52 protein-coding genes (1 of these 52 running past the window's edge) are annotated in these 57,671 nt (G+C 57.7%); 37 read left to right on the forward strand and 15 right to left on the reverse strand.

The window, feature by feature from the left end; all coding sequences use genetic code 11:
- Window positions 1–365: 365 nt before the first annotated feature.
- On the reverse strand, window positions 366–1,316 hold the full coding sequence (locus UB23_RS20910) for a choline sulfate utilization transcriptional regulator (RefSeq protein ID WP_045061215.1): 951 nt from the start codon (window positions 1,314–1,316) through the stop codon (window positions 366–368).
- A 114-nt stretch (window positions 1,317–1,430) separates the two neighbouring features.
- On the opposite strand from UB23_RS20910, the gene betC reads away from it, so the two are divergent.
- From betC to UB23_RS20925, 3 genes are all read left to right on the forward strand, one after another.
- Window positions 1,431–2,945, forward strand: coding sequence for a choline-sulfatase (gene betC / locus UB23_RS20915; RefSeq protein WP_045061216.1), 1,515 nt, complete (start codon window positions 1,431–1,433; stop codon window positions 2,943–2,945).
- A gap of 16 nt (window positions 2,946–2,961) precedes the next feature.
- Window positions 2,962–3,882: a choline ABC transporter substrate-binding protein gene (choX, locus tag UB23_RS20920; protein ID WP_045061217.1), complete on the forward strand. Its 921-nt coding sequence runs from the start codon at window positions 2,962–2,964 to the stop codon at window positions 3,880–3,882.
- Between the two features lie 204 nt (window positions 3,883–4,086).
- Window positions 4,087–5,655, forward strand: coding sequence for a SulP family inorganic anion transporter (locus tag UB23_RS20925; RefSeq protein ID WP_045061218.1), 1,569 nt, complete (start codon window positions 4,087–4,089; stop codon window positions 5,653–5,655).
- Between the two features lie 22 nt (window positions 5,656–5,677).
- Here the strand turns inward: UB23_RS20925 and aroE are convergent, their stop codons facing one another.
- Window positions 5,678–6,499 (reverse strand): shikimate dehydrogenase, encoded by an 822-nt coding sequence (gene aroE / locus UB23_RS20930; RefSeq protein WP_045061219.1) that lies wholly within the window; start codon window positions 6,497–6,499, stop codon window positions 5,678–5,680.
- 13 nt (window positions 6,500–6,512) lie between these two features.
- Window positions 6,513–7,427, reverse strand: coding sequence for an oxygen-dependent coproporphyrinogen oxidase (gene hemF / locus UB23_RS20935; RefSeq protein ID WP_045061220.1), 915 nt, complete (start codon window positions 7,425–7,427; stop codon window positions 6,513–6,515).
- Window positions 7,428–7,585: 158 nt separating this feature from the next.
- Here hemF and UB23_RS20940 point away from each other — a divergent pair, with 158 nt between their 5' ends.
- Window positions 7,586–8,563 carry an NADPH:quinone reductase gene (locus UB23_RS20940; protein ID WP_045061221.1) on the forward strand — a complete coding sequence of 326 codons (978 nt, stop codon included), beginning with the start codon at window positions 7,586–7,588 and terminating at the stop codon, window positions 8,561–8,563.
- Window positions 8,564–8,611: 48 nt separating this feature from the next.
- Here UB23_RS20940 and UB23_RS20945 read toward each other — a convergent pair whose 3' ends face one another.
- From UB23_RS20945 to UB23_RS20955, 3 genes are all read right to left on the reverse strand, one after another.
- Window positions 8,612–9,169 (reverse strand): L-threonylcarbamoyladenylate synthase, encoded by a 558-nt coding sequence (locus UB23_RS20945; RefSeq protein WP_045061222.1) that lies wholly within the window; start codon window positions 9,167–9,169, stop codon window positions 8,612–8,614.
- 54 nt (window positions 9,170–9,223) lie between these two features.
- Entirely contained in the window at window positions 9,224–10,324 is a 1,101-nt protein-coding gene (gene dprA / locus UB23_RS20950; protein WP_045061223.1) for a DNA-processing protein DprA, read from the reverse strand.
- 80 nt (window positions 10,325–10,404) lie between these two features.
- Window positions 10,405–11,430: a LysM peptidoglycan-binding domain-containing protein gene (locus UB23_RS20955; protein ID WP_045061224.1), complete on the reverse strand. Its 1,026-nt coding sequence runs from the start codon at window positions 11,428–11,430 to the stop codon at window positions 10,405–10,407.
- A 169-nt stretch (window positions 11,431–11,599) separates the two neighbouring features.
- On the opposite strand from UB23_RS20955, the gene def reads away from it, so the two are divergent.
- The 5 genes from def to UB23_RS20980 all read left to right on the forward strand — a co-directional run bounded on the left by def (window position 11,600) and on the right by UB23_RS20980 (window position 16,232).
- Complete coding sequence (gene def / locus UB23_RS20960) at window positions 11,600–12,106, forward strand: peptide deformylase (RefSeq protein WP_017341723.1); 507 nt, start codon at window positions 11,600–11,602, stop codon at window positions 12,104–12,106.
- A gap of 58 nt (window positions 12,107–12,164) precedes the next feature.
- Window positions 12,165–13,124 (forward strand): methionyl-tRNA formyltransferase, encoded by a 960-nt coding sequence (gene fmt, locus UB23_RS20965; protein WP_045061225.1) that lies wholly within the window; start codon window positions 12,165–12,167, stop codon window positions 13,122–13,124.
- Complete coding sequence (rsmB, locus tag UB23_RS20970; protein ID WP_045061226.1) at window positions 13,121–14,431, forward strand: 16S rRNA (cytosine(967)-C(5))-methyltransferase RsmB; 1,311 nt, start codon at window positions 13,121–13,123, stop codon at window positions 14,429–14,431. The genes fmt and rsmB overlap by 4 nt, the downstream gene beginning before the upstream one ends.
- 23 nt (window positions 14,432–14,454) lie before the next feature.
- A complete protein-coding gene (trkA, locus tag UB23_RS20975; RefSeq protein WP_045061227.1) occupies window positions 14,455–15,828 on the forward strand; it encodes a Trk system potassium transporter TrkA in 1,374 nt (457 codons plus the stop codon).
- Between the two features lie 92 nt (window positions 15,829–15,920).
- A complete protein-coding gene (locus UB23_RS20980) occupies window positions 15,921–16,232 on the forward strand; it encodes a tetratricopeptide repeat protein (RefSeq protein ID WP_045061228.1) in 312 nt (103 codons plus the stop codon).
- Between the two features lie 82 nt (window positions 16,233–16,314).
- Here UB23_RS20980 and UB23_RS20985 read toward each other — a convergent pair whose 3' ends face one another.
- A complete protein-coding gene (locus UB23_RS20985; protein ID WP_045061229.1) occupies window positions 16,315–17,202 on the reverse strand; it encodes a lysophospholipid acyltransferase in 888 nt (295 codons plus the stop codon).
- A gap of 40 nt (window positions 17,203–17,242) precedes the next feature.
- Window positions 17,243–17,800: a DNA-3-methyladenine glycosylase I gene (gene tag / locus UB23_RS20990; RefSeq protein ID WP_045061230.1), complete on the reverse strand. Its 558-nt coding sequence runs from the start codon at window positions 17,798–17,800 to the stop codon at window positions 17,243–17,245.
- 81 nt (window positions 17,801–17,881) lie between these two features.
- Here tag and glyQ point away from each other — a divergent pair, with 81 nt between their 5' ends.
- The 4 genes from glyQ to UB23_RS21010 all read left to right on the forward strand — a co-directional run bounded on the left by glyQ (window position 17,882) and on the right by UB23_RS21010 (window position 22,292).
- A complete protein-coding gene (gene glyQ, locus UB23_RS20995; protein ID WP_045061254.1) occupies window positions 17,882–18,835 on the forward strand; it encodes a glycine--tRNA ligase subunit alpha in 954 nt (317 codons plus the stop codon).
- Window positions 18,832–20,886 (forward strand): glycine--tRNA ligase subunit beta, encoded by a 2,055-nt coding sequence (gene glyS, locus UB23_RS21000; RefSeq protein ID WP_045061231.1) that lies wholly within the window; start codon window positions 18,832–18,834, stop codon window positions 20,884–20,886. Before glyQ ends, glyS begins: the two co-directional genes overlap by 4 nt.
- A 4-nt stretch (window positions 20,887–20,890) precedes the next feature.
- Window positions 20,891–21,430 carry a D-glycero-beta-D-manno-heptose 1,7-bisphosphate 7-phosphatase gene (gmhB, locus tag UB23_RS21005; protein ID WP_177328582.1) on the forward strand — a complete coding sequence of 180 codons (540 nt, stop codon included), beginning with the start codon at window positions 20,891–20,893 and terminating at the stop codon, window positions 21,428–21,430.
- Window positions 21,431–21,512: 82 nt separating this feature from the next.
- Window positions 21,513–22,292, forward strand: a complete 780-nt coding sequence (locus tag UB23_RS21010; protein WP_045061233.1) for a lysophospholipid acyltransferase family protein — start codon at window positions 21,513–21,515, stop codon at window positions 22,290–22,292.
- 253 nt (window positions 22,293–22,545) lie between these two features.
- Here UB23_RS21010 and gyrB read toward each other — a convergent pair whose 3' ends face one another.
- From gyrB to dnaA, 4 genes are read right to left on the reverse strand one after another with little or no spacing between them, the layout of a single operon-like run.
- Window positions 22,546–24,963, reverse strand: coding sequence for a DNA topoisomerase (ATP-hydrolyzing) subunit B (gene gyrB, locus UB23_RS21015; protein WP_045061234.1), 2,418 nt, complete (start codon window positions 24,961–24,963; stop codon window positions 22,546–22,548).
- A 5-nt stretch (window positions 24,964–24,968) separates the two neighbouring features.
- On the reverse strand, window positions 24,969–26,072 hold the full coding sequence (gene recF / locus UB23_RS21020; RefSeq protein WP_045061235.1) for a DNA replication/repair protein RecF: 1,104 nt from the start codon (window positions 26,070–26,072) through the stop codon (window positions 24,969–24,971).
- Between the two features lie 20 nt (window positions 26,073–26,092).
- On the reverse strand, window positions 26,093–27,196 hold the full coding sequence (gene dnaN, locus UB23_RS21025; protein ID WP_007948106.1) for a DNA polymerase III subunit beta: 1,104 nt from the start codon (window positions 27,194–27,196) through the stop codon (window positions 26,093–26,095).
- Between the two features lie 38 nt (window positions 27,197–27,234).
- Window positions 27,235–28,758: a chromosomal replication initiator protein DnaA gene (dnaA, locus tag UB23_RS21030; RefSeq protein WP_045061236.1), complete on the reverse strand. Its 1,524-nt coding sequence runs from the start codon at window positions 28,756–28,758 to the stop codon at window positions 27,235–27,237.
- Window positions 28,759–29,323: 565 nt separating this feature from the next.
- Between dnaA and rpmH the strand changes: the two genes are divergently transcribed.
- From rpmH to mnmE, 5 genes are all read left to right on the forward strand, one after another.
- Complete coding sequence (gene rpmH, locus UB23_RS28790) at window positions 29,324–29,458, forward strand: 50S ribosomal protein L34 (RefSeq protein ID WP_003213577.1); 135 nt, start codon at window positions 29,324–29,326, stop codon at window positions 29,456–29,458.
- A gap of 16 nt (window positions 29,459–29,474) precedes the next feature.
- Window positions 29,475–29,876, forward strand: coding sequence for a ribonuclease P protein component (gene rnpA, locus UB23_RS21035; RefSeq protein WP_045061255.1), 402 nt, complete (start codon window positions 29,475–29,477; stop codon window positions 29,874–29,876).
- Window positions 29,869–30,114 (forward strand): membrane protein insertion efficiency factor YidD, encoded by a 246-nt coding sequence (yidD, locus tag UB23_RS28795; protein WP_052966011.1) that lies wholly within the window; start codon window positions 29,869–29,871, stop codon window positions 30,112–30,114. The genes rnpA and yidD overlap by 8 nt, the downstream gene beginning before the upstream one ends.
- Window positions 30,115–30,116: 2 nt before the next feature.
- Window positions 30,117–31,802 (forward strand): membrane protein insertase YidC, encoded by a 1,686-nt coding sequence (gene yidC / locus UB23_RS21040; protein ID WP_045061237.1) that lies wholly within the window; start codon window positions 30,117–30,119, stop codon window positions 31,800–31,802.
- 79 nt (window positions 31,803–31,881) lie between these two features.
- Window positions 31,882–33,252, forward strand: a complete 1,371-nt coding sequence (mnmE, locus tag UB23_RS21045; protein WP_045061238.1) for a tRNA uridine-5-carboxymethylaminomethyl(34) synthesis GTPase MnmE — start codon at window positions 31,882–31,884, stop codon at window positions 33,250–33,252.
- Between the two features lie 48 nt (window positions 33,253–33,300).
- Here the strand turns inward: mnmE and UB23_RS21050 are convergent, their stop codons facing one another.
- The 3 genes from UB23_RS21050 to UB23_RS21060 form a co-directional block, all read right to left on the reverse strand.
- The gene (locus UB23_RS21050; RefSeq protein WP_045061239.1) at window positions 33,301–35,733 is read right to left on the reverse strand and encodes a TonB-dependent siderophore receptor; all 2,433 of its coding nucleotides are present in this window, start codon (window positions 35,731–35,733) and stop codon (window positions 33,301–33,303) included.
- A 109-nt stretch (window positions 35,734–35,842) separates the two neighbouring features.
- Window positions 35,843–36,790, reverse strand: coding sequence for a FecR domain-containing protein (locus UB23_RS21055; RefSeq protein WP_045061240.1), 948 nt, complete (start codon window positions 36,788–36,790; stop codon window positions 35,843–35,845).
- Window positions 36,790–37,296 (reverse strand): sigma-70 family RNA polymerase sigma factor, encoded by a 507-nt coding sequence (locus tag UB23_RS21060; protein ID WP_045061256.1) that lies wholly within the window; start codon window positions 37,294–37,296, stop codon window positions 36,790–36,792. Before UB23_RS21060 ends, UB23_RS21055 begins: the two co-directional genes overlap by 1 nt.
- A gap of 593 nt (window positions 37,297–37,889) precedes the next feature.
- Between UB23_RS21060 and mnmG the strand changes: the two genes are divergently transcribed.
- From mnmG to UB23_RS21155, 19 genes are all read left to right on the forward strand, one after another.
- Window positions 37,890–39,788 carry a tRNA uridine-5-carboxymethylaminomethyl(34) synthesis enzyme MnmG gene (mnmG, locus tag UB23_RS21065; RefSeq protein WP_045061241.1) on the forward strand — a complete coding sequence of 633 codons (1,899 nt, stop codon included), beginning with the start codon at window positions 37,890–37,892 and terminating at the stop codon, window positions 39,786–39,788.
- Complete coding sequence (gene rsmG, locus UB23_RS21070; RefSeq protein ID WP_045061242.1) at window positions 39,785–40,429, forward strand: 16S rRNA (guanine(527)-N(7))-methyltransferase RsmG; 645 nt, start codon at window positions 39,785–39,787, stop codon at window positions 40,427–40,429. The genes mnmG and rsmG overlap by 4 nt, the downstream gene beginning before the upstream one ends.
- 18 nt (window positions 40,430–40,447) lie before the next feature.
- Complete coding sequence (locus UB23_RS21075; protein WP_007934331.1) at window positions 40,448–41,245, forward strand: ParA family protein; 798 nt, start codon at window positions 40,448–40,450, stop codon at window positions 41,243–41,245.
- Between the two features lie 9 nt (window positions 41,246–41,254).
- Window positions 41,255–42,127, forward strand: a complete 873-nt coding sequence (locus UB23_RS21080; protein ID WP_045061243.1) for a ParB/RepB/Spo0J family partition protein — start codon at window positions 41,255–41,257, stop codon at window positions 42,125–42,127.
- Window positions 42,128–42,275: 148 nt separating this feature from the next.
- Window positions 42,276–42,683 carry a F0F1 ATP synthase subunit I gene (locus UB23_RS21085; RefSeq protein ID WP_010465473.1) on the forward strand — a complete coding sequence of 136 codons (408 nt, stop codon included), beginning with the start codon at window positions 42,276–42,278 and terminating at the stop codon, window positions 42,681–42,683.
- 16 nt (window positions 42,684–42,699) lie between these two features.
- Window positions 42,700–43,569, forward strand: a complete 870-nt coding sequence (gene atpB / locus UB23_RS21090; protein ID WP_045061244.1) for a F0F1 ATP synthase subunit A — start codon at window positions 42,700–42,702, stop codon at window positions 43,567–43,569.
- A gap of 133 nt (window positions 43,570–43,702) precedes the next feature.
- Window positions 43,703–43,960 (forward strand): F0F1 ATP synthase subunit C, encoded by a 258-nt coding sequence (gene atpE / locus UB23_RS21095; RefSeq protein ID WP_002555987.1) that lies wholly within the window; start codon window positions 43,703–43,705, stop codon window positions 43,958–43,960.
- Between the two features lie 54 nt (window positions 43,961–44,014).
- On the forward strand, window positions 44,015–44,485 hold the full coding sequence (locus tag UB23_RS21100) for a F0F1 ATP synthase subunit B (protein WP_008027535.1): 471 nt from the start codon (window positions 44,015–44,017) through the stop codon (window positions 44,483–44,485).
- Window positions 44,486–44,497: 12 nt separating this feature from the next.
- Entirely contained in the window at window positions 44,498–45,034 is a 537-nt protein-coding gene (locus tag UB23_RS21105; RefSeq protein ID WP_008027533.1) for a F0F1 ATP synthase subunit delta, read from the forward strand.
- 21 nt (window positions 45,035–45,055) lie between these two features.
- On the forward strand, window positions 45,056–46,600 hold the full coding sequence (gene atpA, locus UB23_RS21110; protein WP_028620322.1) for a F0F1 ATP synthase subunit alpha: 1,545 nt from the start codon (window positions 45,056–45,058) through the stop codon (window positions 46,598–46,600).
- A gap of 50 nt (window positions 46,601–46,650) precedes the next feature.
- A complete protein-coding gene (gene atpG, locus UB23_RS21115; RefSeq protein WP_045061245.1) occupies window positions 46,651–47,511 on the forward strand; it encodes a F0F1 ATP synthase subunit gamma in 861 nt (286 codons plus the stop codon).
- 27 nt (window positions 47,512–47,538) lie between these two features.
- A complete protein-coding gene (atpD, locus tag UB23_RS21120; RefSeq protein WP_045061246.1) occupies window positions 47,539–48,918 on the forward strand; it encodes a F0F1 ATP synthase subunit beta in 1,380 nt (459 codons plus the stop codon).
- Between the two features lie 45 nt (window positions 48,919–48,963).
- Complete coding sequence (locus tag UB23_RS21125; protein WP_007969909.1) at window positions 48,964–49,389, forward strand: F0F1 ATP synthase subunit epsilon; 426 nt, start codon at window positions 48,964–48,966, stop codon at window positions 49,387–49,389.
- Window positions 49,390–49,506: 117 nt separating this feature from the next.
- Complete coding sequence (glmU, locus tag UB23_RS21130) at window positions 49,507–50,874, forward strand: bifunctional UDP-N-acetylglucosamine diphosphorylase/glucosamine-1-phosphate N-acetyltransferase GlmU (protein WP_045061247.1); 1,368 nt, start codon at window positions 49,507–49,509, stop codon at window positions 50,872–50,874.
- A gap of 194 nt (window positions 50,875–51,068) precedes the next feature.
- Window positions 51,069–51,845: a DeoR/GlpR family DNA-binding transcription regulator gene (locus UB23_RS21135; RefSeq protein ID WP_045061248.1), complete on the forward strand. Its 777-nt coding sequence runs from the start codon at window positions 51,069–51,071 to the stop codon at window positions 51,843–51,845.
- A gap of 1 nt (window position 51,846) precedes the next feature.
- Window positions 51,847–53,679: a glutamine--fructose-6-phosphate transaminase (isomerizing) gene (gene glmS / locus UB23_RS21140; protein WP_045061249.1), complete on the forward strand. Its 1,833-nt coding sequence runs from the start codon at window positions 51,847–51,849 to the stop codon at window positions 53,677–53,679.
- 282 nt (window positions 53,680–53,961) lie between these two features.
- Window positions 53,962–54,816, forward strand: coding sequence for a TnsA endonuclease N-terminal domain-containing protein (locus tag UB23_RS21145; protein WP_045061250.1), 855 nt, complete (start codon window positions 53,962–53,964; stop codon window positions 54,814–54,816).
- On the forward strand, window positions 54,813–56,981 hold the full coding sequence (locus tag UB23_RS21150; RefSeq protein ID WP_045061251.1) for a Mu transposase C-terminal domain-containing protein: 2,169 nt from the start codon (window positions 54,813–54,815) through the stop codon (window positions 56,979–56,981). The genes UB23_RS21145 and UB23_RS21150 overlap by 4 nt, the downstream gene beginning before the upstream one ends.
- Window positions 56,978–57,671 carry the start of an ATP-binding protein gene (locus UB23_RS21155; protein WP_019816907.1) on the forward strand. 767 nt of this gene lie beyond the right edge of the window, so only the first 694 of its 1,461 coding nucleotides appear in the window; its start codon is at window positions 56,978–56,980; its stop codon lies beyond the right edge, outside the window. The genes UB23_RS21150 and UB23_RS21155 overlap by 4 nt, the downstream gene beginning before the upstream one ends.

The raw sequence follows: 57,671 nt of genomic DNA on the forward strand, positions 1-57,671 counted from the left end.
GATTTATAGCGTTTAGCATGCAAGAACTCTCAGCATATTCAATATAGATATAGGATTTCTCCTAAACAGCCACATAAGCCAATACATGTCTGGCTTATTTTAAGAGCCTGCAATATTAAGCATTTACAACCCAATAAATCATTTGAATTTTACGGGCATCGTGTGACAAAATCTTACTAAGCGCCTGAAGAAACATACAGTATGATTTAAATACTCGACTTATCAGATCGGAACTTTCGTACGGCATAACTCTGGAGAAGTCCACTCCCTGAAATCGCCCGAAGCTTTTCGTTCAGGCACTTACAGCACAACAAGTAAGTGACCTAGTCCCCTATACCGCAACGTGAGCTTTATCACGCCTGACGTCAGTTCGCGATGGACGGCAACGGCAGGCCATTAAGCGACTGCGCACTGCGGGTCTGCTCCTGCATCAACCAGTCAACGAATCGCTGAATCAATTCGCCGCGGCGCTTTCGCTGAGGCAGGACCACGTAGTAGCCAAGCCGTGAAATGACCGTGGCGGCGATTGGACTACACAACAAGCCCTCCGCCAGCAAGTTATCCACAAGATGTCGCCAACCGATGGCGACGCCCTGACCACCAATCGCGGCCTGGATCAACAAGGTGTAGTTATCAAAACGCAGCTGACCCGGTGCGGGCGCCGAAGTGATCCCCAGCTCACGAAACACGCCGCTCCAATCAAACCAGTTGCTGCTGTTTTCGCCACGCAGGTGCAGCAGGGGCAGTTCCAGCAGCGAAGGGACCGGCAACGGCAGCGCACGGTCTTTGAGCAGCAGCGGGCTGCACACCGGAAATACTTCTTCGCTGAACAGCCAGTGACTCTCACCTTGCTTGAAGCGCCCGTCGCCAAACAGCACGGCAACATCGATATCGCTGCGCAGCATGTTGTGGCTGCGCTCACTGGTAACGAGACTGACATCCACATTGGGGTTGGCGGCATGGAAGCGGTGCAGGCGCGGCATCAACCAATAGGCGGCGAACGCGAAATCCGTGGCGACCTGCAGCACCTCGTGCTGATCTTGCGCACTGATCGCCGCCAGTCCTGCATCGATATTCTGCAAACCGAGCTGCACCTGTTCGAAGAGGACAATGCCCGCCTCTGTCAGCTCAATGCCACGATAAATCCGATCGAACAGGCGGGTGGCAAGTTGCTCTTCCAGCCGTTTGATTTGCTGACTGATGGCGGGTTGGGTCGTCCCCAGCTCCACGGCGGCGGCGGTGAAACTTCGCTGGCGTGCCGCTGCTTCAAAAGCTCGCAACAGGTCCAGGGACAGACTCCCGAGGGCTTCATACATAAGCTGTGCTTATCCTAGTCATTGCCGGGTGTGGGCTTTACCGCAAAAGGCATGGCACCCATGCTCGGTCGCAGCACTCTCGCATAAATATTCACTATGGAATGCCGCGATCACATGAAGCGCAAGAATATTCTCTTCATCATGGCCGATCAGATGGCCGCGCCAATGTTGCCGTTCTACGGCCCCTCGCCAATCAAATTACCCAATCTCAGCCGACTTGCTGCCGAAGGCGTAGTGTTCGACTCCGCTTATTGCAACAGCCCACTGTGCGCACCGTCGCGTTTTACCCTGGTCAGCGGCCAGCTGCCGAGCAAGATCGGCGCCTATGACAATGCGGCTGACTTTCCCGCCGACGTACCCACCTATGCCCATTACCTGCGCCGCCTGGGCTACCGCACAGCCTTGTCCGGAAAGATGCACTTCTGTGGTCCGGATCAACTGCACGGCTATGAAGAACGCCTGACCAGTGACATTTATCCGGCCGACTACGGCTGGTCGGTGAACTGGGACGAACCCGATGTACGTCCCACCTGGTTCCACAATATGTCATCGGTGCTGCAGGCTGGCCCCTGCGTGCGCACCAACCAGCTGGATTTTGACGAAGAAGTGGTCTTCAAGGCGCAGCAGTACCTGTTTGACCACATCCGCGAGGACGGCGACCAGCCGTTCTGCCTGACCGTGTCCATGACCCATCCTCACGACCCGTACACCATCCCGAAGAAATACTGGGATATGTACCAGGACAGCGATATTCCGCTGCCGCAGACGCCAGCGCAGTCCGAGCTGGACCCGCACTCCCAGCGACTGCTCAAGGTGTACGACTTGTGGGACAAGCCGCTGCCTGTGGATAAGATCCGTGACGCGCGACGCGCCTATTTCGGAGCCTGCAGCTATATTGACGACAACGTCGGCAAACTCCTGCAAACACTCGAAGATACCGGGCTGATCGACGATACCATTATTGTCTTCTCCGGGGATCATGGCGACATGCTCGGCGAGCGCGGCCTCTGGTACAAAATGCACTGGTTCGAGATGGCCGCCCGGGTCCCCTTGTTGATCAGCGCGCCGGGGCAATTTGGTGCCGGTCGCGTCAGCGCTGCCGTCTCGACTGCCGACCTCCTGCCGACCTTTGTCGAATTGGCCGGCGGCTCGCTGGCGCCAGGCTTGTCGCTCGATGGCCGCTCGCTGGTGTCGCACCTGAAGGGGCAGGGCGGTCACGACGAAGTGTTTGGCGAGTACATGGCCGAAGGCACCATCAGCCCGCTGATGATGATTCGCCGCGGTGCCTACAAATTCATCTACAGCGAAGACGACCCTTGCCTACTCTTCGATGTGCACAATGACCCGCCTGAACAGGAAGAGCTCAGCCAGTCGCCGCAACACAGCGCACTGTTTGCCGAGTTCCTTGCCGAAGCACGGGCCAAGTGGGACATACCTGCGATTCACCAACAGGTGCTCGCCAGTCAGCGCCGCCGGCGATTCGTGGCCGAGGCCCTGAGCATCGGCAAGCTGAAGAGCTGGGATCACCAGCCACTGGTAGACGCCAGTCAGCAGTACATGCGCAACCACATCGACCTGGATGATCTGGAGCGCAAAGCACGTTATCCACAACCCTGCCAAAACCAATAATGTTAAGGGGAAGTCCATGCAAAGGTTATCCACAGTTCTGACGGTCGGGCTTCTGGCTCTGGGCAGCGCATCGGCGTATGCCGATCAGAGCTGCGACACGGTGAAAATGGCCGATCCGGGCTGGAGCGACATTGCGGCGACCAACGCCATTACCGGGTTCTTGCTGGACGGCATGGGCTACAAGGCCAAGGTTGACACCCTGGCGGTGCCTATCACCTTCGGTGGTTTGAAGGACGGTCAGGTCGACGTGTTCCTGGGTAACTGGATGCCGGCGCAGCAAGGTTTCTACGACAAGTTCGTGGCCACCGGGGATGTAACCCAACTGGCGAAAAACCTCGATGGCACCGAGTTCACCCTGGCTGTTCCGGATTATGTGTGGGACGCAGGTGTGCATAACTTCGCCGACCTGAACAAGTTTGCCGACAAGTTCGAGAAAAAAATCTACGGCATTGGCTCCGGGGCTCCGGCGAACATCTCGCTGCAGGACATCATCAAGAAAAACGACTTCGACTTGGGTCAATGGAAGCTGGTGGAATCCAGCGAGCAGGCCATGCTGGCGGAAGTGTCCCGCGCAGTTAAGAAACAGAAGTTCGTGACCTTCCTCGGCTGGACGCCCCACCCGATGAACGTGCAGCTGAAGATGCACTACCTCAAGGGTGGCGAGAAGTACTTCGGTGATACCGGTGCGGTTTATACATTGACTCGCAAGGGTTATGCACAGGCCTGCCCAAACGTCGGCAAGTTGCTCACCAACCTGAGCTTTACCCAGGAAATGGAGAACAGCATCATGGCCGAGGTCGTGAACAAGAAGATCAGCAATGCCGAGGCTGCCAAGGCGTGGATCAAGGCTAATCCTGCGGTTCTGGATAAATGGCTGGATGGTGTGAAAACCGCCGATGGCAAGGAGGCGTTGCCTGCGGTGAAAGCCAAGCTCTGATTCATAGGGGGGAGCCTGTCATTCATGCAGGAGCGAGCCTGCTCGTGTTGGGCGTACACGATTACGCCGGGCGTCGGATGCCCCAAGGTGCCGGTACGTTTTTCGCGAGCGAGCTCGCTCCTGCAGGTAGGGGCTGGCACGCTCGCGCCGCCATCACTGGTTCACCCTGTTACCCTTTGCGCATTCCCCCACCTGAGAGGACCCATGGCCTTTCCCAGCCGCCATTCGCTCTTCCCCTTCCTGAGCTGGTTGCCTCGGCAAACCCGTGCCACTGTCGGGCGCGACCTTATCGTCGGCCTGAGCGGTGCGATTCTCGCGCTGCCACAGTCGATTGCCTACGCCCTGATTGCCGGGCTCCCACCTGAATACGGGTTGTACGCGGCTATCATTCCTGTTCTGATCGCCTGCCTGTGGGGATCATCCTGGCACCTCATCTGTGGTCCTACAGCGGCAATTTCCATTGTCTTGTATGCCAGCGTCAGCCCCTTGGCGGTACCCGCCTCGCAGGACTACGTGGCACTTATTCTGTTGCTGACGCTGCTGGCCGGGATCTTCCAGTGGCTGCTGGGCTTGTTGCGATTCGGCGCGCTGGTGAATTTTGTCTCCCATTCGGTGGTATTGGGGTTCACCCTCGGTGCGGCGGTGGGGATTGCCGTCGGCCAGCTGCCCAACTTGCTGGGGCTGGACCTGCCCAGCCAGGCCACGGCACTCGACAGCTTCATGTCGGTGTTTCAACACCTGCATCAGGTGGACAAGCCATCGCTCATTCTCGGGCTGGCGACAGTGGCATTGGGAGCTACCCTGAAATGGCTGCTGCCACGCTGGCCGACGCTGTTGATCACGCTGGTAATGGCAGGGCTGCTGGTGTGGCTCTGGCCCGGGATGTTCGGCCACGTCAGCCTGGTCAGCGCCTTTGTCGGTCGACTGCCACCTTTGAGCGCCGTGCCGCTGGACCTGGACTTGATCCTGCGCTTGTTACCCAGCGCGGTCGCGGTGGGCATGTTGGGGCTGGTGACCAGCCTGTCGATTGCTCGCTCCCTGTCGGCACGCTCACAGCAGTTGCTCGACGCCAATCAGGAAGTGCGCGCCCAGGGCTTATCCAACATGGTTGGGGCATTTTTTTCCGGGTCGTTGTCCGCTGGCTCCTTCACCCGTTCGGGCTTGAGTTACGAGGCAGGGGCCTGCTCCCCGCTGGCCGGGGTGTTCTCGGCGCTGTGGGTCGCGCTGTTTGCAGTGTTTGGCGCGGCATTGATCGCCCACATCCCGATTCCTGCGATGGCTGGCAGTATTTTGCTGATCGCCTGGGGCCTGGTGGATCATCGCGGCATTCGCGCATTGCTGAGGGTCAGTCGCGCCGAGTTCCTGGTCATGGCGCTGACCTGTGTCGCCACGCTGCTGCTGGAATTGCAGACCGCGATCTACGCCGGGGTACTGGCTTCGCTGTTCTTCTACCTCAAGCGCACCTCGCAACCGCGTGTGCAGCATTGGCGCGACGGCGATGAGGATGTGTTGCGGGTTGGCGGCTCGATCTTTTTCGGCGCCAGCCATTACCTCCAGGTACGCCTGCAACGCATGCACGCTGCCCGGGTAGTGATTGAGGCACAGCAGATCAATTTCATCGATTACTCAGGGGTGGAGATGCTGCATCAGGAGGCGCGGCGCCTGCTCAAGCAGAATCGCAGCCTGACCCTGCGGCAAGCGCGGCCGCAGGTGGTGGAGGAGCTGAGAAAGCTGGAAGGCGCGGAGAAATGCCCGATCCGGTTTGAAGACTGAATCGTGTTTCACTCCAACAGTTTTACTCTGCGAGTTGTCGGCGCAGTTCGGCCAGCACCGGCGCCGTGTCCGGTCGAACACCCCGCCACAGGAAGAACGCTTCCGCCGCCTGTTCGGCGAGCATCCCCAATCCATCCATTGCCACAGCTGCGCCGTGCTCGCTGGCCCAGCGGCAGAATGATGTCGGTTCCTTGCCGTACATCATGTCGTAGCAAACCGTCTTGCCCGGCTCGATCAGACTGCTGGCAATCGGTGGGACTTCACCGGACAGGCTCGCAGAGGTGGCGTTGATGATCAGGTCCACGGATTCCTCCAGCCAGTCAAAGCCACTGGCAGAGACCGGGCCCAGATCATCGAACAACTCGGCCAGCAATTCCGCTTTTTCCACCGTGCGGTTGGCGATGATCACTGACGCCGGCTGCTCGGCCAGCAACGGCTCCAGCGCACCCCGCACCGCACCACCGGCGCCCAGTAGCAATATGCGCTTCCCCTTGAGACTGAAAGCGGCATTAACCGTCAGGTCCCGCACCAGCCCGGCGCCGTCGGTGTTATCACCCAGCAACGAGCCGTCAGCCAGTTTGCTCAAGGTATTCACCGCGCCAGCCCGCTGGGCGCGCTCGGTCAGGCTGTCGGCCAGGTGATAGGCCTCTTCCTTGAAAGGCACCGTGACGTTGGCTCCGCGCCCCTCCAGGAAAAACGCCCGGGCGAAGTGGGAAAAATCATCGAGCGGTGCCAGGGAAGTGCTGTAGTCCAGTTGCTGACCCGTCTGCTCGGCAAACAGTCGATGGATAAGTGGCGACTTGCTGTGGCCAATCGGGTTGCCGAATACGACGTAACGATCCATCAGTTTTCCTCGTTCAGGCCTTGGCCAACCAATCGCGGTCTTGCAGGAAATATTCGGTCAGCCGCGCTTCTTCGCTGCCCGGCTCGGCCTTCCAGTCGTAACTCCAACGCACTTGCGGCGGCAGCGACATGAGAATCGATTCCGTACGTCCGCCCGACTGCAGGCCGAACAGCGTGCCACGGTCGTAGACCAGGTTGAATTCGACATAGCGGCCGCGACGGAACTCCTGGAATTCGCGTTGCCTGGCAGTGAATGCATCGTTCTTGCGGCGCTGGACGATCGGCAGGTAGGCCTCGATGAACGCGTCGCCGATGGCCCGCATGAAAGCAAAGCTGGTGTCGAAATCCCATTCATTGAGGTCATCGAAGAACAGGCCGCCAATGCCACGCGGCTCGTGGCGATGCTTGATATGAAAGTAGCTGTCGCACCATGCCTTGTAGCGCGAATAGACGTCGGGACCAAACGGCGCGCATGCCTGCTCGGCAACCCGATGCCAATGCACACAATCTTCTTCATTGCCGTAGTAGGGCGTCAGGTCGAAACCGCCGCCAAACCACCAGACGGGTTCTTCGCCTTCTTTCTCCGCGATGAAGAACCGCACATTGGCGTGCGAAGTGGGCACCATGGGGTTGTGCGGGTGAATGACCAGGGACACCCCGAGCGCTTCAAAGCCGCGTCCGGCAAGCTCCGGTCGATGGGCACTGGCCGAGGGAGGGAGACCGCTGCCAAACACGTGGGAAAAGTTGACGCCGCCTTTCTCGATGACAGCACCGTTCTCGATCACGCGAGTGCGACCGCCCCCACCCGCGGGTCTGGTCCAGGCATCCTCGACGAAGCGCGTACCGCCGTCTTCGGCTTCAAGGGCAGCGCAAATGCGGTCTTGCAGGTCGAGCAGATAGGCTTTTACGGCCTCGGTACGGGTCGTCATGGCATCACCTTGAATCGGGACAAACGGCGCGGCGCATCAACGGCCGGCGGCAAATTGCTGCACAGGATAACACCGCACCCTGTTGCACCACAGTTGACGAAGATCATGCTTAGGAGTCCGATAGGGGGCTTACCCAAACGATCACCAGGAGAGTTCTGATGGCAAAGCGTATCCAGTTCAGTGCCCATGGCGGCCCCGAAGTGCTCGAGTATGTCGACTACCAACCTGCCGAGCCTGGCCCGCAGCAGGTACGCGTGAGCAATAAGGCCATCGGCCTGAACTTCATCGACACCTATTACCGCAGCGGACTGTATGCGCCACCGGCCTTGCCATCGGGCCTGGGTTCAGAGGGCGCCGGCGTGGTCGAAGCGGTGGGCAGCGCAGTCACTCGATTCAAAGTGGGTGATCGGGTGGCCTACGGCAGCGGCCCATTGGGCGCCTACAGCGACACTCACGTGCTGCCCGAAGCCAACCTGGTGCAGCTGCCGGATGCGATCAGCTTCGAGCAGGCGGCCGGCGTGATGCTCAAGGGCCTGACCGTGCAGTACCTGCTGCGCCAGACCTATGAACTCAAAGGCGGCGAAACCATCCTGTTTCATGCGGCTGCGGGTGGGGTAGGTTCGCTGGCGTGCCAATGGGCCAAGGCCCTGGGTGTGAAGTTGATCGGCACTGTCAGCTCTGCAGAGAAAGCCGCATTGGCCACAGCCAACGGAGCCTGGGCGACGATCGACTACAGCCATGAAAACGTGGCGCAGCGTGTCCTGGAATTGACCGACGGCAAGAAAGTGCCTGTGGTTTACGACGGTGTCGGCAAGGACACCTGGCTGACATCCCTCGACAGCGCTGCGCCACGCGGCCTGGTGGTGAGCTTCGGCAATGCGTCGGGCGCGGTGGACGGGGTGAACCTGGGGATTCTATCGGCGAAGGGTTCGCTGTATGTGACCCGGCCAACACTTGCGACCTACGCCAACAACGCCGAAAACCTGCAGCGCATGGCGGATGAGTTGTTCGAGATGATCAGCAGCGGGAAGTTGAACGTGGATATCAGCCAGCAATATCCGCTGGCCGAAGCGGCAAAGGCTCAGACCGAGCTGTCGGCACGGCGTACTACCGGCTCGACTATTTTGTTGCCTTGAGGACGCCATCGCGGGCAAGCCTTGCCCGCGATGAACGATGACTCGGTCTCAATCCGGGCGAATGACCTGCCCCGTCGCCAGGTCCCGAATCACACTCGGATTCCTGCGCCCACCCAAATTACCGCCCAGGATGTAATCCACCTGCCCACGGAAATACTGCTCCACGCGAATCCGTGTGCGCGCTGCCGGCCGACCTTGCGGGTTGGCCGAAGTGGAGACCAACGGCCCTACCAGTGAACACAAGTCCCGTACCTGAGGATGATCGCTGACGCGCAACGCCACGGTCTCATGCTTGCCAGTAATCCACAGTGGCAACTGATTCTGGTGCGGCACCAGCCAGGTGTTGGGTCCCGGCCAGGTGCTGGCCATGCGGTCCATCCACAACTCGGGAAAATCCTCGAACAGGAAGTCGAACTGGTGAATATTGTCGGCGACCAGAATCAGGCCCTTCTCCATGGACCGTCCCTTGATCATCAGCAAACGTTCCACTGCGCTCTGATCCCAGGGGTCGCAACCCAGACCCCAGACCGCTTCGGTTGGATAGGCAATCACCGCGCCTGAGCGAACGGCTTGCGCGGCTTGTTGCACACGCCAACTGTTGACCATGAAAAACTCTCCGGAATAAGGCTCTGCGCAGTTTACCGATCTTCCTCATAAAACCTAGCTCACCCGCGCAAACCAGCGACCGCTTTCACACACCGCCCGACCGTCCATTTCCAGTTCGGTCAGCGCGGCCAGCACCTTGGGCAATGCCCAGCCGCTGCTGATGGCCAACGATTCACTGGTATGCGGCGCCGCGTGAAGCAACGCGAGCAGGGGGTGGGTCACCGCCGGCACAGTTGGGGAAAATGACACCTGTTGCCAACCGCGCAAGGCTTCAAGAATGTGCTCGATGGTTTCCACCAGCATGGCACCATCGCGAATCAGCTGATGACAGCCCTTGGCGCCGGGATGATGAATCGATCCCGGAATCGCATAAACCTCACGCCCTTGCTCCGCCGCCAGCCTGGCGGTAATCAACGAACCACTGGCGACGCTCGCCTCGACCACCAGTACGCCGAGGGACAAACCACTGATAATTCTGTTGCGCCGCGGGAAGTTGCTGGCGGTGGGGGCCGCGTCCAGCGGAAACTCCGAAACCACTGCGCTGCCAGAGGCAATCATGGCGTCTGCCAGCCTGCGATTGCGCTGTGGATAAAACTTTTCAAGTCCCGTGCCAAGTACCCCGACCGTTCGCCCGCCCACGTCCAGAGCCGCCTGGTGCGCTGCGGCGTCGATGCCAAGGGCCAGACCACTGGTAATCACAAAACCGGCACCGGCCAGGCTGCGGGAGAACGCTGCGGCCGTGTCCATCCCCGGACGAGATGCCCGACGACTGCCGACCATCGCCAACTGTGGTTTGTCCAGGATGCCGGGATCGCCCGCGACAAATAACAAGGGCGGCGGGTCGCTGATTTCCGCCAGCAGCGCCGGGTAGTCAGGTTGGTCCCACATCAGTAAATGCTGGCCCGGACGCTCCAGCCAGGCCAATGCGTGGTGGGCGCCATCGCGCACATCGGGATCGCGACGCCTCTCGGCGCAAGCGAATGGAAGGCCCAGAGACTTCCAGGCGTTGGCCGGCGCGCTCAGCGCTTTTGAGGCCGAGCCGAAGGCATCCAGTAGCTTTTTAAACCGCGCCGGCCCCAGTTCGGGTAAGCGATGCAGACGCAGACGCGCCTCCAATTCGGCAGGCGAAACAGCTGCAGCAGCAGAGAATGTCATGGATCATCCTTGATCGTTATGAGGCCCGTTCAAACGGGCATAAGCTGTGGATAAGTCTGTTGGTAACTTGTGAAGCAGGCTTACGGATTTCGTACTTTGTCCATCACCGCTAAAGACCGCGAAGCATTGAGGACCAGGCCGTAACTGAGTTTGTCGTAGGTGCGGAAAACCATTAGCAACCCGGCGCGCTCATCGGGAATCTTCAACGGCTGACCGGTGATGCGGTCCCGCACGGTTTCACCGGTTTTCATCACCACCAGCACATTGCCTTCGGCCAATCCGTCGCGCTGCCCCTTGTTCAACGTGACGACATCCATCGCACCGATCTGGGTCACCCCACGCGGCACATCAATGATCAAACCCTTGATGTCGGTCTTTGGCGCACTGGGCATGAAAGTGGAATTGATCGAACGCTCCTCGCCACTGAACAGCCGATCCCCCAGGCGCACCTCCTGGGTAGTGCGCTGCAGCGCCAGGGTGGCGACATCGCCCTCGGCGGCCACGATCTCGCCGCCGCCGATATCGTCCGCGTTGATCCCGAGGAACTCCTTGCTCTCGGGGTCGGTGTAAACCTTGCCCTGGCGGAAGATTCCGTACACTGGCTGGTTCGGATCAAATTGCCCGCGGGCGAAGATGCGGTCTCCGGTGCCGCTGAGTACGCGCTCGGCATCGCCGGCAACGATATAGGGCGCCTTGTCGAAGTCCTCGACCTTGTCGACGATACGGTTGCTCAACAGGAAGCTGTTAATCGATTGCAGCGGAATGCTCGGAATGGCATCCGCCACCGGTGAACTGCGAATGCGCGGCGACAACTTGATAGTGCCCCTGGAAGCCCCGCGATTGAGGGTCAGGCGCGGCTGGCCGTTGATGTAGACCAGCGTCAGCGAGTCGCCCGGATAGATGAGATTGGGGTTTTCGATCTGGGGATTGGCTTGCCATAACTCCGGCCACTTCCATGGCTCGCGCAAGAATTTTCCAGAGATGTCCCAGAGTGTGTCGCCGGTAACCACCGTGTATTGCTGTGGAAAACCTTCCCTGAGTTGCACTTGCCCATGCGCTAAACCGGCTGAAGCCAGAAGCAGCAGGGCGAGTAGTGATTTCCTCATGCGGTGAATCCCTTTATTATGTGCGTTCGCGTGAAACGCCAGAGCCCTCGTGGCTCGCTCCCGCCTCTTTGCAGAGAAAAGGGAGCTACGCTTCACAACGGTAGCCTGCATCTTCGGACCCGCCAGGCCATCGACCCGACTTTACCTCACACGTGCAGCAAATAAGCTTATGGCCATTTTAGACATCCTCGAATTTCCCGACTCGCGCCTGCGCACTATCGCCAAACCTGTGGCTGTAGTGGACGACGAAGTGCGTCAGTTGGTCGACGACATGTTTGAAACAATGTATGAAGCGCCAGGCATCGGCCTCGCCGCGACCCAGGTCAACGTGCACAAACGTATCGTCGTGATGGACCTCTCCGAAGACCGCAGCGAGCCGCGGGTTTTCATCAACCCCGAGTTCGAATCACTGACCGACGAGATGGAACAATATCAGGAAGGGTGCCTCTCGGTGCCGGGCTTCTACGAAAATGTCGATCGCCCGCAAAAGGTCAAGGTCAAGGCCCTGGACCGCGACGGCCAGCCTTACGAACTGATCGCCGAAGGCCTGCTCGCCGTGTGCATCCAGCACGAATGCGACCACCTCAACGGCAAATTGTTCGTCGACTACCTGTCCAACCTGAAACGCGACCGAATCAAGAAGAAACTGGAAAAGCTCCATCGCCAGAACGCTTGATGCCCTCCTTTCAAAGGCTTGCTGCGGCAAGCCTTTTTCTTTTTCAGAGATCGCTCCCATGACTGAGCCACTGCGCATCGTCTTTGCCGGCACCCCGGAATTCGCCGCCGAACACCTCAAGGCGCTGCTCGCCAGCCCTTACGAGATTGTCGCGGTCTACACCCAGCCGGACCGCCCGGCGGGCCGTGGGCAAAAGCTGATGCCAAGCCCGGTCAAGCAGCTCGCTCTGGAAAATCATATTCCGGTGCTGCAGCCGCCGACCCTGCGCAATGAAGACGCCCAAGCCGAATTGGCCGCACTGAACCCGGACCTGCTGGTGGTGGTCGCCTACGGCCTGATCCTGCCGCAAGTGGTGCTGGATATTCCACGCCTGGGCTGCATCAACAGTCATGCCTCTTTGCTCCCGCGCTGGCGCGGAGCGGCGCCAATCCAGCGTGCCGTCGAAGCCGGTGACAGCGAAAGTGGCGTCACCGTGATGCGCATGGAGCTGGGCCTCGATACCGGGCCGATGCTGCTTAAGGTCACCACGCCGATCACTGGTGAAGACACCGGTGGCAGTCTCCATGACCGGCTGGCTGAAATGGGTCCGCCGGCAGTGGTGCAGGCTATCGCCGGGCTGGCTGCCGGAACGCTGGAAGGCGAGGTGCAGGACGACAGCCTCGCCACCTACGCACATAAGTTGAACAAGGACGAAGCGCGCATCGACTGGAGTCGCCCGGCGCTCGAGCTGGAACGTCTGGTGCGCGCCTTCAACCCCTGGCCAATCACCCACAGCTCTCTCAATGGCGAAGCGCTGAAAGTCCTGGCCGCGAACCTCGCTGAAGGGCAGGGTGCCCCGGGTGAAATCCTTGGCGCCAGCAAGGATGGACTGGTCGTGGCTTGCGGCGAGCAGGCGCTGTGCCTGACGCGCCTGCAATTACCCGGCGGCAAGGCGCTGAACTTCAGCGACCTGTTCAACAGCCGTCGCGAGAAATTCGCCCTCGGCACCGTCCTCGGCCAAGCGGTGGAGGCGCAATGAACCCGCGTCTCGCCGCCGCCAAGGCGCTCGCCGCTGTGCTTAACGGCAAAGCCTCGCTCAACAGTTCACTGCCCACGCAAATGGACAAGGTTGAAGACCGCGATCGCGGCTTCACCCAGGATCTGGCGTTCGGTACTGCGCGCTGGCAGCCACGCCTGTCGGCGCTCGCGGCAAAGCTGCTGCAAAAACCCTTCAAGGCGGCAGACGCCGATGTCGAGGCGCTGTTGCTGGTTGGCCTGTACCAACTGCTCTACACCCGGGTTCCCGCCCACGCCGCCATTAGTGAAACCGTCGGTTGCGCCGACAAGCTGAAAAAACCATGGGCCAAGGCGCTGCTCAACGCCGTGCTGCGCCGTGCCCAGCGTGAAAGTGAAACGCTGCTGGCCGAGCTGGAACATGATCCGGTGGTGCGCACCGCCCATCCACGCTGGCTGCAAAAATCGCTCAAGGCATTCTGGCCCGAGCAATGGGAAGCCATTTGTGCAGCGAATAACGCGCATCCACCGATGATTCTGCGGGTCAATCGCCGTCATCACAGCCGCGACGCCTACCTCGGACTGTTGAGTGAAGCGGGCATCGCCGCCAGCCCATGCGTCTACAGCCAGGATGGCATCATCCTCGACACGGCTGCCGATGTGCGCAGCCTGCCTGGGTTCGCCGAAGGCTGGATCAGCGTGCAGGACGAGGCGGCGCAACTGGCCGCCGATCTGCTGGACCTGGCACCGGGCCAACGGGTACTGGACGCATGCTGCGCGCCGGGCGGCAAGACCTGCCATATCCTCGAAGCCGAGCCCGAGCTGGCGGGCGTCGTCGCCGTCGACCTGGAGGCCAAGCGCCTGGTGCGTGTGCGGGAAAACCTCGCCCGCCTGGGCCTGAGCGCCGAGCTGATTGCTGCCGATGGCCGCGATACCGCCACCTGGTGGGACGGCAAACCCTTCCAGCGCATCCTGCTCGACGCCCCATGCTCGGCGACCGGCGTCATCCGGCGTCATCCGGACATCAAGCTGACTCGCCAACCCGACGACATCGCCGCACTGGCGGTTCTTCAGGGCGAGTTGCTGGACGCCATGTGGATAACCCTGGAAGTCGGCGGCATCCTCCTTTACGCCACCTGCTCCACATTGCCGACCGAGAACACTGAAGTCATTGAAGCCTTCCTCGCCCGCACCCCGGGCGCCCGCGAGCTCGATCTCGCGACGACCGCTGGCATCAAGCAGCCCCACGGCCGTCAGTTGCTCGCCCAGCAAGGCGGACATGACGGTTTCTACTACGCCAAGCTGATCAAGATCGCCGCCGCGCGCGGTTAACCGGACTTCAAGGGAGTGACTGGATGAAAATCATCATCCTCGGCGCAGGGCAGGTAGGTGGTTCGCTGGCCGAGCACCTGGCCAGCGAAGCCAATGACATCACTGTGGTCGACACCGACAGCGAACGCCTGCGTGACCTCGGCGACCGCCTGGACATCCGCACCGTGCAAGGCCGCGGCTCATTGCCCACGGTGCTGCGTCAAGCGGGCGCGGACGACGCCGACATGCTGGTGGCGGTGACCAACAGCGACGAAACCAACATGGTCGCGTGCCAGGTGGCCCACACCCTGTTCCACACCCCGACCAAGATCGCCCGGGTACGTGAAGCGGCATACCTCACCCGCTCCGAATTGTTTGACAATGAAGCGATCCCGGTCGACGTGCTGATCAGCCCGGAACAGGTGGTAACCAACTACATCAAGCGCCTGATTCAACACCCGGGCGCGCTACAGGTCATCGACTTCGCCGAAGGCAAAGCGCAATTGGTGGCGGTGAAGGCCTATTACGGCGGGCCGCTAGTGGGCCAGCAACTTCGCCAGTTGCGCGAACATATGCCAAATGTCGAAACCCGCGTCGCGGCGATTTTCCGCCGGGACCGCCCGATCCTGCCCCAGGGCGACACCGTGATCGAAGCCGACGACGAAGTGTTTTTCATCGCCGCCAAAGCGAATATTCGCGCGGTGATGAGCGAAATGCGCCGCCTGGACGAAACCTACAAACGCATTGTGATTGCCGGGGGCGGGCAGATCGGCGAACGCCTGGCCGAGGCGATCGAAAGCCGCTACCAGGTCAAGATCATCGAGATGAACCCGATACGCTGCCGGCATCTGTCAGATACCCTGGACAGTACCGTGGTGTTGCAGGGCAGCGCTTCGGACCGTGATCTGCTGCTGGAAGAAAACATCGCCGACGCCGACCTGTTCCTGGCCCTGACCAACGACGATGAAGCCAACATCATGTCTTCGCTGCTGGCTAAACGCCTGGGCGCGAAGAAGGTGATGACGATCATCAACAACCCGGCCTATGTCGATTTGATTCAGGGCGGCGACATCGATATCGCCATCAGTCCGCAGCTCGCAACCATCGGCACCTTGCTCGCCCACGTGCGCCGCGGCGACATCGTCAGCGTGCACTCATTGCGCCGGGGTGCGGCCGAAGCGATCGAAGCGATTGCCCACGGCGATGAGAAATCAAGCAAGGTGATCGGCAAGGCCATCGAGAACATTGGCCTGCCACCGGGCACGACCATTGGTGCGATCATCCGCGATGAAGAAGTGATCATTGCCCATGACGACACAGTGATCGAGGCGGGGGACCATGTGATCCTGTTCCTTGTGGATAAAAAGCATATCCGGGATGTGGAGAAGCTGTTCCATGTGGGGTTGAGCTTCTTCTAAGCCAGTTTTGTGGTGAGTTCATTGGCCTCATCGCGGGCAAGCCTTGCTCCCACAGGCAATCTCATGATCACAAATCAATCAGAGGGTAATCCATGCTCGAATCCCTGGAAAAAATGCTCGCCAAGGGTGTGGATAACGCATTGCTGCGCTTCGGCCTGGGTAAGGGTTACCTGGATCTTGGGGATAACGCCAAGGCGGCCGAGCATTTCCAGCGCTGTGTAGCGTTCGATCCGAAGTATTCGGCGGCCTGGAAGCTATTGGGCAAGGCGTATCTGGCGCAGGCTGACTTCGCAGCCGCCCGCCAGGCCTGGGACATGGGCCTGGAGGCTGCCCGGGCCCATGGCGACAAGCAGGCGGAAAAAGAAATGACCGTATTCCTGAAGAAACTAGACCGCCACCCGTAGGAGCTGGCGCAGCCTGCGATCTTTTGACCTTTTCAAATCAAAAAATCGCAGGCTGCGCCAACTTCTACGTGGGTATCCACCCTCAGTACCAGCGCTCTTCGCCCGGTGGACGCTTCTTGAAGCGTTTCATGCTCCACATGTACTGGCTTGGATACGCACCGACATAACGCTCCACCACCTTGCTCATCGCCGCGCAGGACGTCTCGGTGTCGGTGCTGTACATCGCATCAGGCGCTGCTTCGAGTATCACTTTGTAACCCGAACCGTCCGGCAGCCGCAGTGCATGCAGAAAGACGCCGACGGCTTTGCCGCCGGCCAGCATGTTTGGCACAAACTTGCTGGTCAGGGCCTGGGTGGCGAAAAACGGCACGAAAATCCCGGCAGACTCTGCCGGCTCAGGGTCCGCAGGAATACCCACTGCGCCACCTTTGCGCACCTCCTTGATCACGCTGAGAATGCCTTCCTTGGTGGAAGCCGCGACCCGGTTGCCCAGTTGTACTCGCTGTTTGCGCAGTAAATCATCCACCGCCTTCAACTTCGGTGGTCGGTAGAAAATGATCGGCTTGCACTGGCTGCAATAGAAATGGTTCAGCACTTCCCAGTTGCCCAAGTGACTGGTAATGCCCACAACGCCTTTGCCCGAAGCCAGGGCGTCCTTCAGCACGTCCAGACCTTCGACTTCACGCACCAGGTCGATCGAACGCTGCGCCGGCCAGATCCACGCGCAGGCACTCTCGGTCAGCGATTTGCCGATGTCCCGCAGGCTGCGACCCACCAGCTGTTCACGCTCGGCCGGGTCCATCTCGGGGAAACACTTGGCCAGGTTGATCCGCACCACATCGCGCGAGCGGTTGGGGGTTTTCCACATCACCCAGCCGATGGCCGAGCCGACAGCCTGCACGGCGCGCCACGGAAGCAGGGCAAACAACCGCAGAGCGCCTACCAGCAAGGCGCCTTTAAACTTATCCACAGGTCACTCCTGATCTTGTGCTGTGTGCGAGGCGGCCATTCTAACCGCCGTTCGCCAAGGTCGCGTAACGATCGCAATCGCGGGTGTGGTCCATGACCATGCCCGATGCCTGCATCAGCGCGTAACAGATGGTGGGCCCGACAAAGGTGAACCCGGCTTTTTTCAGGCCCTTGCTCATTTCTACCGCCACGGGCGTCACGGCTGGCACTTCGCTGCGGTCCTTGAAATGATTGATCACCGGCGTTCCGCCGACAAACGACCAGAGGAACGCAACCGGGTCCTCCAGCGCCAGCCAGGCCTGGGCATTACGCCGGGCCGCGTTGAGTTTCAGTCGATTGCGGATAATGCCGGGATCGAGCATCAATTCATCGATTTCCGCATCGCTCATTTGCGCCACACGCTGCACATCGAAGCCAAAGAGCACTTCGCGATAACGCTCGCGTTTGCGCAACACGGTGATCCAGGAAAGACCGGCCTGGAACCCTTCGAGCAAAAGCAACTCGAACAGTCCCTGCGCATCGCGAAGCGGCGCGCCCCACTCCTGATCGTGATAAGCCATGTACAGCGGATCTTCGGAACACCAAAAGCAGCGTGGCATAAGGCTCCAGGGGGCGTGCGCAGGACCGAATCGGGTATACTCCCGCTCTTTAAATCGCAGCCCAAGAAACAGGTGAATTTCGTGAGCCAGCCTACGCCAGCCGTGCGTACCTTCCAAGACTTGATCCTCGCCCTCCAGCAATACTGGGCCGAGCAAGGTTGTGTGGTACTTCAGCCCTACGATATGGAAGTAGGCGCCGGCACTTTCCACACTGCCACATTCCTGCGCGCCATTGGCCCGGAAACCTGGAACGCCGCTTATGTGCAGCCCAGTCGTCGCCCGACTGACGGCCGCTACGGCAAAACCCCGAACCGCCTGCAGCACTACTACCAGTTCCAGGTAGTGCTGAAGCCGAACCCGGACAACTTCCAGGAACTGTACCTGGGCTCCCTCAAGCACGTTGGCCTGGACCCACTGGTCCATGACATTCGCTTCGTCGAAGACAACTGGGAGTCGCCAACGCTGGGAGCCTGGGGCCTGGGCTGGGAAGTGTGGCTCAACGGCATGGAAGTGACGCAGTTCACTTACTTCCAGCAGGCGGGCGGCATCGAGTGCTACCCGGTGACCGGCGAGATCACTTACGGTCTCGAGCGCCTGGCCATGTACCTGCAAGGTGTGGACTCGGTCTACGACCTGGTCTGGGCAGACGGCCCGATGGGCAAAGTCACCTACGGCGACGTGTTCCACCAGAACGAAGTCGAGCAGTCGACGTACAACTTCGAACACGCCAACGTCGAGAAGCTGTTCGAGCTGTTCGACTTCTACGAAAGCGAAGCCAAGCGCCTGATCGAACTCGACCAGCCGTTGCCGTTGCCTAGCTACGAAATGGTGTTGAAGGCGTCCCACACTTTCAACCTGCTGGATGCGCGCCGGGCAATCTCCGTGACTGCGCGTCAGCAATACATTCTGCGTGTACGCACCCTGGCGCGTTCCGTTGCGCAAGCCTACCTGCTGGCTCGCGCCAAGCTGGGCTTCCCGATGGCGACCCCGGATTTGCGTGACGAAGTACTGGCCAAGCTGGAGGCTGCACAATGAGTGCTCTGGATTTCCTGGTTGAACTGGGCACCGAAGAACTGCCACCCAAAGCGCTGAACGCTTTGGCGGATGCCTTTCTTGCCGGTATCGACAAGGGCCTGCAAGCTGCCGGCCTGAATTACGAGACCAAAACTGTCTACGCCGCGCCCCGTCGCCTGGCGGTACTGATCACTGCGCTGGCTACCCAGCAGCCTGATCGCAGCATCAACCTCGATGGCCCGCCACGCCAGGCTGCTTTCGATGCCGAAGGTAACCCGACTCAGGCAGCCCTGGGCTTCGCCAAGAAGTGCGGCGTCGATCTGAGCGAAATCGATCAAAGCGGCCCGAAACTGCGCTACAGCCAGAGCATCGCCGGCAAACCGACCGCGAGCCTGCTACCGACCATCGTCGAAGACTCGCTGAACGACCTGCCGATTCCCAAGCGCATGCGCTGGGGCGCTCGCAAGGAAGAATTCGTGCGTCCGACCCAGTGGCTGGTAATGCTGCTCGGTGACCAGGTCATCGACTGCACCATCCTCGCCCAGAAGTCCGGCCGCGATTCCCGGGGTCACCGCTTCCATCACCCGCAAAGCGTGCGCATCACCTCGCCAGCCAATTACCTGGCCGACCTGCGTGCAGCCTACGTGCTGGCCGATGCCCATGAGCGTCGCGCCCTGATCAGCAAGCGCACCGAAGAACTGGCGACCCTGCAGGAAGGTACGGCGATCGTGCCGCCAGCCCTGCTCGACGAAGTGACCGCGCTGGTTGAATGGCCGGTGCCGCTGGTGTGCTCGTTCGAGGAACGCTTCCTCGAAGTGCCACAGGAAGCCCTGATCACCACCATGCAGGACAACCAGAAGTACTTCTGCCTGCTGGATGCCGACGGCAAGTTGCTGCCCCGTTTCATTACCGTGGCCAACATCGAGAGCAAAGACCCGCAGCAGATCATCGCCGGTAACGAGAAAGTAGTTCGTCCACGCCTGACCGACGCCGAGTTCTTCTTCAAGCAGGACAAGAAGCAGAAACTCGAAGACTTCAACCTGCGCCTGCAGAACGTGGTATTCCAGGAGAAGCTGGGCAGCGTCTACGACAAGGCCGAGCGCGTTTCCAAACTGGCTGCGTTCATCGCTCAACGCATCGGCGGCAACGCTGCATGGGCGGCCCGCGCAGGCCTGCTGTCCAAGTGCGACCTGTCGACCGAAATGGTCGGTGAGTTCCCGGAGATGCAAGGTGTGGCCGGGTACTACTACGCCCTCAACGACGGCGAGCCGGAAGAAGTTGCCCTGGCGCTGAACGAGCAGTACATGCCGCGCGGTGCCGGCGCCGAACTGCCGACCACGATGACCGGTGCGGCCGTAGCCATCGCCGACAAGCTCGACACCCTGGTCGGCATCTTCGGGATCGGCATGCTGCCAACCGGCAGCAAAGACCCCTATGCCCTGCGTCGCGCAGCACTGGGTGTGTTGCGCATCCTGATCGACAAGAAGCTCGACCTCGACCTGAATGACGCCGTGGCCTTCGCCGTGAATGCATTTGGCACCAAGGTCAAGGTTGCCGGCCTGAATGACTCGGTGCTGGAATTCATCTTCGACCGTCTGCGTGCCCGTTACGAAGACGAAGGCGTGGATGTCGCGACCTACCTGTCGGTGCGCGCCCTGAAACCAGGTTCTGCACTGGACTTCGATCAGCGCGTGCAAGCCGTCCAGGCGTTCCGCCAGTTGCCGGAAGCTGCCGCACTGGCAGCGGTGAACAAGCGCGTGTCGAACCTGCTGAGCAAGGTCGAAGGCTCGATCCCGACCGTCGTCGAAGCCAAGTACTTTGATAATGCCAACGAATTCTCCCTGTATTCGGCGATCCAGCAGGCGGATCAGGCTGTCCAGCCGATGGCGGCCGCGCGTCAGTACAGTGAGTCCCTGGCTCGCCTGGCCGCCTTGCGCGAGCCGGTGGATGCATTCTTCGAAGCCGTAATGGTCAACGCCGATGACGCCAATGTGCGCGCCAACCGTTATGCGTTGCTGGCCCGTCTGCGTGGATTGTTCCTCGGCGTTGCCGATATTTCGTTGCTGGGCTGAGGGACTGCTGTTGAAACTGCTGATTCTTGATCGGGACGGGGTGATCAACCATGACTCCGACGCTTACATCAAGTCGGTGGAGGAGTGGATTCCACTCCCCGGTTCGATCGAGGCCATTGCGCAGTTGAGCAAGGCCGGCTGGACGGTAGCAGTCGCCACCAACCAGTCGGGCATTGCTCGCGGCTATTACGACATCGCCACCCTGGACGCCATGCACGAGCGCTTGCGCTCGCTGGTGGCGCTGCAGGGCGGTGAAGTCGGGCTGATCGTCTATTGTCCGCACGGGCCGGACGACGGTTGCGACTGCCGCAAGCCAAAACCCGGGATGTTGCAAAGCATCGCCGCTCATTACAACGTGTCGCTGACAAATCTATGGTTCGTCGGCGATAGTCTTGGTGACCTGGAAGCCGCCAAAGCCGTCGATTCTCAGCCCGTTTTGGTAAAGACCGGGAAGGGCGAAAAAACGCTGGGCAAGACTCTGCCGGTGGGCACCTTGATTTTTGACGATCTGGCGGCGATTGCCGCAGAACTTATCCACAACTAGAGCGTTTTCGATATTCCTGAACCAGGATTGATCGGGAGTGCGCTTTGTATAGACGGGCACAGCCCGCACGGTAAACGTCGCCATGTCGATACTGCAGGCCATCAGAACCTTTCTTTTTTATCTGTTGCTGGGCACCAGCTCTCTGCTCTGGTGCAGCCTGAGCTTTTTTATCGCGCCTTTTCTGCCGTTCAAGGCGCGCTATCGTTTCATCAACGTGTACTGGTGCCGCTGCGCGCTGTGGCTGAGTAAAGTGTTCCTGGGCATCAGTTATGAAGTCAAAGGCGCGCAGAACGTACCTGACCAGCCTTGCGTGATTCAGTCGAACCACCAGAGCACCTGGGAAACATTTTTTCTCTCGGCGTATTTCGAACCCTTGAGCCAGGTGCTCAAACGCTCGCTGCTGTTTGTGCCGTTTTTCGGCTGGGCGATGGCCATGCTGCGGCCTATTGCGATCGATCGTGACAACCCGAAAGCCGCCCTCAAGCATGTGGCCAAGAAAGGCCATGAATTGCTCAAGGACGGCGTGTGGGTGCTGATTTTCCCTGAAGGCACTCGTGTGCCCTACGGCACCATCGGCAAGTTTTCCCGAGGTGGCACCGCATTGGCTGTAAATGCTGCGCTGCCGGTACTGCCTATTGCGCACAATGCCGGTAGATTCTGGCCGAAATCCGGCTGGGCCAAGAAGCAGGGCGTCATCACTGTGATCATCGGCGAGCCGATGTATGCAGCAGGAACCGGGCCTCGGGCCATTGCTGAATTGAACGACCGGGTACAGGCCTGGAACGAGCAGATGCAGCGGGAAATGGGTTCGTTGCCACCCGCACCCCAGGCACCGGCGGCAAGCGATCAACTGGTTGTCTGAGATTCTGTGGATAAGCTGTGTACCGTTTCCCGGAAAACGTCCCGAATACGATCATAACTTACTGATTTATATGTATATTTCTTAACGGCTAAATATTCGTAAAAACGTGCATAAGTTTTTTTTGGATGTAAAAAAACCGGCTGATATAGCCGGTTTTTTTATGAGCGGAATTCGTCGCTTCAGAGCCCCTTGCGAAACAAAAAGGCCAACGCTTGCGTTGGCCTTTTTGTTTGGCTGGGTTACCTACACTGGATCAGAAGTCCAGATTCGAAACCGCCAAGGCGTTGCTCTCGATGAAGTCACGGCGAGGCTCGACCGCATCACCCATCAGGGTGTTGAAGATCTGGTCCGCGCCAATGGCGTCTTCGATGGTCACCTTCAGCATACGGCGCTGCGCAGGGTCCATGGTGGTCTCCCACAGCTGATCCGGGTTCATCTCGCCCAGACCTTTGTATCGCTGAATGGTGTGCCGCTTGGTGCTTTCGGCCATCAACCATTCAAGCGCTTCCTTGAACTCGGTGACGGCCTTCTTGCGTTCGCCACGCTGGATATACGCGCCTTCGTCCAGCAGGGTGCTCAACTGGGCGCCCAGCGAGACAACGGTCTTGTAATCGTTGCTGCCGAAGAAGTCGCGGTTGAACGTCACGTAGTTCGACAAGCCGTGGGAGATCAGCTCGACCTCAGGCAGCCAAACGTTACGTTCACGGTCTTCACGCAGGCTAGCCTTATAGACCAGACCCGACTTCTCAACGGTACGTAGGCGAACTTCGAACTTGGCCAACCACTCCTGCATGGCTGCATGATCGGACAGTTGCTCCATGCTGACTGCAGGCAGGTAGATGAAGTGCTCGGTCAGCTCCTGAGGGTACAGGCGCGACAGACGCTTGAGGGTCTTCATCACCAGGCGGAAATCATTCACCAGGCGCTCAAGGGCTTCACCAGAGATACCCGGTGCCTCTTCATTCAAGTGCAGGCTGGCATCTTCCAGGGCCGATTGCGTCATGTATTCTTCCATGGCGTCATCGTCTTTGATGTACTGCTCTTGCTTGCCTTTCTTGACCTTGTACAGAGGCGGCTGGGCGATGTAGATGTAGCCACGCTCGATCAGCTCGGGCAACTGACGGAAGAAGAAGGTCAGCAGCAGGGTACGGATGTGCGAACCGTCGACGTCAGCATCGGTCATGATGATGATGTTGTGATAACGCAGTTTCTCAATGTTGTACTCGTCACGACCGATGCCGCAGCCGAGCGCCGTGATCAAGGTGCCTACTTCCTGCGAAGAGATCATCTTGTCGAAGCGGGCTTTCTCAACGTTGAGAATCTTGCCCTTCAACGGCAGGATGGCCTGGGTACGACGATTACGTCCCTGCTTGGCGGAGCCGCCAGCAGAGTCACCTTCCACGAGATACAGTTCGGAGAGGGCAGGGTCTTTTTCCTGGCAGTCAGCCAGTTTGCCGGGCAGGCCGGCGATATCCAGCGCGCCCTTGCGACGGGTCATCTCACGGGCTTTACGTGCTGCTTCACGGGCACGAGCGGCGTCGATCATCTTGCCGACGACCAGCTTGGCTTCGTTCGGGTTTTCCAGCAGGAAGTCGGAGAAGTACTTGCCCATTTCCTGTTCGACAGCGGTCTTCACTTCGGAAGAAACCAGCTTGTCCTTGGTCTGGGAGCTGAACTTCGGATCCGGGACTTTCACCGAAATGATCGCGGTCAGGCCTTCGCGCGCATCGTCACCTGTAGTGGCAACTTTGTGCTTCTTCGCCAAGCCCTCGGCTTCGATGTAAGTGTTCAGGTTACGCGTCAACGCCGAACGGAAACCCACCAGGTGAGTACCGCCGTCGCGCTGCGGAATGTTGTTGGTGAAGCACAACAGGTTCTCGTTGAAGCTGTCATTCCACTGCAAGGCGATTTCTACGCCAATGCCATCTTCACGCTGGATGTTGAAGTGGAACACCTGGTTGACCGGAGTCTTGTTGGTGTTCAGGTATTCAACGAACGCGCGCAGGCCGCCTTCATATTTGAACAGCTCTTCCTTGCCGCTACGCTCATCCTTGAGGACGATGCCAACACCGGAGTTCAGGAACGACAGTTCACGAATCCGCTTGGCCAGGATATCCCAGCTGAAGTGGATATTCTTGAAGGTCAGGTCGGAAGGCTTGAAGTGGATCTGGGTGCCAGTAGTTTCACTCTCGCCGACGATTTTCATCGGCTCTTTCGGAACGCCATGGATATAGGTCTGTTCCCAGATCTTGCCACTGCGTCGTACTGTGAGGATAAGCTCTTCGGACAGGGCGTTCACAACCGATACACCGACACCGTGCAGACCGCCGGATACCTTGTAGGAGTTATCGTCGAACTTACCGCCGGCGTGCAGCACGGTCATGATGACCTCGGCTGCAGAAACGCCTTCTTCCTTGTGCACGTCAACCGGGATGCCACGGCCGTTATCGCGAACGGTGATGGATTCATCCGGGTGGATAATAATGCTGATGTCGTCGCAGTGGCCGGCGAGAGCTTCGTCGATCGAGTTATCGACCACCTCGAACACCATGTGGTGCAGACCGCTGCCATCGTCGGTGTCACCAATGTACATACCGGGACGTTTGCGTACGGCATCCAGGCCTTTCAGCACTTTAATGCTCGTTGAGTCGTACGTATTTTCTTCGCTCAATGCCTTCACTCCCGATGGTCGTGGGTCTGGGTGATACGGCCCTGTTCCACGTGGAACAAAGCGACTGGCGTTTCCGTCTGCCAGCCTTCCCTCAATAATTCATGATCTACACAGGTGATAAATACCTGGCAGCGTAAGTCTTCCAACAAGCGGCAAAGCGCGCGGCGGTGATGCTCATCCAATTCGGACGGCAGGTCATCCACCAGATAAATACACTGGCCGCGACGGGCTTGGCTGACCAAGTGCCCCTGGGCAATGCGTAATGCACAAACCACCAGCTTCTGCTGACCGCGGGACAAGATGTCCGCAGCGTTATGTGCGCCCAATCTGAGACGCAAATCAGCGCGTTGTGGTCCGGCCTGGGTATGGCCCATTTGCTGATCCCGTTGCACGGAACCGGCGAGCACTGCACTCAGTTCGCGGTCTTTGTCCCAGCCTCTGTAATAGCTGAGCGTCAAACCTTCAAGCTCAACCAACTCGCTCAGGGTTTGTTCAAAGACTGGTTTCAAGGCTTTGATATAGGCGCGACGGTATTCATCGATTTCCGCGCTGGCCTGGCACAGTTCCCTGTCCCAAACCGCTTGCGAAACGGCGTCAAGTGTACCATGCCGAAGCCAAGAGTTTCTCTGGCGCAGGGCCTTCTGCAACCGTTGCCAGGTGGACATGAATCGTGGTTCCACGTGGAACACACCCCAGTCGAGAAACTGCCGACGAATTTTCGGCGCGCCTTCGAGCAGCCGGAAGCTATCTGGGTTGATTAGCTGCAAAGGCAGGATCTCGGCCAGCTGGGCTGCGCTACGAGCGTTTTGCCCATCTATGCGGATCTGGAACTCACCCTGGCGGTCGCGCGAGACCCCCAGGGCGCTATGGCCGCCGTCGGCTAGCTCGACTTGACCGAACACGGTGCACGCCAGCTGCTCGTACTGAATAACGGGGAGCAGCCGGGTGCTGCGAAACGAACGGGCCAGGCCCAGCAGATGGATCGCTTCCAATACGCTGGTCTTACCGCTGCCGTTGGCGCCGTAAAGAATATTGATTCGAGGGGAGGGGGAGAGGGTCACCGGGTGCAGATTGCGCACCGCGGTGACCGAGACGCGACTTAATGACATCTAGCTTCTGCTGAGCATGATTACAGACGCATCGGCATGACAACGTAGGCCGAGTCGTCGTTGTCGGACTCCTGCACCAGCGCGCTGCTGTTGGAGTCGGACAGAATGAGGCGAACCTGCTCAGTGGTCATCACGCCCAGCACGTCGAGCAAATAGCTGACGTTGAAGCCGATTTCCAGGGAGCCGCCGTTGTACTCAACGCCCACTTCTTCCTCTGCCTCTTCCTGCTCAGGGTTGTTGGCCTGGATCTTCAGCTGACCATTGGCCAGTTGCAGGCGGATGCCACGATACTTTTCGTTGGACAGAATCGCGGTGCGGCTGAAGGCTTCACGCAGTGCCTGACGATCGCCGAGAACCAGCTTGTCACCACCTTTAGGCAGGACACGCTCGTAGTCGGGGAATTTGCCGTCTACCAGTTTGGAGGTGAAGGTGAACTCACCTGTGGTAGCACGAATATGGTGCTGGCCCAACACGATGCTGACGATGCCATCCGGCTCGGTGAGCAGACGCGCCAGTTCAAGGATGCCCTTGCGTGGCACGATCACCTGGTGACGATCCGGTTGACCGATATCCGCCTGCATTGAGCACATCGCCAGGCGGTGGCCGTCGGTGGCCACGGCGCGGATGATTCCGGCCGACACTTCCAGAAGCATGCCATTGAGGTAATAGCGCACATCTTGCTGGGCCATGGCGAAGCTGGTGCGCTCGATCAGACGACGCAACTTGCTTTGCTCCAGGCTGCACGTCAGCGAACCTGGTCCTTCCTCAACAGTCGGGAAATCATTGGCTGGCAGCGTCGAGAGGGTAAAGCGGCTACGACCGGCTTTCACCACGAGCTTTTGCTCGTCAACCTTGATATCAATCAGCGCGTCATTCGGCAGGCTCTTGCAGATGTCCATCAACTTGCGCGCAGGCACAGTGATGGAACCCGGGTCTGCCGGCTCTTCGAGCTGTACACGACCGACCAGCTCGACTTCCAGGTCGGTACCGGTCAGCGACAGTTGCTGGCCTTCGACAACCAGCAGCACGTTGGAAAGCACCGGCAAGGTCTGTCGGCGTTCGACGACGCCTGCGACCAGTTGCAGGGGTTTCAACAGGGCTTCGCGTTGAATGGTGAAATGCATGGTCTAGTCCCTTGCCTTAATAAGCTGCGCTGGTGTCATCAAGTGGTCAGTGTACGCAGCAGGTTCTTGTAGTCCTCGCGGATGTCCGCGTCGGATTCCTTAAGTTCGTTGATCTTGCGGCAGGCGTGCAAAACCGTCGTATGGTCACGGCCGCCAAACACATCGCCGATTTCCGGCAGGCTGTGGTTGGTCAGCTCCTTGGACAACGCCATGGCCACCTGACGCGGACGTGCCACCGAGCGAGAACGACGCTTGGACAGCAGGTCGGAGATCTTGATCTTGTAGTACTCGGCGACCGTGCGCTGAATGTTATCCACAGAGACCAGTTTGTCTTGTAGCGCCAACAGATCCTTCAGGGATTCGCGGATCAACTCGATGGTGATATCGCGACCCATGAAGTGCGAGTGGGCGATCACGCGTTTAAGCGCGCCTTCCAGTTCTCGCACGTTGGAGCGAATGCGCTGGGCAATGAAGAACGCGGCGTCGTGCGGCAGATCAACCTTGGCCTGGTCGGCCTTCTTCATCAGGATCGCGACACGGGTTTCCAGTTCCGGCGGTTCGACTGCAACCGTCAGGCCCCAGCCGAAACGGGATTTCAGGCGTTCTTCAAGGCCTTCGATTTCTTTCGGATAGCGGTCACTGGTGAGAATGACCTGCTGGCCACCTTCGAGCAAAGCGTTGAAGGTGTGGAAAAACTCTTCCTGAGAACGTTCCTTGCGGGCGAAGAATTGAATGTCATCGATCAACAGCGCATCCACTGAACGGTAGAAGCGCTTGAATTCGTTGATTGCATTCAGCTGCAACGCCTTGACCATGTCGGCCACGAAACGCTCGGAATGCAGGTATACAACCTTCGCATTCGGATTCTTCTTTAACAGGTGGTTACCCACAGCGTGCATCAAGTGGGTCTTACCCAAGCCGACGCCGCCATAAAGGAAGAGCGGGTTGTAGCCATGCTTGGGGTTGTCCGCAACCTGCCAGGCCGCAGCGCGGGCGAGTTGGTTGGACTTGCCCTCGACGAAGTTCTCGAAGGTAAAAGTGCGGTTCAGGTAGCTGGTGTGCTTGAGCGCACCTTCGACCTGCACCGTGCGCTGTTCAGCGCGAATCGGGGCCTGTTGCGAACTGGCACCGGCCATCGGGTCGAAACTGTCCCGGGACGGTTCTTCGCTGACATCGGCAATTTTTTGCGTCGAGCGTTTGCTCTGCTGCGGGGCAGCGGGCGCAGGCGCTGGTGAACTGACCGGAGCCTGTGCGGCCTGAGCCTGGGACGCGGCGGCGGCCAGCGGAGCATTGGGTGCCGCCCGCGGCGCCGAACTGCGTTTGCTGCCTATTAATAAGGACAGCGCCGGCATCGAGCCATTGCCATGCTCATCCAGCAGCTCAAGAACACGACTCAGATACTTTTCGTTGACCCAGTCGAGAACAAAACGATTCGGCGCGTAGACACGCAGCTCGTCGCCTTCGGCTTCGACCTGTAGTGGACGGATCCAAGTGTTGAATTGTTGGGCAGGCAGCTCATCGCGCAAAAGCTCCACGCACTGCTGCCAAAGTTCCACTGACACGGATATCCCCTAAGTTGAAAGCCGGTGAGGCAAAAACAAGCGGCCATTGTAACGATCAGGCGCCGACTTATCCACACGAAGGTTGTTCATCCACCAAGAAGAATCAACGCTTTATAGGGAAAAAAGGCGACCAATGGTCTGTGCATAAGCTCTGTGGATAACCGGGGTTAAGGTCATTGCACAAGTAGGGGGGAAACTCGGTGGATAACCTGCCTGTGGATAAACATGCCTTTCACCCACAGCTTATCCGACAGCGCAGCACAGGCTGACCACCGTTTACCACGGTAGTTGTCATTCTCTGTACACCGCGTATTACCTGGCCCCAAGGTAGTTATCCACAGCAAAGTGCCTGCTTAGCTTTTATAAGCTTTACAAAAAAGCTTTAAATACTTTCCTTCTTTATTTCTATATCTACAGGTTGTCAGGCACCAGGAATCGCCAGCAGATCTATTTATAAGGAAACGCTGGTTGGAAATTGACCTAGAGGCTTGCTTTCTCTAGAATCCCCGGTCTCTTAAAACGGGGGCCATTCCGGCCCGTTGTGGACGAACCAGGTAACACGACAATGAAACGTACTTTCCAACCAAGCACTATCAAACGCGCTCGTACCCACGGTTTCCGTGCTCGCATGGCTACCAAAAACGGTCGCGCCGTCCTGTCGCGTCGTCGCGCCAAAGGTCGTGCGCGTCTGGCAGTTTGATAATCCGGCACTGGAGGTGAGTCAGGACTTCAGTCGGGAGAAGCGTTTGCTTACCCCCCGGCATTTCAAGGCAGTCTTTGACTCCCCTACCGGCAAGGTTCCGGGGAAAAATCTCCTGCTCCTTGCGCGCAATAACGATCTCGATCACCCCCGTCTCGGGCTGGTTATCGGGAAAAAGAGCGTAAAGCTCTCCGTCGAGCGCAATCGCCTCAAACGTCTGATGCGCGAATCGTTCCGTCTGCACCAGGAATCACTGGTCGGTTGGGACATTGTTATCGTCGCGCGCAAAGGTTTGGGTGACGTAGAAAACCCCGAATTGATTCAGCATTTCGGCAAACTCTGGAAGCGTCTGGCACGCAGCACGCCGGTACCAGCAGTCAAAACCGAAACTGTAGGGGTAGACAGTCCCGATGCGTAAACTGGCACTCGTTCCGATCCAGTTTTATCGCTATGCCATTAGTCCTCTGATGGCCAGTCACTGTCGCTTCTACCCCAGTTGTTCCTGCTACGCGTATGAAGCCATAGAAAATCATGGCCTTCTGCGCGGTGGCTGGCTGACCTTTCGTCGTTTAGGTCGCTGTCATCCGTGGAATCCCGGTGGTTATGACCCGGTTCCATCTATCCCTACCTCCCGTTCTTCTTCGATGGCCGAGTAATCATGGATATCAAACGCACGATCCTGATCGTCGCCCTGGCAATCGTGGCCTACGTTATGGTCCTTAAATGGAACCAGGACTACGGTCAAACTGCCCTGCCGACTCAGAATGTTGCTTCCAGTACTACCGCACCGGGCCTACCGGATACGGCGACTGGCAATAATGCTTCTGTCAGTGACGACATTCCGCGCGCCCCAAGCGATACCAGTGCAACTGCTCCTGCTGAAACTCCGGTAGCGGCAAGCAAAGACCTCATCCGCATCAAAACGGATGTGCTCGACCTGGCAGTCGATCCACAGGGTGGTGACGTTGCCCAACTGACACTGCCGCTGTATCCACGTCGCCAGGACCATCCGGAAATTCCGTTCCAGTTGTTCGACAACGGCAATGAGCGCACTTATCTGGCTCAAAGCGGTTTGATCGGCACCAATGGTCCGGACGCGAGCCCGGCCGGTCGCCCGATTTACTCCTCGGAGAAGAAGGTTTACCAGCTGGCTGATGGCCAGGACCAAATGGTCGTGGACCTGAAGTTCAGCAAGGACGGCGTCAATTACATCAAGCGTTTCACCGTGAAACGTGGCCTGTATGACGTAACCGTTTCGTACCTGATCGACAACGAGAGCGCTCAACCTTGGTCTGGCGCGATGTTCGCCCAACTCAAGCGTGACGCCAGCGGCGACCCATCCTCGACTACGGCCACCGGTACTGCCACTTATCTGGGCGCTGCCCTGTGGACAAGTAACGAGCCGTACAAGAAAGTGTCCATGAAAGACATGGACAAGGCCCAGCTGAAGGAAACCGTCAGCGGTGGTTGGGTTGCCTGGTTGCAGCATTACTTCGTAACAGCATGGATTCCGGCGAAGGGCGAAAACAACGTCGTCCAGACCCGTAAAGACAGCAAAGGCAACTACATCATCGGCTTCACCGGTCCGGCAATTACTGTTGCGCCAGGTGCCAAAGCTGAAACCAGTGCGGTTCTCTACGCGGGTCCGAAAAGCCAGGCTGTGCTGAAAGAGTTGTCCCCAGGCCTGGAACTGACCGTCGACTACGGCATTCTGTGGTTCATTGCCCAGCCGATTTTCTGGCTGTTGCAACACATCCACGCGTTGGTCGGTAACTGGGGTTGGTCGATTATCTTCCTGACCATGCTGATCAAGGGGATCTTCTTCCCACTGTCGGCTGCCAGCTACAAATCCATGGCACGTATGCGTGCAGTGGCACCGAAACTGGCCGCGCTGAAAGAGCAACATGGCGACGACCGGCAGAAAATGTCGCAAGCCATGATGGAGCTGTACAAGAAAGAGAAGATCAATCCGCTGGGTGGTTGCTTGCCAATCCTCGTGCAGATGCCGGTTTTCCTTTCCCTGTACTGGGTTCTGCTGGAAAGCGTGGAAATGCGCCAGGCGCCGTTCATGCTGTGGATTACTGACCTGTCCATCAAGGATCCGTTCTTCATTCTGCCGATCATCATGGGCGCAACCATGTTCATCCAGCAGCAGTTGAACCCGACTCCACCGGATCCGATGCAGGCCAAGGTGATGAAGCTGATGCCAATCATCTTCACCTTCTTCTTCCTGTGGTTCCCGGCTGGTCTGGTGCTGTATTGGGTAGTCAACAACTGCCTGTCCATCGCCCAACAGTGGTACATCACGCGTAAAGTCGAAGCGGCTACTAAAGCAGCTGCCTGATTTACACTGTGGATAACCACTCAGAACGCCCCCTAGTGGGGCGTTTTGCTATCTGTCATTTTTGTCTGGATATCGGTTTATGAGCGTTCCTCGTGAAACCATCGCCGCTGTCGCAACTGCACAAGGTCGCGGTGGCGTGGGCATCGTGCGCATTTCGGGGCCACTGGCCAGTGTTGCTGCCAAAGCCTTCAGCGGCCGCGAACTGAAACCCCGATATGCCCACTACGGACCTTTCCTCGACGGCAACGAAGAGGTGCTGGACCAGGGGCTGGCCCTGTATTTCCCGGGCCCGAATTCGTTCACCGGCGAGGATGTACTGGAACTTCAGGGCCACGGCGGCCCGGTCGTCCTGGACATGTTGCTCAAGCGCTGCCTGGAACTGGGGTGTCGTCTGGCTCGCCCGGGCGAGTTCAGCGAACGGGCATTTCTCAACGACAAACTCGATCTGGCCCAGGCCGAAGCTATCGCTGACCTGATCGAAGCCAGTTCCGCACAGGCCGCGCGAAATGCGCTGCGTTCTCTGCAGGGAGCTTTTTCCCAGCGGGTGCATAACCTTACCGAGCAGTTGATTGGCCTGCGGATCTACGTTGAAGCGGCCATCGACTTCCCGGAGGAGGAAATCGACTTCCTCGCCGATGGCCATGTCCTGAGCATGCTCGACAAAGTGCGAGACGAGTTATCCACAGTACTGCGTGAAGCCGGGCAGGGTGCCTTGCTGCGCGACGGTATGACCGTAGTCATCGCCGGTCGACCGAATGCTGGTAAATCCAGCCTGCTAAATGCCCTGGCGGGTCGCGAGGCTGCGATCGTCACCGAGATTGCCGGTACTACCCGGGACATTCTTCGCGAACATATCCACATCGATGGCATGCCGCTGCATGTAGTCGATACGGCCGGTCTGCGGGATACCGATGATCATGTGGAAAAGATTGGGGTGGAAAGGGCCTTGAAGGCCATTAGCGAAGCGGATCGGGTGCTGCTGGTAGTCGATGCCACCGCACCGGAAGCGCTTGATCCGTTTGCCTTATGGCCCGAATTCCTCGAAGTGCGCCCGGACCCGGCCAAGGTCACATTGATCCGCAACAAGGCTGACCTGACAGGCGAAGCCATTGCACTGGAAGTCAGCGAGGATGGCCATGTCACTATCAACCTGAGTGCCAAGTCCGCCGGCGCCGGCCTGGAACTGCTGCGAGATCACCTCAAGGCGTGCATGGGCTACGAGCAAACCTCTGAAAGTAGCTTCAGTGCCCGTCGACGCCACCTTGAGGCGTTGCGCCATGCCAGCGCATCCCTCGAGCACGGCCGAGCGCAACTGACACTGGCAGGTGCCGGGGAGTTGCTGGCCGAGGATCTGCGACAGGCGCAGCATTCCCTGGGAGAAATCACCGGTGCGTTCAGCTCCGATGATTTACTGGGGCGGATATTTTCGAGTTTTTGTATCGGCAAGTAAAAAAAGGGCTGGGGATACGTTATCCACAGCCCTTTTTCTGACTGTTACTTACCAGTTATAGGAAACCGAGCCCAGTAAGGTTCGGCTTTCGCCCCAATAGCACCGCCCCGCATCATTACACCCAGCCACATACTCCTTGTCGAAGACGTTCTTTGCATTCACGTCGACCGTCCAGTTGCGGTCGATCTGATAGCCCACGGCCGCATCCACCAGGGTGACATCACCCGCATCCAGCTTTCCGTACAGGGACGGCGCCGTGTAGGCGAACGCGCTGTCGAAGTACCGCACACCGCCACCTGCATACAGTCCCTTGAGGCTGCCTTCGAGGAAGCGATACTTGGCCCAAACCGACGCCTGATTCCGCGGAACCCCCGTCATCTGGTGATCCTTGACCAGCGAGGTGGCGGAGTCCTTGGTGATGCGTGCATCGGTGTAGGTGTAGGCGGCCGTCACGTTCAGATTTGGCGTCAGGCTGCTGTTGAGTTCCAGCTCCACGCCTTTGGCACGGCTTTCACCCACTTGGCGATAGGTGGAAGTAGTTGCGTCAAAGTACGTATCGTCTTTCTTGCGCAAGTCATACACCGAGGCGGTGAATGCCGTGTCCCAGCCGATGGGTTCGTATTTCAGACCCACTTCATACTGGCTGCTGGTGATCGGGTCCAACGGCGCACCCGAGTTGGAAATCTGCTGCACGGGCACAAACGCAGTGGAATAGCTGACGTACGGCGTCAGGCCGTTGTCGAACTGGTACATCACGCCGCCCTGGTAGGTGAACTTCCTGTCCTCAGAACCGATATTGCTGGCCGAAGCTACTTTGTCGCGGAAATCGCTGTCCACCCAGTCCTGACGACCTCCCAACAAGAAAAGCCAGTGATCGTACTTGCTCTGGATCTGCGCATAGGCACCTTGCATTTGCTGTTCCAGCAAGGTGTTCTGCACCGCGATGGGGGTCAACGGATCGCGCAGGTAAACCGGGTTATATATGTCGATTGGCCCGACGAAGCCTGCATTCCATTCCTGATTGAAGGAAGTGCGATCAAAGCTGCCGCCAAACAGCACGGTGTTTTCCAGGCCGCCCACCTCGAACTTGCCTTCCAGCTGATTATCCAGCGAATACACCATCGACTTGTTGAAGCGGTCATAGGCAGTCACGTTCAGGCGGGTACCAAAGCCTGCATTATTCAGATTGCCGGGCCAGGTTTCGTGACGGGTGATCCTGGACTGCATGTAGCGCGAGTTCTGCCGGAACTGCCAGTCGTCATTGACGCTGTGGGTAAATTCATATCCGGTGCTCCACGTTTCCCTTTCGAAGGTGTTCCAGTCCGGGTCGCCGAGCATGGTGTGCTTGGATAACTTGCCATTGGGATTGTTGAGTAAGGTACCTGCGGCAGGCAGACCGAGCTCCATGTTGGTGTGATCCTTCTGGTAGTTGGCCAGCAGGGTCAAGGTGTTGTAGTCATCGAAGTTGAGGGTCAAGGAGGGGGCGATGTAGATCCGATCATCCGGCACGTGATCAGTTTGGGTGTCGGCATTGCGTCCCAGCATCACCATCCGGCCGAGAATGTTGCCGCTGTCATTGAGCGCACCGGCCACGTCGACACCCAATTGGCGACGATGGTTGGAACCGTAGCTCAGTTGCACCTCGCCCTGGGGGGAGGCAGTTGGGCGTTTGCTCACGATGTTGACCAGGCCACCAGGGGCGTTTTCGCCATAGAGCAATGAGGAAGGACCGCGAAAAATCTCTACTCGCTCCAGCCCGTACGGTTCGGTGCTGGTGTCGTACCGATTGCCTTGCACCCGCAAGCCATCTCGCAACAGACCATATCCATAGTCGGTAGCGTTAAAACCACGGATGAAAAACAGGTCGCCGGCGAGGCTATCGCCCGCGGCAAAGGGCGGCGCAAAAATGCCGGGTACGTAACCCAGCACATCGGTAAGGGTCTGGGATTTTTGATCCCTGATCCGCTGACTGGTGACCACCGACACCGAGCGCGGGGTTTCAGACAGCGGTGTGCTGGTCTTGGTCCCGACTCGACTATTTTTTGCGTTGTAGCCAACGTCTGCCGAGTAGTCGAGGCTCATTTGACCAGGTTGCGAGGCATTGATATTGGTGGCGCCCAGGACCAGGGGTCCATTCTCTGGTACTGGCTGGAGTATGTAGCTGCCGGGAGCACTCGGCACCGCCTGCAACCCAGAGCCTTCGAGTAATAACTGAAAACCCTCATCGATCGAGTAGTTACCTGCCACCCCCCCGGTTCGCAACCGAGCGGTCTGCTGCGGCGAGAACGACAGGATCACATTGGCCGCCGCCGCCAACTGACTCAGCGCTCCATCCAGTGGTCCCGCGTCAATGGTAAAGCGTTGCGAAGAACTGGCTGCCATTGCGTTGTGTGTCAGCAGGCAACCTGCAGCAGTGGCTATCAATAAACCGTAGGCGAGGCAGTGGTGGGAAAAACGCTTGCGGAACTTAGGAAGACGCATGAGTGGATGAGCCCTGAAGGTGGCGAAGAGCCGCGTGAGTCGCGATTACCTGTAGGGCCGTGTCAGGATAAAAAAAGATAACCCTGTCGCTACCTATTTTTCTCCAGGCTCAGCCAGCGTGACCGACCGACACCCAGTAACGAGTGAAATAGCGCACACTAATAGGCAAGGAGGCTTGCAGATTGGCCAGCACAGCGTCGGTAGCGTCCAGTCGAAAAGTCCCGGATACCCGCAACTTCGCAGCCCCCTCATCACAGTGGATAACTCCCGACCGATATCGAGCCAGTTCCCCCAGCACCTCACCCAGCGGGGTATCCAATACGATGAGCTGGCCGTTGATCCAGGCTGCTTGCGATGACCGATAAGGGTGAATGGCGCCTAAGCGGTCACTGCGCAAATCAATGCCTTCTCCTGCTTGGAGTATTCGCGAACCAGTGGAAGCACTGGTTGGTTGCACGTTCACCCGGTCCTCCAGTACACCAACACGTGTCGAGCCTGAAAATTGCTGCAGCGAAAAACGTGTACCCAACGCCTGTATCCGACCATCGCGGGTTTCGACGATGAAGGGCCGTTGGTCGCCAAGCTTGCCAGTGCTTAAAAGAATTTCCCCGGAGCGCAATCGAATCAACCGTTGCTGATCATCGAACAGCACATCCACCGCGGTCTGGGTGTTCAGGTGCAACTGAGTACCATCGGCCAGCTCGATTTTCCGGCGTTGACCCACGGTGGTTGAATAATCCGCCCAGACGTTACCCAGCGTCGTGTATTTCTGGGCGTTCCAACCGACATAGCCGGTGCCGGCGACTATCAGCAAGAGTTTGAGCATCTGCCGACGATTTTGGCCATGAGTCAGGGCGCGTCTAGCCAGATCCCTGGGCATTGCCCCCAAGTGCCTTTGCATTTGCTCCATCTGGTTCCACGCGGCGAGGTGCGCTGGATTGCTGTCTACCCAGTGCTGCCAGGCTTGTTGCTGTGCTGGCGTAGGCGGTTCGGCCTGGAACTGCACGTACCAGCCAGCAGCCGCTTCGAACACTTGACGATCCGGCGCCATCGCCATCACAACCCTGCCATGATCAAGGAACATTCGGTAAGAGCACGGACCATGTGTTTCTTCACTGTTGTCAGCGACACCTTGAGCTCTGCTGCAATCTGTTGATAAGTCAGCCCCTCGATCTGCGACAGCATAAAGATTCGCTGCGTGCGCGTACCCAGGCTGGCCAGGGCTTTATCCACAGCTATCAGGGTTTCGATAATGAGCGCCTTGTCCTCCTCACTGATGACCGTAATTTCGGACCTGGCTGCCAATGTTTCCAGGTAGGCCACCTCGATAGCGCGTCGACGATAACGGTCAATCACCAACCCTCTGGCTACCGTTGCCAGATAGTCACGGGGTTCGCGAATGTGCATGGCATTACGTGAGCCCAGGATGCGCACAAAGGTGTCATGTGCGACATCCGCAGCATCGCACGCATCATGCAGCTTGCCCTTGAGCCATCCATACAACCAGGAATGGTGCTGCTCGTAGATGTGCTGAACGGCTGCCGTATGGGTGGGTAGGGACATAAGGGCATCAGGCTGGTTAATGATAATGCCTATTATTAACTTCCACTGCGCCGTCCCACAATAGCGCTCACCACGCAAAGCTCCTCCTTCAAATTTACTTTTTTCAATCGCTCGCGCCCGACGGGAAGGTGTCTGGGGGGAGTTTTTTTGCCGTCATTTCCAGGAAACTTCAAAAAACTTCGGATTAAGCCCTGTGAATAACTGCCACTAAGGGCAGTTGATAACAGGGCTCGAAAACTGAACATAACCGCACCTGTGGATAACCACCACTTTAATCCACAGGCTTAAAGCGGTTATCCCAAGGACTCATTGGCACATGAACACAGGGTTTTGAATCTCTGTACATATTGAATATAAAGGCCTGTAGGGATCTATCCACAGAAAGGTGCCTCAGTAAAAATAAACATAAAAACAAAGATTTAATAAATTTCTCTCTTTTTAATTTCTATAACCCTGACTTCTCCACAGCTGGTTAAATTTTGTGCAAAGGGTTCTTTAGGAACGGCGAAGTCCCTATACTTGTCGACCAGGTCCAGAAACCTGAGCTCAAACCATTCCTGATTACCCAACTGAAAGCAGGCACGAGGTGCGTGGTGGATTTCCCTTCCCGTTTTGAAGTGATCGTCATCGGCGGCGGTCATGCCGGTACCGAGGCAGCACTGGCCTCAGCACGTATGGGGGCAAAAACCCTGTTGCTGACGCATAACGTGGAAACCCTCGGTGCCATGAGCTGCAATCCCGCTATTGGCGGCATTGGCAAAAGTCACCTGGTCAAGGAAATCGACGCCCTGGGCGGCGCGATGGCCATGGCTACTGACAAAGGCGGAATTCAGTTTCGCGTGTTGAACAGCCGCAAAGGCCCGGCCGTGCGTGCAACTCGCGCTCAAGCCGATCGGGTTCTGTACAAGGCAGCTGTCCGCGAAATCCTGGAAAACCAGCCGAACCTGTGGATATTTCAACAAGCGGCCGATGACGTCATCGTCGAGCAGGATCAGGTGCGTGGTGTCGTTACCCAAATGGGCCTGCGCTTTCTGGCAGATTCGGTGGTACTGACAACCGGCACCTTCCTGGGTGGACTTATCCACATCGGGATGCAGAATTTTTCCGGTGGTCGTGCCGGTGATCCGCCCTCAATCGCCCTGGCTCAACGTCTGCGCGAGCTGCCGCTGCGGGTGGGACGCCTGAAAACCGGAACGCCGCCGCGCATCGACAGCCGCTCAGTCGATTTTTCGATGATGACCGAGCAAGCCGGCGATACCCCGATTCCGGTGATGTCGTTCATGGGCTCCAAGGAGCAGCACCCGCGGCAGGTGAGCTGCTGGATTACCCATACCAACGCCCGCACCCACGAAATCATTGCCGCCAACCTTGATCGATCGCCGATGTACTCGGCTGCCGGGATGATCGAGGGCATCGGGCCGCGTTATTGCCCATCGATTGAAGACAAGATCCATCGCTTTGCCGACAAGGAAAGCCATCAGGTATTCATCGAACCTGAAGGTTTGACCACCAACGAGCTGTATCCCAACGGGATTTCCACTTCGTTGCCGTTCGACGTGCAATTACAGATCGTGCAGTCGATCCGAGGCATGGAAAATGCGCACATTGTTCGCCCGGGTTATGCGATCGAATACGACTATTTCGATCCCCGCGACCTGAAGTACAGCCTGGAAACCAAAGTAATCGCCGGCCTGTTTTTTGCCGGGCAAATCAACGGCACCACCGGTTACGAAGAAGCCGGCGCCCAGGGTTTGCTGGCCGGAGCCAATGCTGCACTGCGTGCACAAGGCAAAGATGCCTGGTGCCCGCGCCGCGACGAGGCGTACATCGGAGTATTGGTCGACGACCTGATTACCCTGGGTACTCAGGAACCGTACCGGATGTTTACCTCCCGTGCGGAGTACCGCCTGATCCTGCGCGAAGACAACGCCGACCTGCGCCTCACCGAAAAAGGTCGCGAGCTTGGCCTGGTGGATGACGCCCGCTGGGCGGCGTTCTGCACCAAACGCGAAAGCATTGCGCTGGAAGAACAACGTTTGAAAAGTACCTGGGTGCGCCCGGGTACCGAGCAGGGCGATGCCATTTCCGAGAAATTCGGCACCCCGCTGACTCACGAATACAACTTGCTCAACCTGCTGAGCCGTCCGGAAATCGACTACGCTGGCCTGATCGCCGTGACCGGTGGGGGTGCAGAAGATCCACAGGTTGCCGAGCAGGTCGAGATCAAGACCAAGTACGCCGGCTACATCGACCGGCAACAGGACGAAATTGCTCGTCTTCGGGCCAGCGAAGACACCAAATTGCCTGTGGATATCGATTACACGAATATCTCCGGTCTCTCCAAGGAGATCCAGGGCAAACTCGGTGCGACCCGTCCTGAGACACTGGGTCAGGCGTCACGTATTCCCGGCGTTACCCCGGCAGCCATTTCGCTGTTGATGATTCATTTGAAAAAACGCGGCGCGGGCCGTCAGTTGGAGCAAAGCGCTTGAGTTCGTTGGTCACCTCGCAACACGCCGAAGAGTTATCCACAGGTGCGCGCCAGCTCGGTGTCACACTGACCGAAACCCAGCACGCACAGCTGCTGGGTTACCTGGCCCTGTTGATCAAATGGAACAAGGCCTACAACCTGACCGCCGTCCGTGATCCGGATGAAATGGTTTCCCGCCACCTGCTCGACAGTTTGAGCGTGATGTCATTCGTCCAAGACGGTCGCTGGCTCGACGTCGGCAGCGGCGGCGGGATGCCCGGCATCCCGTTGGCCATCCTGTTTCCGCAGTCGCAAGTGACCTGCCTCGACAGCAACGGCAAGAAAACCCGGTTCCTGACCCAGGTCAAACTCGAGCTGAAACTGGGCAACCTGCAAGTTATCCACAGTCGCGTCGAAGCTTTCCAGCCTGCCGAGCCATTCAACGGGATCATCTCCCGGGCTTTCAGCAGCATGGAAAACTTCAGCAACTGGACTCGCCACCTTGGCGACAGCAACACACGTTGGCTGGCAATGAAGGGCGTTCATCCGGCCGATGAGCTGGTAGCATTGCCGGCAGACTTCCACCTCGATAGCGAACACGCCCTGGCCGTACCTGGTTGCCAAGGCCAACGCCATCTGCTGATACTGCGCCGCACGGCATGATTGGGAACAAAAGCAAGAATGGCTAAGGTATTCGCGATTGCGAACCAGAAAGGTGGTGTGGGTAAAACCACCACCTGCATCAACCTCGCAGCATCCCTGGTCGCCACCAAGCGTCGGGTGCTGTTGATCGATCTCGATCCACAGGGCAACGCCACCATGGGTAGCGGTGTGGACAAGCACGGCCTGGAAAACTCGGTCTACGACCTGTTGATCGGTGAGTGTGACCTGGCTCAGGCCATGCACTACTCCGAGCACGGTGGTTACCAACTGCTGCCGGCCAACCGTGACCTGACTGCTGCCGAAGTGGTTCTGCTGGAAATGCAGATGAAGGAGAGTCGTCTGCGCAGCGCGCTGGCGCCAATCCGCGAGAACTACGATTACATTTTGATCGACTGCCCACCTTCGCTGTCGATGCTCACGCTCAACGCCCTGGTTGCCGCTGACGGGGTAATTATCCCCATGCAGTGCGAATATTTCGCACTGGAAGGCCTGAGCGACCTTGTGGATAACATCAAGCGCATCGCCGAGCTGCTCAATCCGAACCTGAAGGTCGAAGGCCTGCTGCGGACCATGTACGACCCGCGACTGAGCCTGATGAACGATGTGTCGGCGCAGCTCAAGGAACATTTTGGCGATCAGCTCTACGACACCGTTATTCCGCGCAACATCCGCTTGGCGGAAGCGCCGAGTTACGGCATGCCGGCGCTGGCGTACGACAAATCATCGCGGGGCGCCATTGCCTACCTGGCTTTGGCGGGCGAGATGGTTCGTCGCCAACGCAAAAATTCACGTACAGCCGCTGCTCAGGCAACTTAAGGAATCCCCATGGCCGTCAAGAAACGAGGTCTCGGACGTGGACTGGATGCACTGCTGAGCGGTCCTACCGTCAGTTCGCTTGAAGAGCAGGCGGTCCAGGCTGATCAGCGCGAGCTGCAGCACCTGCCGCTGGACCTGATCCAGCGGGGCAAGTATCAGCCGCGCCGGGACATGGATCCCCAGGCGCTGGAGGAGCTGGCGCAGTCCATCAAGGCCCAGGGCGTGATGCAACCGATTGTGGTTCGTCCAATCGGTGGCGGGCGTTTTGAAATCATTGCCGGCGAGCGCCGTTGGCGTGCGAGCCAGCAGGCGGGCCAGGAAACGATCCCCGCAATGGTGCGTGACGTGCCGGACGAGACTGCGATTGCCATGGCGCTGATCGAGAACATCCAGCGCGAAGACCTGAATCCTGTCGAGGAGGCGGTGGCCCTGCAGCGTTTGCAGCAGGAATTCCAGCTGACCCAGCAGCAAGTGGCAGAAGCGGTGGGTAAATCCCGCGTGACCGTAGCCAACCTGCTACGCTTGATCGCGTTGCCCGAAGTAATCAAGACCATGCTGTCCCATGGGGACCTGGAAATGGGCCACGCTCGTGCGTTGCTCGGTTTACCGGAGAATCAGCAGGTTGAAGGGGCGCGACATGTTGTCGCACGAGGGCTGACCGTGCGCCAAACCGAGGCACTGGTTCGGCAGTGGCTGAATGGCAAACCGGAGCCTGTTGAACCGGCGAAACCAGACCCGGATATCGCCAGGCTGGAACAGCGCCTGGCCGAGCGCCTGGGCTCTGCGGTGCAGATCAGGCACGGAAAGAAGGGCAAGGGCCAATTGGTGATTGGCTACAACTCTCTGGATGAGCTCCAGGGCGTCCTTGCACACATTCGCTGAAACATTTCCTCATGTAGCGAGCAGTCGGAAATCACTACCTGACAGTTGAATAGGGGCTGAACCGCCCCTATACTCTGCGCGCATTTTGTCGGCACAAATTATGCCAAGTTATTGAATTCTGGCAGCCGACCATTGGAGAGCAAAAGTGATGGAAAGCCGCACGCCAAACCGCTTGCCGTTCCATCGCCTGGCAGTTTTTCCGGTGTTAATGGCTCAATTTGTCGTTTTGCTGATCGCCGCTTTGGCGCTTTGGCAATGGCACGGAGTCGTTGCCGGGTACTCGGGACTTTGCGGAGGCCTGATAGCCTTGCTGCCCAATGTTTATTTCGCTCACAGGGCATTTCGGTTTTCCGGCGCCCGAGCAGCCCAAGCCATCGTCCGGTCTTTTTATGCCGGTGAGGCGGGCAAACTGATTTTGACGGCAGTGCTCTTTGCATTGACGTTTGCAGGTGTGAAGCCATTGGCGCCGCTAGCTGTATTCGGCGTCTTCGTGTTGACCCAACTGGTCAGCTGGTTCGCGCCCCTGCTGATGAGAACAAGACTTTCGAGACCTTAGGGCGTTTGAGGCAACCATGGCAGAGACAACCGCTTCGGGCTATATCCAGCACCACTTGCAGAACCTGACCTTCGGTCAGCACCCAACAGGCGGGTGGGGTTTTGCCCACACCGCAGCAGAGGCCAAAGAAATGGGCTTCTGGGCTTTCCACGTCGATACTCTCGGCTGGTCGGTCGCTTTGGGTCTGATTTTCGTTCTTCTTTTCCGCATGGCGGCAAAGAAAGCGACATCCGGTCAGCCTGGTGCTTTGCAGAACTTCGTTGAAGTATTGGTCGAATTCGTCGATGGCAGCGTGAAAGACAGCTTCCATGGCCGTAGCCCGGTGATTGCACCGCTGGCACTGACTATCTTCGTCTGGGTCTTCCTGATGAACGCCGTCGACCTGATCCCGGTTGACTGGATTCCTCAGCTGGCCATCCTGATCACTGGCGATGCGCACATTCCGTTCCGTGCCGTGTCCACCACTGACCCGAACGCTACCCTGGGCATGGCCCTGTCGGTGTTCGCGTTGATCATTTTCTACAGCATCAAGGTCAAGGGTATCGGCGGCTTCATCGGCGAACTGACCCTGCACCCTTTCGGCAGCAAGAACATTTTTCTTCAAGCCCTGCTGATTCCGGTGAACTTCCTGCTGGAGTTCGTGACGCTGATCGCCAAGCCTATCTCCCTGGCACTGCGTCTGTTCGGCAACATGTACGCCGGCGAGCTGGTCTTCATTCTGATTGCTGTGATGTTCGGCAGCGGTCTGCTCTGGCTTAGCGGCCTGGGCATAGTTCTGCAGTGGGCGTGGGCTGTGTTCCACATCCTGATCATCACCCTGCAGGCGTTTATCTTCATGATGCTGACCATCGTCTACCTGTCGATGGCGCACGAAGAGAACCATTAAGATCAGTCTCGACTGGTCTGATGTCCCACCCGGTCAAACGGGTGGGTGCCCTAACAGGGCTATGAAACGATTTGTTTTACCGCTTTAAAATCTAAAAAACCTAAACCATACGACGTAAAAGTCGGGAGGAAAGATGGAAACTGTAGTTGGTCTAACCGCTATCGCTGTTGCACTGTTGATCGGCCTGGGCGCACTGGGTACCGCAATTGGTTTCGGCCTGTTGGGTGGCAAGTTCCTGGAAGGCGCAGCGCGTCAGCCAGAGATGGTTCCAATGCTGCAAGTTAAAATGTTCATCGTTGCCGGTCTGCTCGACGCCGTAACCATGATCGGTGTTGGTATCGCTCTGTTCTTCACTTTCGCGAACCCATTCGTTGGTCAACTCGCTGGCTAATTACTCGCCTTCGAGTAATTGGTGTGATGTGCAACGAACGAGCGAGGTGTTGGCGTGAACATTAATGCAACCCTGATTGGCCAGTCCGTTGCGTTCTTCATTTTTGTACTGTTTTGCATGAAGTTCGTGTGGCCTCCGGTCATCGCGGCTTTGCACGAACGTCAGAAGAAGATCGCGGATGGACTGGACGCTGCCGCCCGAGCAGCTCGCGACCTGGAGCTGGCCCAAGATAAAGCGGGTCAGCAACTGCGCGAAGCGAAAGCTCAGGCAGCCGAAATCATTGAGCAAGCCAAGAAACGCGGTAACCAGATTGTTGAAGAGGCTGTTGAAAAAGCCCGTATCGACGCTGACCGTGTGAAGGTTCAGGCTCAGGCCGAGATCGAACAGGAACTGAACAGTGTCAAAGACGCTCTGCGTGCCCAACTGGGTGCTCTGGCTGTCGGCGGCGCCGAGAAGATCCTGGGTGCCACAATCGATCAAAACGCGCACGCGGAGCTGGTAAACAAACTGGCTGCTGAAATTTAAGCGAGGGCGATCATGGCAGAATTGACCACGTTGGCCCGACCTTACGCTAAGGCAGCCTTCGAGCACGCCCAGGCCCACCAGCAACTGGCCTCTTGGTCAGCCATGCTCGGCCTGGCTGCAGCAGTGTCGCAAGACGACACCATGCAGCGCGTGCTCAAGGCCCCGCGACTGACGAGCGCAGACAAGGCCGCCACGTTTATTGACGTGTGCGGCGACAAGTTTGATGCCAAGGCACAGAACTTCATCAACGTCGTTGCCGAAAACGACCGTCTCCCGCTTTTGCCGGAGATATCCGCTCTGTTCGACCTGTACAAGGCTGAACAAGAGAAGTCGGTAGACGTTGAAGTGACCAGTGCTTTTGCATTGAACCAAGAACAGCAAGACAAACTCGCCAAGGTTCTCAGTGCACGACTCAACCGGGAAGTGCGCCTGCAAGTCGAGGAAGACAAATCCCTTATTGGGGGCATTGTCATCCGCGCCGGCGACCTGGTTATCGATGGCTCGGTTCGCGGCAAACTCGCGAGCCTAGCCGAAGCATTGAAATCTTGAGTTTGAAGGGGCAGCAGAGCAATGCAGCAACTCAATCCTTCCGAAATAAGTGAAATTATCAAGGGCCGCATCGACAAGCTCGATGTGACCTCCCAAGCCCGTAACGAAGGCACTGTCGTCAGCGTATCTGACGGTATCGTGCGGATTCACGGTCTGGCCGACGTAATGTACGGCGAGATGATCGAGTTTCCGGGCGGCGTCTTCGGTATGGCTCTCAACCTGGAGCAGGACTCCGTAGGTGCCGTAGTTTTGGGCTCCTACCAGTCTCTGGCTGAAGGCATGAGCGCCAAGTGCACTGGCCGCATCCTCGAAGTTCCGGTTGGTAAGGAACTGCTGGGTCGCGTAGTCGACGCACTGGGTAACCCTGTTGACGGCAAAGGTCCACTGGGCAACACCGAGACCGACGCGGTCGAGAAAGTTGCTCCAGGCGTGATCTGGCGTAAGTCGGTAGACCAGCCTGTACAGACTGGCTACAAGGCTGTCGATGCCATGATCCCTGTCGGCCGTGGCCAGCGTGAGCTGATCATCGGTGACCGTCAGATCGGTAAAACCGCTCTGGCGATCGACGCGATCATCAACCAGAAAAACAGCGGTATTTTCTGCGTCTACGTAGCGATCGGTCAGAAGCAATCGACCATCGCCAACGTGGTTCGCAAGCTGGAAGAAAACGGCGCACTGGCTAACACCATCGTCGTTGCCGCGAGCGCTTCGGAATCTGCAGCACTGCAGTTCCTGGCTCCGTATTCCGGTTGCACCATGGGTGAATTCTTCCGCGACCGCGGTGAAGACGCGCTGATCGTTTATGACGATCTCTCCAAGCAAGCAGTGGCTTACCGCCAGATTTCCCTGCTGCTGCGCCGTCCACCAGGCCGTGAAGCTTACCCAGGCGACGTGTTCTATCTCCACTCCCGTCTGCTGGAGCGCGCATCCCGCGTTTCGGAAGAATACGTAGAGAAGTTCACCAACGGCGCAGTGACCGGCAAAACCGGTTCCCTGACCGCACTGCCGATCATCGAAACCCAGGCTGGCGACGTTTCCGCGTTCGTTCCGACCAACGTGATTTCCATCACCGACGGTCAGATCTTCCTGGAATCGGCCATGTTCAACTCCGGGATCCGTCCTGCTGTGAACGCCGGTGTTTCGGTATCCCGTGTGGGTGGTGCCGCTCAGACCAAGATCATCAAGAAGCTCTCCGGTGGTATCCGTACCGCTCTGGCTCAGTACCGTGAACTGGCGGCATTCGCCCAGTTCGCTTCTGACCTGGACGAAGCGACCCGTAAGCAACTTGAGCATGGTCAGCGCGTTACCGAGCTGATGAAGCAGAAGCAATACGCACCAATGTCGATCGCTGACATGGCGCTGTCGCTGTATGCCGCTGAGCGTGGGTTCCTGACTGACGTTGAAATCGCCAAGATCGGCAGCTTCGAACAAGCGCTGATTGCTTTCTTCAACCGCGATCACGCCGATTTGATGGCGAAGATCAACGTGAAGGGTGACTTCAATGACGAAATCGACGCTGGCATGAAAGCCGGTATCGAGAAGTTCAAGGCCACCCAAACCTGGTAAGCCGCAGCGGGAGCCGCGAGGCTCCCGCTTGCTAACCTGATAGGTGTTACATGGCAGGCGCAAAAGAGATTCGCAGTAAGATTGCGAGCATCAAAAGCACGCAAAAGATTACCAGCGCCATGGAAAAAGTGGCGGTCAGTAAAATGCGCAAGGCACAAATGCGCATGGCTGCTAGCCGTCCTTACGCGGAGCGCATCCGCCAGGTTATTGGCCATCTGGCCAACGCCAACCCGGAATATCGCCACCCGTTCATGATCGACCGTGAAGTAAAGCGCGTTGGTTATGTTGTGGTGAGCAGCGACCGTGGTCTGTGTGGTGGCTTGAACACCAACCTGTTCAAGGCTCTGGTCAAGGACATGGCGGTAAACCGCGAAAACGGCGTCGAGATCGATCTGTGTGTTGTTGGTAGCAAGGGTGCGGCTTTCTTCCGCAACTTCGGCGGTAACGTCGTAGCAGCTATCAGCCACCTGGGTGAAGAGCCGTCGATCAATGACCTGATCGGCAGCGTCAAGGTGATGCTGGATGCCTACCTGGACGGCCGTATTGACCGCCTGTCCGTGGTGTCCAACAAGTTCATCAACACCATGACGCAACAGCCTACCGTGGAGCAATTGATTCCTCTGGTGGCAACGCCGGAACAGGAACTCAAGCACCACTGGGATTATCTGTACGAACCGGACGCCAAAGAGCTGCTTGATGGCTTGATGGTCCGTTACGTGGAGTCGCAGGTCTACCAGGCGGTGGTCGAGAACAACGCGGCTGAACAAGCTGCGCGGATGATCGCGATGAAGAACGCTACCGACAACGCCGGTGATTTGATCAGCGATTTGCAGCTGGTCTACAACAAGGCGCGTCAGGCTGCGATCACCCAAGAGATCTCGGAAATCGTCGGCGGCGCTGCCGCGGTTTAACGGTTCAAATATTCAGAGGATCCAGCTATGAGTAGCGGACGTATCGTTCAAATCATCGGCGCCGTTATCGACGTGGAATTTCCACGCGACAGCGTACCGAGCATCTACAACGCTTTGAGTGTAAAAAGCGAAGCCGGCACCACCCTGGAAGTTCAGCAGCAGCTGGGCGACGGCGTGGTACGTACCATTGCGATGGGTTCCACCGAGGGCTTGAAGCGCGGTCTGGAAGTCACCGACTCTGGCGCTGCCATCTCCGTACCGGTTGGTAAAGCGACCCTGGGCCGGATCATGGACGTTCTGGGCAACCCGATCGACGAAGCTGGCCCGATCGACACCGAAGAGCGCTGGGGCATTCACCGTCCTGCGCCAACCTTCGCTGAACAAGCTGGCGGCAACGACCTGCTGGAAACCGGCATCAAGGTTATCGACCTGGTTTGCCCGTTCGCCAAGGGTGGTAAAGTTGGTCTGTTCGGTGGTGCCGGTGTAGGCAAAACCGTAAACATGATGGAACTGATCCGTAACATCGCCATCGAGCACAGCGGTTATTCCGTGTTCGCCGGTGTGGGTGAGCGTACTCGTGAGGGTAACGACTTCTACCACGAGATGAAGGATTCCAACGTTCTGGACAAAGTGGCACTGGTTTACGGTCAGATGAACGAGCCGCCGGGTAACCGTCTGCGCGTAGCACTGACCGGCCTGACCATGGCCGAGAAGTTCCGTGACGAAGGTAACGACGTTCTGTTGTTCGTCGACAACATCTATCGTTACACCCTGGCCGGTACTGAAGTATCCGCACTGCTGGGCCGTATGCCTTCCGCAGTAGGTTACCAGCCGACCCTGGCCGAAGAGATGGGTACTCTGCAAGAGCGTATCACTTCGACCAAAAACGGTTCGATCACCTCCATCCAAGCGGTATACGTACCTGCGGATGACTTGACTGACCCGTCGCCAGCGACCACTTTCGCCCACTTGGACGCCACCGTCGTTCTGTCCCGTGACATCGCTTCCCTGGGTATCTACCCAGCGGTCGATCCACTCGACTCGACTTCGCGCCAGCTGGATCCGAACGTGATCGGCCAGGACCACTACGACACCGCTCGCGGCGTTCAGTACGTTCTGCAGCGTTACAAAGAACTGAAGGACATCATTGCGATCCTGGGTATGGACGAGCTGTCGGAAACCGACAAGCAGTTGGTAAACCGCGCTCGTAAGATCCAGCGTTTCTTGTCGCAGCCGTTCTTCGTGGCTGAAGTCTTCACCGGTGCTTCGGGTAAATACGTTTCCCTGAAAGACACCATTGCTGGCTTCAAAGGCATCCTCAACGGTGACTACGACCACCTGCCAGAACAAGCGTTCTACATGGTCGGCGGCATCGAAGAAGCGATCGAGAAAGCCAAGAAACTGTAATCCCGGCGCCCGGCAACGGGCGCTAATTTAGGTTGAGGCAATCAGATGGCTATGACAGTCCATTGCGATATCGTCAGCGCGGAAGGGGAAATCTTTTCCGGCCTGGTCGAGATGGTAATTGCGCACGGTGCACTCGGTGATCTTGGTATCGCCCTGGGTCACGCGCCGCTGATCACTAATCTCAAGCCGGGCCCGATCCGCCTGGTCAAGCAAGGCGGGGAAGAGGAGGTGTATTACATCTCTGGTGGTTTCCTCGAGGTTCAGCCGAACATGGTCAAGGTTCTTGCCGACACTGTGCAACGTGCTGCCGACCTGGACGAAGCCTCCGCTCAGGAAGCCGTCAAGGCTGCCGAGAAGGCCCTGCATGAACGTGGCGCTGAATTCGATTACGGTTCTGCCGCTGCACGTCTGGCCGAGGCTGCAGCTCAGCTGCGCACCGTCCAGCAGATCCGCAAGAAGTTTGGCCACTAACAGGCCTGCCACTTGTTGTGCGATTGATTAAAAAGGGTAGCCTCGGCTACCCTTTTTTCTTTTCCGATATTCATCACCTGGTCGCAGCCGCTGACCACCCAGGATTGGTAGCCAGTCATGTCTCTAGAAATCGTTATCCTCGCTGCAGGCCAAGGCACGCGCATGCGTTCGTCGTTGCCCAAGGTGCTGCACCCGATCGCCGGCAACTCGATGCTTGGCCATGTTATCCACACCGCGCGCCAACTTGATCCACAGCGCATCCACGTGGTCATTGGTCACGGCGCAGACGCTGTACGTGAGCGGCTGGCGGCGGATGACCTGAATTTTGTCCTGCAGGACAAACAGCTGGGTACTGGACATGCCGTTGCCCAGGCGGTGCCGTTCATCGAATCCGACACCGTGCTGATCCTGTACGGCGACGTGCCGTTGATCGAAGTTGAAACCCTGCAGCGCCTGCTCAAGAAAGTAGCCGCGCAGCAGTTGGGTCTGCTGACCGTGGAGCTGGACGAGCCGACCGGTTATGGCCGCATCGTGCGTGATGCCCAGGGGCAGGTGACCGCCATCGTCGAGCAAAAAGACGCCGACGAAACCCAGCGCGCCATCACCGAAGGCAACACCGGCATCCTGGCCATGCCTTTTGCCCAGCTGAGTGGCTGGATGAGCCGGCTCTCCAACAACAACGCACAAGGCGAGTACTACCTCACCGACGTGATCGCCATGGCAGTCGGCGATGGCCTGGTGGTGGCAACCGAGCAGGCGCACGACGCCATGGAAGTGCAGGGCGCCAACGATCGCAAGCAGCTCTCCGAGCTGGAGCGCCACTATCAGTTGCGCGCGGGGCTGCGCCTGATGGCTCAAGGCGTAACACTGCGCGACCCGGCGCGTTTTGATGTACGCGGCGACGTCACGGTTGGCCGCGACGTACTGATCGACATCAACGTGATTCTGGAAGGCAAAGTCGTTATCGAAGACGACGTGGTGATTGGTCCGAACTGCGTGATCAAGGACAGCACCCTGCGTAAGGGGGTGGTGATCAAAGCCAATAGTCATATCGACGGCGCGATCATGGGTGAGGGCAGCGATGCTGGCCCGTTCGCTCGCCTGCGTCCAGGTAGCGTGCTCGAAGCGCGGGCGCATGTGGGTAACTTTGTCGAACTCAAGAACGCCCACCTGGGTGAAGGCGCGAAGGCCGGTCATCTGACCTACCTGGGCGATGCCGTGGTCGGTGCGCGTACCAACATTGGCGCTGGCACCATCACTTGTAACTATGACGGCGCCAACAAGTGGAAAACCGTATTGGGCGAGGACGTGTTCATTGGTTCCAACAATTCGTTGGTGGCGCCTGTGGATATCTCTAACGGCGCAACGACGGCTGCCGGTTCGACCATTACGCAGAATGTGGATAACGCGCAGTTGGCCGTAGGTCGTGCACCCCAGAAGAACATCGACGGGTGGAAGCGCCCGGAAAAAATAAAGAAACCGTAAGTTATCCACAATACCTCGTAGGAGCTGCCGAAAGCTGCGATCTTTTGATCTTGAAAAATCAACGGCAAAAGATCGCAGCCTGCGGCAGCTCCTACGCGGTTATCCACAGAACTTTTTCTCGCCACCGCTTGACGAAGTTTCAGTAATAGGTTTTGATTGCTTTCGTTATCTTTCGAATCGAAACTTACCAAGTCATGTCGAAGCGCAATACCCCCCAACGCCGTCACAACATACTCGCCTTGCTCAACGTGCAGGGTGAAGTGAGTGTGGACGAATTGGCCAAGCGTTTCGAAACCTCGGAAGTTACGATTCGCAAGGATCTTGCCGCGCTTGAAAGCAATGGTCTCCTGCTGCGCCGTTACGGTGGAGCAATCACCATGCCTCAGGAACTGGTGGCCGACATTGGCCTGTCGGTTTCCAAATACAAGCAGGCCGTCGCCCGCGCCGCCGTCTCGCGGATTCGCGAGCATGCGCGAATCATCATCGACAGTGGCAGCACCACTGCGGCAATGATCCCGGAACTCGGACAACAACCGGGTCTGGTCGTGATGACCAACTCGTTGCATGTCGCCAGTGCTTTAAACGAACTGGAACACGAACCGGTGCTGTTGATGACCGGTGGAACCTGGGATCCGCATTCCGAATCCTTCCAGGGCCAGGTCGCCGAGCAGGTACTGCGCTCTTACGACTTTGACCAACTGTTCATTGGTGCCGATGGCATCGACCTGGTTCGTGGTACGACCACCTTCAACGAACTGCTGGGCCTGAGCCGCGTCATGGCTGAAGTCGCCCGGGAAGTGGTGGTGATGGTCGAGTCCGACAAGATAGGTCGCAAGATACCCAACCTGGAGCTGCCCTGGAGCAGCGTCCATACCCTAATTACCGATGATCGCCTGCCGCTTGAGGCACGCGATCAGATTCAGGCGCGCGGGATCACCCTGATCTGCGCAGCTGTCAGTCAGGAGAAATAGCATGTGTGGAATTGTCGGCGCAGTCGCAGAACGTAACATCACCCCGATCCTGCTCGAAGGCCTCAAGCGTCTTGAATACCGCGGCTACGACAGCGCCGGTGTAGCGGTGTACACCAACGACCAAAAGCTTGAGCGCATGCGCCGTCCAGGCAAAGTCAGCGAGCTGGAACTGGCCCTGACCGAAGAACCACTGTTGGGGCGTCTGGGCATTGCCCACACCCGCTGGGCGACCCATGGCGCGCCGTGTGAACGCAATGCTCACCCGCATTTCTCCGGCGACCTGGCGGTGGTGCACAACGGCATCATCGAAAACCACGAAGCCCTTCGTCATCAACTCAAGGCCCTGGGTTACGTGTTCACTTCGGACACCGATACCGAAGTCATTGCTCACTTGCTGAACCACAAGCTCAAGGACCTGGCTGACCTGACCGTAGCACTCAAGGCTACCGTTAAAGAATTGCACGGTGCATACGGCCTGGCCGTCATCAGCGCTGATCAACCGGATCGCCTGGTTGCCGCGCGCAGTGGCAGCCCGCTGGTGATCGGCCTCGGCATGGGTGAAAACTTCCTGGCTTCGGACCAATTGGCCCTGCGTCAGGTCACGGACCGCTTCATGTACCTTGAAGAAGGCGATATCGCAGAGATTCGCCGCGACAGCGTGCAGATCTGGGACGTCAACGGCCAGAGCGTCGAGCGCGAATCCGTGCAATACCGCGATGGTGCCGAAGCCGCCGACAAAGGCGAGTTCCGCCACTTCATGCTCAAGGAAATCCACGAGCAGCCAGCGGTCGTGCAACGCACCCTCGAAGGTCGACTGAGCCAGAATCAGGTGCTGGTACAGGCTTTCGGTCCACAGGCTGCCGAGTTGTTCGCCAAAGTGCGCAACGTGCAGATCGTCGCCTGCGGCACCAGCTACCACGCGGGGATGGTTGCCCGTTACTGGCTGGAAGAACTGGCCGGCATTCCTTGCCAGGTCGAAGTGGCCAGTGAGTTCCGCTATCGCAAGGTGGTGGTACAGCCCGACACCCTGTTTGTGACCATCTCCCAGTCCGGCGAGACCGCCGACACCCTGGCGGCGCTGCGTAATGCCAAGGAGCTGGGCTTCCTGGCCAGCCTGGCGATCTGCAACGTGGGCATCAGCTCGCTGGTGCGTGAGTCCGACCTGACCCTGCTGACCCAGGCCGGCCTTGAGATTGGCGTGGCTTCCACCAAAGCGTTCACCACTCAACTGGTCGGCCTGTTGTTGCTGACCCTGTCCCTGGGCCAGGTTCGCGGCACGTTGGCCGATGGCGTCGAAGCCACCCTCGTCGAAGAGTTGCGTCGTCTGCCAGCCCGCCTGGGCGAAGCCCTGGCGATGGACAGCACCGTCGAGAAAGTCGCCGAGCTGTTCGCCGAGAAGAATCACACCTTGTTCCTGGGCCGCGGTGCACAATTCCCTGTCGCCATGGAAGGTGCGCTCAAGCTCAAGGAAATCTCCTACATCCACGCCGAAGCCTATCCGGCCGGTGAGCTCAAGCATGGTCCTCTGGCGCTTGTGGATAACGACATGCCAGTGGTTACCGTGGCGCCGAACAACGAGCTGCTGGAAAAGCTCAAATCCAATCTCCAGGAAGTGCGCGCCCGCGGTGGTGAGCTGATCGTCTTCGCCGACGAGAAGGCCGGCATGACCAACGGTGAAGGCACCCACGTCGTACACATGCCGCACATCCACGACATCCTTTCGCCAATCCTCTACACCATTCCGCTGCAGCTGCTGTCGTACTACGTTGCCGTACTGAAAGGCACCGACGTCGATCAGCCGCGAAATCTGGCGAAATCGGTCACTGTGGAATAAGTTATCCACAACCTGGTGAGAACTTTGGTTTTTAACAATAAAGATTGACACAAAACAATAAAGTTTGACACTGGCGAACATAGATTGACACAAGGCTCAAACCCCCGTATCTACGGGGGTTTTCCTTTCCAGGCTTTCCCTTTGGTCTGGAATCATCGCTTCAACTTTCAGCGGGTGTAGTCTAGAAAACGTTTTGTATACGGCCGCTTTGCCGGTCGTGTCCTTCTACGACTTTTTCTCGGCGCGAGGTGAAGCGGTCCGCATCGACTGAGGAGGCGTGGGTTGCGAGGTCGTAAGTTTGCATCACAGCAGGACATTGAACGGCACATTGCAAATGGATTTGGCGAAGGCGCCGGGGCAAGCTACGTGCCTTGGCTGCGGGTACAAGATGTCCCGTCGATAGGTCGTTCGCACAAGATTCAAGGCGTGAAGATCGAGAGGATTCATCACCTCCTGTCAGATCTCGAGCGTTCGTACTTCCTTGTGTGTGAATTTTCTGAAGACGTCGTGGATATACGGGAGCAATACCCTTTACTACCCACAGAGCGTGCGCAAGCGATAGCGTCGGCGATCGATGTACGCTATCCAAGATACCCTAGAACAACACTGCCTTATGTGATGACAACAGACTTCCTGTTAACTGTTAAGGACCCGAGCGGAAACTTCAAATCGGTAGCTAGGACGGTGAAGTATCGTTCCGATTTAATTGGCAATGGAAGTAAAAGAACGCTTGAAAAACTTGAAATTGAAAAGCGTTTTTGGGAAAGCCAAGGTGTTGATTGGAAAATCGTAACAGACGAGTTTTTTACACGAGATTTGATTAAAAATCTTGGACTAATCAGGAGGTACTCGAAGCTCTCTCGTGATTTAATGAAAGCGCCGTTGCATTCGAGTTTTATCGAGTGCCTTGTAAACAGCCGGGAATATTCGTGGACCTTGGCCACCTGTCTAAGAAAAATAGCATCACTTCTGTCCATTTCCTATATAGACGCTCAAGCAATTTTCTTTCATCTGGTTTGGAACAAGATACTGAAAATCGATTTGGTTAACACTCCTCTCCACCTTACTGGTCTAGTTCCTGGCTTCGAAGTTTCACCGGGCCCTGTCCAAGTATCGTTGAAGGAGAAATTATCATGACTGTTCTCGTTAATGACGTTTTCGAGCCTGTAACCGATCTGTCGGTCATTGCTACGATAGCCAGGCTCCTTTACCAGGATGAAACGCATGACTTAGCAGTTTTGATGGATCTAGCTGACCCACCCCGGCAGCCGTACGCGGTTGGTCTGGATGAGCTGCGTCGCTCGATAGCGTCTGGTCACACCAAACCAGCAGCCATCACCACGCCCGAGTTTATGCTTGTGCTTGAGGAACAGTTGGATGAGAGAGCCAAGCAAGGCCGGGACGAAAAGTGGGCCGTCATCGCCCCTCTATTAGATCCTGAATACCCGGGACAAATATTTGTACGAGGTGAGTTAGGCCGGCTTGTTAGCAGACGGGCGTCAGAGCTCGGAATCCAGCGGAAAACGATCTATCGGCTTCTTTACCGATATTGGTTTTATGGTCAAGTTCGCAACTCATTGCTTAATAATTATACGGCGGTAGGTGTTGCCGATAGAAAATATGATCCGAGCAGGCCACCAGGGCGAAAGCCTAAATTTCAAGGCGTTCTTACTTCGCCTTCCAAGATGCTCAGTGCAGTTGATAAACGATGCATCCGTGTTGGATATGCTCTTTATGTAAGAGATAAGAAATCATCTATTTCGAGCGCATATGACGAAATGTTGAGACGATTCTACTCTGTTCGAGACATCTCTAAAAACAGTGAAGAAGAGCTTCGTTTGTTGCCTGGTTCAGAACTCCCCAGCTTGAGGCAGTTCCAATATTGGGGACAGATTTTTTTCGACGAGATTGAAACCGAGCGTGGCCGTAAAGGGTTGAGGAGGTGGTTAAAGGATTGCCGTCCGCTTTCAGGTACCGTTCGAGATTGGCTGCGTGGACCCTGTCATCAGTTCGAAATCGACGCAACGATTGCCGATATTTATTTGGTCAACAGCTACTCTAGACGGATGCTCATTGGTCGGCCCGTTGTTTATATCGTAGTGGATAGTTTCTCCGGAATAATTGCTGGTCTCTATGTAGGATTGGAGGGCCCTAGTTGGAATGGGGCGAGACAAGCGCTGTTCAACGCGTTTACCTCCAAAGTCGAGTTCTGCGCTCAGAACGGCGTTGACATCAATGCAGATGATTGGAATTGTCACCACCTGCCCCACCAGATTTACGCCGACCGGGGAGAGATGCTGTCACTCGCAGCAGAGGGGTTATCCTCAGGGTTGGGAATTGAGATGGGCACTGCCCCACCTTATCGGCCTGATTGGAAGCCTATGGTAGAAAGTCGGTTTGGCATTTTGAATGATTTGACGGGTATCAGGTGGCTACCTGGCGGGGTAGCTGCGCGGGACAAAGAGCGCGGCGAGCGAGATTACCGGCTCGATGCCACGCTGAACCTCAAAGAGTTCACCCAAATCCTCATCAATTGCGTGCTCCACTATAACCGTCACCATCGACAGCCTGACCGACTGACTCAAGCGATGATGAATGACGGCGTAGAACCTACGCCTAACGGTATATGGAATTGGGCCTGCGACAACGACCTGATCGAATCCAACAAACGTCCCGACGAGCTGGTTTATCTCCACCTTTTACCGCGTGAGCGCGCGACCGTTCAAAAGGGCGGAGTGATGTTTCGCGGCATGCACTACGTGTGTGATATGGCCATAGAGAAAGATTGGTTTGCCAAGGCTCGCAAAGGGGGCGTTTGGTCAATAGAGTGTTGGTTCGATCCGAACTCTGCGGCACACATTTGGATTCAAGGAGAGGCCAAGCAGTTTATCCGTTGTGATCTTCGACGATCGGATGCCGGTTACGCGAATTATCGCTCGGACGAGATTTTTGATCTGCTCGAAGCCTATCGCCAAAAACCGCCTACTCGCCGTCGAGCTGAGCTGGAAAGCCGTGTGCAGCTTAGCGATCAGGTCCACCAGATCATCAGTCACGCGCTCGCAGAACGAAAACAGGAACCTGCTCCGCCTACTAAGGCAGAGGCCACTGGAAACATCCGCGAGAACCGCGCAGAAGAACGTCTCCGCGAGCGTGAAAATGCGGTTGTTCCTGAAGGCGTCAGGGTGGAGCCAGCTTCACTTCAATCTGAAACGACACAGAAAGCGCATGATTCATATGCCGGTGAGCGCACCGCTCAGGTTATCGATTTGCTCAAAAGAATTCGGCCAGGACAGGCAAAATGAAAGGTGCACAGACGTTTGCCAATTACGTCAGACAGGACATTAGTGAGTATGCGGGTAACCCGCTTATCGAAGCTTTGCCTCCGATATTGTCGGAGGCGGCGGCTGTTGAACTGATTTCGAACTTTCCTCAGCCGGTGGATCCGAAAGAGCTGACGCTCGAAGGAGCCACTCGAATTCACTGTATCGACAGGCTGAGAACCGTCGTACAGCCGTTCTTGCTACATCTGGAACTGGAGGCCCTGTTCTCACTGCTCATCCGTCGAGGGTATGTCGGGCGTAACCCGATGTCGCCCGCTACCGTCCGGCATTTGCATTCTTTATCGGGAGCTCAGCGTTACCACGATGCGTTCAAGTCCACTGCAGAAACGTTTACGGTCGTCGGCCTGAGCGGCATTGGCAAGTCAACGGCACTCCACGCCATCTTGAGCCTTTATCCACAGACAATCCGTCATGAGCGCTATGAGGGAAAGCAGTTTGTTCATACCCAAATCACATGGCTGAAGCTTGACTGCCCTCGGGATGGATCGCTGGCTGGATTTTGCCAGCAGTTTTTTTATGCGGTTGGAGACGCTCTAGGAGACAAGGACTACCACAAGCGCTACCGGCATCGAAACATCAATGATGCGCTGCAACAGATGGAGCAGGTGGCCAGCACGTTTTTCATCGGCGCCTTGTTGATCGACGAGCTGC

The organism is Pseudomonas sp. ES3-33 (genome assembly GCF_000952175.1).
GTDB lineage: Bacteria > Pseudomonadota > Gammaproteobacteria > Pseudomonadales > Pseudomonadaceae > Aquipseudomonas > Aquipseudomonas gregormendelii.

Coding starts and splice junctions, on each gene's coding strand:
- UB23_RS20910 (WP_045061215.1), bottom strand. CDS start 1,316: ATGTATGAAGCCCTCGGGAGTCTGTCCCTGGACCTGTTGCGAGCTTTT.
- betC (WP_045061216.1), top strand. CDS start 1,431: ATGAAGCGCAAGAATATTCTCTTCATCATGGCCGATCAGATGGCCGCG.
- choX (WP_045061217.1), top strand. CDS start 2,962: ATGCAAAGGTTATCCACAGTTCTGACGGTCGGGCTTCTGGCTCTGGGC.
- UB23_RS20925 (WP_045061218.1), top strand. CDS start 4,087: ATGGCCTTTCCCAGCCGCCATTCGCTCTTCCCCTTCCTGAGCTGGTTG.
- aroE (WP_045061219.1), bottom strand. CDS start 6,499: ATGGATCGTTACGTCGTATTCGGCAACCCGATTGGCCACAGCAAGTCG.
- hemF (WP_045061220.1), bottom strand. CDS start 7,427: ATGACGACCCGTACCGAGGCCGTAAAAGCCTATCTGCTCGACCTGCAA.
- UB23_RS20940 (WP_045061221.1), top strand. CDS start 7,586: ATGGCAAAGCGTATCCAGTTCAGTGCCCATGGCGGCCCCGAAGTGCTC.
- UB23_RS20945 (WP_045061222.1), bottom strand. CDS start 9,169: ATGGTCAACAGTTGGCGTGTGCAACAAGCCGCGCAAGCCGTTCGCTCA.
- dprA (WP_045061223.1), bottom strand. CDS start 10,324: ATGACATTCTCTGCTGCTGCAGCTGTTTCGCCTGCCGAATTGGAGGCG.
- UB23_RS20955 (WP_045061224.1), bottom strand. CDS start 11,430: ATGAGGAAATCACTACTCGCCCTGCTGCTTCTGGCTTCAGCCGGTTTA.
- def (WP_017341723.1), top strand. CDS start 11,600: ATGGCCATTTTAGACATCCTCGAATTTCCCGACTCGCGCCTGCGCACT.
- fmt (WP_045061225.1), top strand. CDS start 12,165: ATGACTGAGCCACTGCGCATCGTCTTTGCCGGCACCCCGGAATTCGCC.
- rsmB (WP_045061226.1), top strand. CDS start 13,121: ATGAACCCGCGTCTCGCCGCCGCCAAGGCGCTCGCCGCTGTGCTTAAC.
- trkA (WP_045061227.1), top strand. CDS start 14,455: ATGAAAATCATCATCCTCGGCGCAGGGCAGGTAGGTGGTTCGCTGGCC.
- UB23_RS20980 (WP_045061228.1), top strand. CDS start 15,921: ATGCTCGAATCCCTGGAAAAAATGCTCGCCAAGGGTGTGGATAACGCA.
- tag (WP_045061230.1), bottom strand. CDS start 17,800: ATGCCACGCTGCTTTTGGTGTTCCGAAGATCCGCTGTACATGGCTTAT.
- glyS (WP_045061231.1), top strand. CDS start 18,832: ATGAGTGCTCTGGATTTCCTGGTTGAACTGGGCACCGAAGAACTGCCA.
- UB23_RS21010 (WP_045061233.1), top strand. CDS start 21,513: ATGTCGATACTGCAGGCCATCAGAACCTTTCTTTTTTATCTGTTGCTG.
- recF (WP_045061235.1), bottom strand. CDS start 26,072: ATGTCATTAAGTCGCGTCTCGGTCACCGCGGTGCGCAATCTGCACCCG.
- dnaN (WP_007948106.1), bottom strand. CDS start 27,196: ATGCATTTCACCATTCAACGCGAAGCCCTGTTGAAACCCCTGCAACTG.
- rpmH (WP_003213577.1), top strand. CDS start 29,324: ATGAAACGTACTTTCCAACCAAGCACTATCAAACGCGCTCGTACCCAC.
- yidD (WP_052966011.1), top strand. CDS start 29,869: ATGCGTAAACTGGCACTCGTTCCGATCCAGTTTTATCGCTATGCCATT.
- yidC (WP_045061237.1), top strand. CDS start 30,117: ATGGATATCAAACGCACGATCCTGATCGTCGCCCTGGCAATCGTGGCC.
- mnmE (WP_045061238.1), top strand. CDS start 31,882: ATGAGCGTTCCTCGTGAAACCATCGCCGCTGTCGCAACTGCACAAGGT.
- UB23_RS21050 (WP_045061239.1), bottom strand. CDS start 35,733: ATGCGTCTTCCTAAGTTCCGCAAGCGTTTTTCCCACCACTGCCTCGCC.
- UB23_RS21055 (WP_045061240.1), bottom strand. CDS start 36,790: ATGGCGATGGCGCCGGATCGTCAAGTGTTCGAAGCGGCTGCTGGCTGG.
- UB23_RS21060 (WP_045061256.1), bottom strand. CDS start 37,296: ATGTCCCTACCCACCCATACGGCAGCCGTTCAGCACATCTACGAGCAG.
- UB23_RS21075 (WP_007934331.1), top strand. CDS start 40,448: ATGGCTAAGGTATTCGCGATTGCGAACCAGAAAGGTGGTGTGGGTAAA.
- UB23_RS21080 (WP_045061243.1), top strand. CDS start 41,255: ATGGCCGTCAAGAAACGAGGTCTCGGACGTGGACTGGATGCACTGCTG.
- UB23_RS21085 (WP_010465473.1), top strand. CDS start 42,276: ATGGAAAGCCGCACGCCAAACCGCTTGCCGTTCCATCGCCTGGCAGTT.
- atpB (WP_045061244.1), top strand. CDS start 42,700: ATGGCAGAGACAACCGCTTCGGGCTATATCCAGCACCACTTGCAGAAC.
- atpE (WP_002555987.1), top strand. CDS start 43,703: ATGGAAACTGTAGTTGGTCTAACCGCTATCGCTGTTGCACTGTTGATC.
- UB23_RS21105 (WP_008027533.1), top strand. CDS start 44,498: ATGGCAGAATTGACCACGTTGGCCCGACCTTACGCTAAGGCAGCCTTC.
- atpA (WP_028620322.1), top strand. CDS start 45,056: ATGCAGCAACTCAATCCTTCCGAAATAAGTGAAATTATCAAGGGCCGC.
- atpG (WP_045061245.1), top strand. CDS start 46,651: ATGGCAGGCGCAAAAGAGATTCGCAGTAAGATTGCGAGCATCAAAAGC.
- atpD (WP_045061246.1), top strand. CDS start 47,539: ATGAGTAGCGGACGTATCGTTCAAATCATCGGCGCCGTTATCGACGTG.
- UB23_RS21125 (WP_007969909.1), top strand. CDS start 48,964: ATGGCTATGACAGTCCATTGCGATATCGTCAGCGCGGAAGGGGAAATC.
- glmU (WP_045061247.1), top strand. CDS start 49,507: ATGTCTCTAGAAATCGTTATCCTCGCTGCAGGCCAAGGCACGCGCATG.
- UB23_RS21135 (WP_045061248.1), top strand. CDS start 51,069: ATGTCGAAGCGCAATACCCCCCAACGCCGTCACAACATACTCGCCTTG.
- glmS (WP_045061249.1), top strand. CDS start 51,847: ATGTGTGGAATTGTCGGCGCAGTCGCAGAACGTAACATCACCCCGATC.
- UB23_RS21150 (WP_045061251.1), top strand. CDS start 54,813: ATGACTGTTCTCGTTAATGACGTTTTCGAGCCTGTAACCGATCTGTCG.